This is a genomic window from Sedimentimonas flavescens (assembly GCF_025154035.1).
Lineage (GTDB): Bacteria > Pseudomonadota > Alphaproteobacteria > Rhodobacterales > Rhodobacteraceae > Rhodobacter > Rhodobacter flavescens.
Genome location: NZ_JAOALJ010000006.1, coordinates 220,467 through 269,751, shown reverse-complemented (window position 1 = coordinate 269,751; position 49,285 = coordinate 220,467). Strand labels below are relative to the sequence as shown.

Genomic DNA, 49,285 nt, shown 5'->3' with positions numbered 1-49,285 from the left:
TGGCAGCGGTTCGAGCGACCCCGAGGACGACACGCTGAGCTACAGTTGGGAAGAGACGAGCAGCACGGGCGTCAGCCTGAGCGGCGCGTCGACTGCGACGCCAAGCTTCACGGCGCCGACGCTCTCGTGGTCGGACAGCCCGGTTGATCTGGTGTTCAAGCTCGTGGTGAGCGACGGGGAGTTTTCGTCCGAAGCGAGCGTGACGGTGACGGTGAACCCGCCGACGCGGCCGAACACGGCGCCGACGGCGGATGCGGGGTCGAACCAGTCGGTGGAGTCCGGTGCGGGCGTGATGCTCGACGGCACGGGCTCTAGCGATCCGGAGGACGATCCGCTGAGCTATGAGTGGACCCAGACCGGAGGGCCGACGGTGACGCTCAGCTCGGGGTCTTCTGCGCAGCCCAGCTTCATCGCGCCAGATATCGCGATGAACGAACCGGCGGCAGAGCTGACCTTCCAGCTGGTTGTCTCGGATGATCAGGGCAATGACTCGGCGCCCGATACCGTCGTGATTACGGTGGCTCCGGTCAGGTTCGACGATGGCATCGCGCAGCAGGCCTTCGGCGAGGCGACCTCGCAGTTCATCGAGCGGCGCATCGAGCGGCTCATGGCGAGCGAGCCCAATGCCTATCTGCTTGATCGGCGGCGCAATGCCGAGAACAATCCGCGCTTCTCGATCCGCCCCTCTGAAACCTCGGGCGTGCGGTTCAGCGCCAGCAACGTCTCGGAGGACCGCGACTGGTATCTCTGGAGCGAGGGGATCTGGTCGGTCTACGAGGATGCCAGTGGCAGCTATGGAACGCGCGACGGTGAGTTCGGCCTGATCTCCTTTGGCGCGGACTTCCTGGCGAATGAGCGCCTGTCGCTTGGCCTCATGGCGCAGTTCGACAGTTCGGACGAAACCGCGGACAACGGGTTTGATATCTCGGGCAAGGGCTGGCTGCTTGGTCCCTATCTTTCGGCCGAGTTGTCGCGCAATCTGTTCATGAGCGCGCGGCTGTCCTGGGGGCAATCCTCCAACGATGCCGAGATTGATGTCTTCGGTCTGGGTGACATCTATTCGGGTGAGTTCGATACGTCGCGCTTCTACTCGACGGTGTCGCTCTATGGGAAGTATCAGGCGGGTGACGCCGTGCTGACGCCGTTGCTCAAGCTGCAACACCTGCGTGAATCGATGGATGCGTTCACTGTCAGCGGCCCGGAGGGTGCGACCGAGATCCCGAAAGGGGTGAGCAAGCGCACGCGCCTGTCTGCCTCGACCGAATGGGAATACCCGATCTCGCAAACCGGGTCCGAGTGGGCGGTCTTTGTCGAGCCCGAGTTGAACTGGACCCGCACGACCTCGACCGCCTCGGAAGATCGCAACGAGGTGGCCGGTGCCGTCGAGATCGGCGCGCGCACCTTGCCGGGCGCCGATTGGAGCGGCGAGGTGTCTCTGCGCTATGACGGCTTCGGCGGAGACGATACGCTTGAGGCATTGACGCTGCGCTCGCTCTTGCAGCTGAGGTTCTGATTGTTCCGCATCCCGCGGTCGCTCGCCGGCTGCGGGATGCGGACCACAGGCCTATCTTGCACCGTGCCCCCGAGCGGCTATGCTCCTTCCCAGGAGGTCCCATGGCCAAGAACCCGCCGCGCGACGCCGCGCCAAGCTTTGATGCCTCGAAACTGAGCGCTCTGCTGCCAAAGGCGGGCGGTGCGGGCGATGATGTGTGGTTCGACGTGCTGTCGGCGGTGGATCGGACCTACGCTGATCTTGTCGATTATCAGGAACGGCTTGAGCGGCAGAACCACGAGCTCGAGGAGTTGCGCTCGTTTCTTGGCTCGATCCTGGCCTCGGTTTCCGATGTGCTCATCGTGGTGTCGCGGGCCGGGTCAATCCTGGAGACCTCGGCCTCGGTGGCCAAACTGACAGGCAAGCCGCTGTGGGAATGGCATTCGCGCCCGCTGGCGGCCATGTTCGCTCCGGCGGATGTGGACGCTCTCGACCGCGCGCTGGCCGAAGCCACCAACGCGCGCGCCCCGGTGACGATCGAGGCTTCGCTGATCGGCCCCGAGGAACTCGCGCCGCTCGAGTTGTCGATCAGCCCACGGATGGATGATCGCGGGCGAGTCGCGGGATATGTGCTGACCGGGCGCCCCGTGGGCGAGTTGCGCAAGGCCTATTCCGCGCTGGAGAAGGGGCACGAAGCGCTGAAATCCACCCAGGCGCAATTGGTGCGCAACGAAAAGCTGGCATCCCTCGGGCGGCTGCTGGCGGGCGTGGCGCATGAGCTGAACAACCCCATCAGTTTCGTCTATGCGAACGCCCATGCGCTGGAGCGGTACGCGGGCAAGTTCGAAGCCTATTTCGAGCAGGTTCAGTCCGGTGCCAGTCGTGACGAACTGATCGCCCTGCGCGAAGACCTCAAACTCGACCGCGAGGTCCGCAATCTGCGCGAGGCCGTGAGGGGTGCTCGCGAGGGGGCCGAGCGGGTGCGCGATATCGTCGAAGACCTGCGCCGCCTTTCGGCCGATGGAACCGGCGAAATGGTCGTCTTCGATCTGGTGGAAACCGCACAGGTGGCGGCGAACTGGGTGTCGCGCGGCGCGCGCAAGTCTGTCGATGTCCGCTTCTCGGGGTTGCCCGCGCTACGGGTGCGCGGTCGGCCCGGCCATATCCAGCAGGTCGTGATGAACCTTGTGCAAAACGCCTTCGATGCGCTCGAAGGCCGCGAGGGCGCCTGTATCGAGATCGGCGCCGAGGTCGACGGGGGCCGCGCGCAGCTTTACGTTCGTGACAACGGGCCGGGGGTGCCGCCCGAGGTCGCTCAGACGATTTTTGACCCATTCTTCACCACCAAGCCTGTCGGGCGCGGCACCGGGCTTGGGCTGTCGATCAGCCACAAGATCGCCGAAGAGCATGGCGGGCGGCTGAGGCTATGCCCCGATGCGCAGGGCGGAGCCTGTTTCCGGATCGATCTTGAACTGGCGGAGGGCGTGCAATGAACGTGCTGTGGTTGCAGGCGTCGGGCTGCGGCGGCTGCACGATGTCGCTCTTGTGCGCCGAAGACCCCGACGTGTTTGAAACGCTCGGAGGGGCGGGGATCCGGTTCTTGTGGCACCCTTCGCTCTCGGTCGAGACCGGGGTCGAGGCGCTGCGCATCCTTGAGGCGGTCGAGCAGGGCGCGGTTGCGCTTGATGTCCTGGCCATCGAGGGTGCGATCGCGCGGGGGCCGCGCGGGACCGGCAGGTTCCAGATGCTTGCAGGCACGGGGCGCTCGATGCTCGATTGGGTGCGCGCCTTGGCGCCGCTGGCGCGCGACGTGGTGGCGGTGGGCACCTGTGCGGCCTATGGCGGGGTGACTTCGGCTGGCGGCAACCCCTCGGATGCGGTCGGTGTGCAATATGAAGGCGCTCATGCGGGCGGTGTGCTGCCCCCCGAATTCCGAGCAGCCTCGGGGCTTCCGGTCATCAATGTTGCAGGCTGCCCGACCCATCCGGGCTGGGTGACCGAGACGCTTTTGATGCTGAACGAGGGCGCCTTGGGCGCGCAGGATCTGGATGCTCTCGGGCGGCCGCTTTTCTACGCGCAGCACCTGGTGCATCACGGCTGCCCCAAGAACGAGTTCTACGAATACAAGGCCTCGGCGGTCGGTCTGTCGGATATGGGATGCATGATGGAGCATCTGGGCTGTATCGGCACCCAGGCGGTGGGCGACTGCAATATCCGCCCCTGGAACGGCGAGGGTAGCTGCACGCGCGGCGGCTATCCCTGCATCAACTGCACCGCGCCCGAGTTCGAAGAGCCGCGCCACCCGTTCACCCAGACGCCGAAGGTCGCGGGCATTCCGGTGGGGCTGCCGACCGACATGCCCAAGGCTTGGTTCATGGCGCTGGCCTCTCTGTCGAAGGCGGCTACCCCGCCGCGTATTGCCCGCAACGCGACCGCGCCGCGCATTGAAGTGCCGCCCACGCTGCGTAAGCCGAGGGGGGGCACATGAGCGACACGCCACGTCTGGTCGTTGGCCCGTTCAACCGGGTCGAGGGCGATCTTGAGGTGCATCTTGAGCTTGCCGAGGGGCACGTCGCATCTGCGCGGGTCAATGCGCCGCTCTACCGCGGGTTCGAGCGGATGCTGGAAGGCAAGGACCCGCGCGATGCGCTGACCATCACCCCCCGGATTTGCGGCATCTGCTCGATTTCGCAATCCGCCGCAGCGGCGCGGGCCCTGGGGGCAGCGATGGGGGTCGCACCCACGCCGCAGGGGGCGGCGATGGCCGCGCTCATCCATGCCGTCGAAAATGTCTCGGACCATCTGACCCATTTCAACCTGTTCTTCATGCCCGATTTCGCCCGCCCGGTGTATGCGGGGCATGTCTGGCATGATCGCGCGGTGGCGCGGTTCACCGCCATTGAGGGCTCGGCCATCCGGACTGCGGTCGAGGCGCGGGCGAAGCTGATGCATATCCTTGGGCTCATGGCGGGGAAGTGGCCGCATACGCTGGCCATTCAACCCGGCGGTGTCACGCGCGCGCCGGGGCCACGCGATAAGATCCGTATCGAAACGACGCTGCGGGCCTTCCGGCGCTACCTCGAAGAGGTGGTTTTCGGGGCCCCGCTTGAGGCTTTCGCGGCCCTGTCCAGCGCAGAGGAAATGATGCGCTGGCAGACCGGCGATGCAGGGCTGTTTCTGGAGATCGCGCAGGATCTGCGACTGAACGATCTGGGGCGCGGCGCGGGTCGCTACATGAGCCATGGCGCCTACCCGCTGGAAACGGGCCACGGTTTTGCGCCGGGGCTATGGGATGGCGGGCTGCGTCCGCTCGACCTTTCGGGGCTGACCGAGGATCTGTCGCATGCCTGGATGCTGGGCGCGGAGGCTCACCCTTTCGCAGGCGAGACCCGCCCCGACGAGGCTATGCGTGAGGGTGCCTATAGCTGGTGCAAGGCGCCGCGCCTGAATGGTCAGACGTTCGAGGTGGGCGCGCTGGCGCGTCAGGTGATCGACGGGCATGCGTTGGCGCGCGATCTGGCGGGTGGCGGGGTGCTGGCGCGGGTTGCCGGGCGCTTGCTGGAGATCGCGCGTACCCAGATATTCATGGAGGAGTTGGCGCGCGGCATCGACCCTGCCGCGCGGTTCATGATCCACGCTCAGATACCCGAGCATGCGCGCGGTGTCGGCCTGGTCGAGGCCGCGCGCGGCGCCCTTGGGCATTGGCTGCGGATCGAGCGTGGGCGCATCGCGGGCTATCAGATCATCGCGCCCACGACCTGGAACTTCAGCCCGCGCGATGGGCAAGGAGTGCCCGGTCCGCTCGAAGCCGCGCTGGTCGGTGCTCCGGTCGGGGAGGGGGAGACGACCCCGGTTAGCGTTCAGCATATCGTGCGCAGCTTCGATCCCTGCATGGTCTGTACGGTGCACTAGATGGCGGGGATGAACGGCGTTCAGATCCGGGTTCGAGGGCAGGTGCAAGGGGTGGGGTTTCGCCCCTTCATCTGGCGTCTTGCGAAGGGCCACGGCCTGGTGGGCGAAGTGTTGAACGACCCCGAGGGGGTGCTGATCCGTGTCCTGTCGGCTCCCGCTGGCTTCCTTGCCGATATTCGCAGCCTTGCGCCGCCCTTGGCGCGGGTAGATGCGGTTGAACTGGGCGAGTGCCGGTTTGAACTTGCACCCATCGGCTTCACGATTGCGGCCAGCGCGGGACAGGGCGCCGAGACGCGCGTTACCCCGGACGCCGCCACCTGCCCGGAGTGCCGGGCTGAAATTGCCGAACCCGGCCGCCGCAAGGGTTATGCCTTCACCAATTGCACCCACTGCGGGCCGCGCTTTTCGATCCTGCGGGGGCTGCCCTATGACCGGGCGCAGACGACCATGGCCCCGTTCGAGATGTGCCCGGCTTGCCGGGCAGAATACTCCGACCCGGCCGACCGGCGCTTTCACGCGCAGCCCGTTGCTTGCCCTGACTGTGGCCCCCGACTGTGGTTCGAGCGGGCCGGTGCCGAGATGCCCGGCGATCCGATCGCGCAGGCCGTGGAGGACTTGCGCGCGGGTCGGATCGTCGCGATCAAGGGGCTTGGCGGCTTTCATCTTGCCTGCGATGCGCGCAACCCCGAGGCGCTGGCGCTCTTGCGTTCGCGCAAGCGCCGCCCCGCAAAGCCTTTCGCGCTGATGGCACATGAGGAGGTGCTGCACGACGTGGCGCATCTGTCCGGCGCCGATCTCGTGGCGCTGCGTGCGCCCTCAGCGCCGGTGGTGCTGGTGTCCGGGCGGGGCGTCTTGCCCGAACTGATCGCCCCCGGAATGACGCAGCTGGGGTTGATGCTGCCCTATACGCCTCTGCATCACCTCTTGCTTTCGGCCTTCGACGGGGTGCTGGTGATGACCTCCGGCAATCTCTCGGGCGAGCCGCAGGTAATCGGCAATGACGAGGCGCGCGCGAAACTGAGCAATTTCGCCGATGGTTTCGTGATGCATGACCGCGATATTGCTCGGCGTCTTGATGACAGTGTCGTGCGGGCGGACCCACCCATGGTGCTGCGGCATGCGAGGGGCCGCGTGCCGGGAACCATTCCCATGCCGAAGGGGTTCGAGGATGCCCCGCAGGTTCTGGCGCTTGGCGGGCAGATGAAGGGTGCGATCTGTCTGATCAAGAACGGTCAGGCGCTCCTTTCCCACCATCTGGGCGATCTTGACGATGTGCTTTGCCTTGAAGAATTCCACAAGGCCGTGACGGATTACCGCGCGCTCTTCGATCACCGGGCCGAATGCATCGCCGTCGATGCCCATCCCGGCTACCGCGCCACGCAGGCGGGCCAGAACATGGGGCTGCCGCTGGAAGGGGTGTATCATCACCACGCGCATCTGGCCGCCTGTCTGGCGGAAAACGGCTGGCCGCGCGATGGGGGGCCGGTTGCGGGCATCATCCTCGACGGGACGGGCCTTGGGGCGGATGGCACGATCTGGGGCGGAGAACTGCTGTTGGGGGAATATGCCCGTGCCGAGCGTATCGCGCATCTGCGCCCCGTCGCACTGCCCGGCGCCGACCGTGCCGCGCGCGAGCCTTGGCGCAACCTGCTCGCGCAACTCGATGCGGCGGAGCTAGGCGTCGAGGCGGACCGAATTCTGGCGGACAAGCCGATTGGGCTGCTGCGCCAGGCCATCTCTGCGGGTCTGAACGCGCCGCTTTCGTCTTCGGCCGGGCGGCTGTTTGACGCTTTCGCGGCGGCTCTCGGGTTCCTCGGTCCGCAAAGCTATGAGGGCGAGGCTGCAGTGTGGCTCGAGGCGCTTGCGCTGACCGCACCCGGAGATGCGCAGGCCTATGCTCTCGGGCGCGCAGGCGCAGCGCTTGATCCCCTGCCCATGTGGCGGCAATGGCAGGCTGATCGCAACGCCGGGGTTTCAGCGCCGGTTATGGCGTACCGGTTTCACGCCGGTCTCGCGAGGAGCTTTGCCGATCGGGCCCGAGAACTGGTCGAGAGCGGGCAGGCCCAGGCGGTCGCGCTGTCGGGGGGCTGTTTTCAGAACGCCCTGCTGCATCGCCTGACACTGGACGCGCTTGCAGGGCTGCCCGTCCTGACCCATCGCGACGTACCCGCCAACGATGGCGGACTTGCACTCGGACAAGCGCTGGTTGCCGCAGCGCGGCAGAATCCTGGTATGCCATCGCATCCGGTTACTGGCTGACCGCTTGGGCGCGATACCGGTCAATGTGTTACCGCTCCGATAGTCAGGAAAATACTCTTACCAGTTGATTTATAACGGAAATGCCGACAAGTCGGCTTTCCAACTTTGTGGTCGTTTCGCCACGGAACCCCTGCCATGCCGGTAGAATAACGCGCGCACCCTGTTCGGGAGGGGGCGCGACCGGCACCGAAAGGGGGAGGCAAACCTTGTCGAACATCGAAACCTTCTATGACGTGATGCGGCGCCAGGGGATCACCCGGCGCAGCTTCATGAAATATTGTTCGCTCACAGCGGCGGCCCTCGGCCTTGGCCCCGCCTTTGTGCCCAAGATCGCCGAGGCAATGGAGACCAAGCCACGCACGCCGGTGATCTGGGTGCACGGGCTGGAATGCACCTGCTGTTCGGAAAGCTTCATCCGTTCAGCCCATCCGTTGGCCAAGGATGTCGTGCTGTCGATGATCTCGCTCGATTACGACGACACGCTGATGGCAGCGGCGGGTCACGCGGCCGAAGCGGCCTTCGAGGAGACGATCGAGAAATACCGCGGCAACTATATCCTCGCCGTCGAGGGTAACCCGCCGCTCAATGAAGACGGGATGTTCTGCATCACCGGCGGTCGGCCCTTCGTGGAAAAGCTGCGCCACGCAGCCGAAGGCGCCAAGGCGATCATCAGCTGGGGCGCCTGCGCCTCTTATGGCTGCGTGCAGGCCGCCGCGCCCAACCCGACCCGCGCGACGCCGGTGCACAAGGTCATCACCAACAAGCCGATCATCAAGGTTCCGGGCTGCCCGCCGATCGCAGAGGTGATGACCGGTGTCATCACCTACATGCTCACCTTCGACCGGTTGCCCGAACTGGATCGCCAGGGTCGCCCGGCAATGTTCTACAGCCAGCGCATCCACGACAAATGCTACCGTCGGCCGCATTTCGATGCCGGCCAGTTCGTCGAGAACTGGGACGATGAGAACGCGCGCAAGGGCTATTGCCTCTACAAGATGGGCTGCAAGGGGCCGACCACTTACAACGCCTGTTCGACCGTGCGTTGGAACGAGGGGGTAAGCTTCCCGATCCAGTCGGGCCATGGCTGTATCGGCTGCTCGGAGGACGGCTTCTGGGATCAAGGCTCGTTCTATGACCGGCTGACCAACATCAAGCAATTTGGGATCGAGGCCAATGCCGACAAGGTCGGCTTTGCTGCGGCGGGCGCCGTTGGTGGTGCCGTCGCGGTGCATGCAGCGGTTTCGGCCCTGCGCCGCGCCCAGAAAAAGAACGAGGAGGCGTAATCCATGACCACCCAAACGCCGAATGGCTATACTCTCGACACTTCCGGCAAGCGGATCGTCGTGGACCCTGTGACCCGGATCGAAGGGCACATGCGCTGTGAAGTGAACGTCAATGACGAGGGCATCATCACCAACGCGGTGTCCACCGGAACGATGTGGCGCGGGCTTGAGGTGATCCTCAAGGGCCGTGATCCGCGCGACGCCTGGGCCTTCACCGAGCGGATCTGCGGCGTCTGTACAGGCACCCATGCGCTGACCTCGGTCCGCGCGGTCGAAGACGCGCTCGGGATCTCGATCCCGGACAATGCGAACTCGATCCGCAACATCATGCAGTTGAACCTGCAAATTCACGATCATATCGTGCACTTCTATCACCTGCACGCGCTCGACTGGGTGAACCCGGTCAACGCGCTGCGCGCCGACCCCAAGGCTACGAGCGAGTTGCAACAGGCTGTCAGCCCCAGCCATCCGCTCTCCAGCCCCGGCTATTTTCGCGACGTGCAGAACCGGCTGAAGAAATTCGTCGAGAGTGGCCAGCTTGGCCTGTTCAAGAACGGCTATTGGGACAACCCGGCCTATCTGCTACCGCCCGAGGCGGACCTGATGGCGACGACGCACTATCTTGAAGCGCTCGATCTGCAAAAGGAGATCGTTAAGGTCCACACCATCTTCGGCGGCAAGAACCCGCACCCGAACTGGCTGGTGGGTGGCGTGCCGTGCCCGATCAACGTCGATGGCGTCGGTGCGGTCGGCGCGATCAACATGGAGCGCCTGAACCTTGTGTCCTCGATCATCGACAAATGCATCGAGTTCAACCGCAACGTCTACCTGCCCGATGTCGTCGCGATCGGCGGCTTCTACAAGAACTGGCTTTATGGCGGCGGGCTGTCGTCGAAAGCATGTCTGGCCTATGGCGACATCCCGGAAAATCCGAATGATTTCAGCGCCGAGCAGCTTCACCTGCCGCGCGGGGCGATCATCAACGGGAATCTCAACGAGGTCCATGACGTCGATCCACGCGACCCGGAGCAGGTGCAGGAATTCGTCGATCATTCGTGGTACACCTACGGTGAGCCGGGCAAGGGCCTGCACCCCTGGGATGGCGTGACCGAGCCGAAGTTCGAGCTTGGCCCCAACGCGAAGGGCACCAAGACCAACATCCAGGAACTCGACGAGGCCGCCAAGTACTCTTGGATCAAGGCGCCGCGCTGGCGTGGCAACGCGATGGAGGTCGGTCCCCTGGCCCGCTACGTGGTGGGCTATGCCAAGGGGCACGAGGATATCAAGAACCAGGTCGATGGATTGCTGCGCACCATGAACCTGCCGGTCTCGGCGCTGTTCTCGACGTTGGGGCGGACCGCGGCGCGGGCGCTGGAATCCGAGTACTGCGGCCGGCTGCAGAAGCACTTCTTCGACAAGCTTGTGCAGAACATCAAGAACGGCGACAGCAGCACCGCGAATGTCGAGAAATGGGATCCCTCGACCTGGCCGAAGGAGGCCAAAGGCGTCGGCATGACCGAGGCGCCGCGCGGCGCGCTTGGCCACTGGATCCGCATCAAGGACGGCCGCATCGAGAACTATCAATGCGTGGTGCCTACCACCTGGAACGGCAGCCCGCGCGATGCGGCAGGTAACATCGGTGCCTTCGAGGCCAGCCTGATGAACACCAAGATGGAGCGCCCCGAAGAACCCGTCGAGATCCTGCGCACGCTGCACAGCTTCGACCCCTGTCTGGCCTGCTCTACCCATGTCATGTCGCCCGATGGTCAGGAACTGACCACCGTCAAGGTTCGCTGAGGGAGGAAACCATGAAGAAACTTGCACTTATGTCTGCGCTCGTGGCGGCTCCGGCCTTCGCGCATGAGGGGCACCCCGAAGCCACCGGGCCCTTCGGGCACGAGATCGCGCACCTCGCCCTGGCGGCGGGGGCAATCGTCGCGGTCTATGTGGGCCTTGAGGCGCTGCGCAAGGTGGTGGCCTGGCTCCGGGAGCGCTGAGCCATGAGCGACAGCAACATTCACAGCTCGGCCCGCGCGCCCGACGAGATATTCGAGGCGGCGCGCCTGACCGGCGATGCCACGCTTGAGGATCTCGAGTCCATCCGTCGCCGCACCTCGGTCTATGTCTACGAGGCGCCGGTGCGCCTGTGGCACTGGGTCAACGCGCTGGCGATCACCGTTCTTTGCGTGACGGGTTTTCTGATAGGGAGCCCGTTGCCCTCGATGCAGATCGACGAGGCCTATAACCAGTTCGTCTTCGGCTACATCCGGTTTGCGCATTTCGCGGCCGCGATGATCCTGACCGTCGGGTTCTTCGGGCGTATCTACTGGGCGTTCGTGGGTAACCATCATGCCAAGCAGATGTTCTACATCCCCATCTTCAACCGCCGCTACTGGAGCGAGCTGTTCTTCGAGTTGCGCTGGTACTTCTTCCTCGAGAGTGAGCCGAAAAAATACGTGGGCCACAACCCGCTTGCGCAGATCGCCATGTTCTTCTTCATGACGCTCGGGCTCAGCTTCATGCTGGTTACCGGATGGGCGCTTTATGCCGAGGGCGCGGGGCAGGGCAGTCTTCCTGATACCGCGATGGGCTGGGTGTTGGGGATCGTGCAGAACAGCCAGCGGCTGCACACGCTGCATCACCTGGGCATGTGGGGCATCGTGGTCTTCATGATCATCCATATCTACGCTGCGATCCGCGAAGATATCATGAGCCGTCAGTCGATGGTTTCGACGATGATTTCCGGACACCGGACCTTCAAGGATGACCGTGTCGAGTGAGGCTCTTCGAAGCCGGGAGTATAGGGCGCGAGGGAAACCTCGCGCCTTTTTCTTGGTATGGACGCTTCCAATTTTTCCAAGATAGTGGAAAGCTACTTTCCTGTTTTGCTGTGTGGATGCTTCTTGGTGGAGGCGCAAAATATTGCAAAAACAGTCAGATACGCGAATTGCGATGAGGTTGGCGATTTTCGCGGTGAGGCGGCTCTGCAAAGTCTATTTTCGAATCCAATCGCGGGCGTAAAGCCTCTTGCCAGCATCCGGTCTTAGGGAGGGACCTCATGCCAGCCAGCCAACCTGAAAAGGTACTTATCCTCGGGATCGGAAACGTGCTGTGGGCCGATGAAGGCTTTGGCGTGCGCTGCGTCGAAACCATGGCGCAATCCCACGCCCTGCCAGAAGACGTGCGCATCATGGATGGCGGAACGCAGGGGCTCTACCTGCTGCCTTTCCTTGAGGAAGCCGATGCGCTTCTGGTCTTCGATGCAATCGATTTCGGGCTGGAGCCGGGTACGCTCCGGGTGCTGCGTGACGACGAGGTGCCCGCTTTCATGGGGGCCAAGAAGATGTCGCTGCATCAGACGGGCTTCCAGGACGTTCTGGCCACGGCTGCCCTTCTGGGTCGCGCGCCAGAGCGTTTGACGCTGATCGGTTGCCAGCCGGTCGAGCTTGAGGACTACGGCGGCGGGTTGCGCCCGGCGGTGGCCGCGCAGATCGCACCCGCCATCGACTACGCCGTCGCCGAGTTGACGCATTGGGGTTTCCCGATTGTCGCGGGCAGCACCGAAACCGGCGATCTGGCCGACAGTTCGATCCGCCGCGACGCCTATGAGGGCGGCCGCCCGGCGGCGCACGAAGCCTGCCGCACCGGGGATGAACGCTTTTTCCCGACGAGCGCGAAGGAGCCCGCCTGATGTGCGTAGGTGTTCCCGTTCAGCTGATCGCCTGCGACGGCATTCGTGGTGAGGTGCTCGAGGATGGCCAGCCGGGGCTGATCGACCTGTCACTGACCCCGGATGCACGCCCTGGCGACTGGCTGCTCGCGTTTCTCGGCAGCGCCAGAGAGATCATCGACGCGGATCAGGCAAGCAAGATCTCGGCGGCGCTTGAGGGGCTGCGCGCCGTAATGGCCGGAGGCGATCCGGGGTCGGCCTTTGCCGATCTGGAGGCCCGCGAGCCGCAACTTCCCGCCCACCTTCAGGCCGCGCTGGCCGCTGGCCGCTCTCACGGTTGAGATAAACGAGGACAAGATGCACGATCTGGTTTCCCCCGCCGCCCCTGCCGCCTCTGGCAAGACCCATCCGTTGGTTGCCCGATTGATGACTGAGCTAGGCTATCCGCGCCTTGCCGATTTCGAAGACCTGCGGCGCTTCATCAACCTTCCGGGCGCGCATTGCATCTTCGTGCCGGGCGATGCGGCGCGAAACCTTGAAACGCCGGACGCGGCGGTCATCCTGCCCGAGCTGCGAATGACCTTCCAGCATGCCTTCGACTGTGCCGTCGCCGATGACGCCATCGAGGCCAAGCTGCGCGAGGCAACGCGGGCGCTGAAGACACCCGCCTTTCTGTTCTACCGCGACGGTACCTTCCTGGGCGCGATCGAGAAGATCCGCGACTGGGACGACTACATGACCCGTGTGACCCATATACTCTCTGTGAAAGGCTGACCTGATGGTTTCGAACTTTCATCTGCCGCCCATTGGCTTTGGTCCCGGATCGCAGTCCGAGGAGGGCGAAGAGTTGCACTACATGCAGCTTCCCTCGGGGATGCGAACCTACTCGGCGCACATGCCGGAGATCGATGATCCCTCAGCGGTGACACCAGCCCTGAAGACGTTGGCCGATATCGCCTCGTCCGCCGAAGCTTGTGCGCGGGGCGGCATGGCGCGCTTCGATCTGGGTGGCCTCGATGCGGCCAATCGAGCTCTGATCGCCGAGGCCATGGGGCAGGGCGAGGTGGCGATGCGAATTCGCGGCATTCCGGCGCTGCGGGTGCAGGAGTCGGTCTTTGCCGGGGTCTGGATGATCGCCGGGGCCGGTGTTGACCAGATCGAGGTCGGCGCGGTGCCCTCGGCGGCGCTTGGCCGCGCGTTCGAACCCTTCCGCCCCGCGAAAGGAGCGCGCCATGCGCTATCGGCCGGGGTCGTGAATGCGCCCGCGCTGGCAGTTGAGTTGCTGGACAAGTCGGCCGCCTACATGGGCGGTGCGCCGCATGTGGTCAACCTGACCCTGTTGCCGCACACCGAAGAGGACCTGATCTGGCTCGATGAGGTACTCGGCGAAGGCGCTGTGACGATCTTGTCGCGCGGCTACGGCAACTGCCGCATTACCGCGACGGCCACTCCGCATGTCTGGCGGGTGCAGTTCTTCAACTCAATGGACACGCTCATCCTCGATACGTTCGAGGTGACGACGATGCCCGAGGTCGCCATGGCCGCGCCCGAGGATCTGGCCGACAGCGCCGAGCGCATCCAAGAAGTGCTGGAGGCGACCCGGTGATGCCGCGCGGGTTCGAAGGGTCCTACATGGGGGCGAACGACCGGATTTCGGATCGGGCCGTTATGGAATGCAAGATCTGCTGGACGCCCTATGACCCTGCCGAGGGCGACGACTTCCGCCAGATCCTGCCAGGGACACCGTTCTCGGCTCTGCCCGGGGACTGGAAATGCCCCAATTGCGATGCGCCAAAAGAGCAGTTCATGGTTCTGGAAGACCCCGGCGCCCCGGAGATGCTTGAGGCGCGCCGTATCGAGGAGGTGGTCGCCCGCCTGGTCGCCGACTTCCGAGAGGTCTGGCACGCGAAGATGCGCGATGTGCCTATGGTGAACAAGGCACTCTCCGTCGAGGCGGTCGGTTTTCGCAGCCATGAGGGGCGCCCGCTTGGGGTGCTGCTAAGCCCGTGGTTCATGAACCTGATCCTTCTGCCTCGCGCCGATGAGGATTGGTCGAGCCTGCTGCCCGGTGCGAAGGAGCAGATCGAGTTCCCCTCGGGCACTTATGAATTCCTGCACAACACGCGCGAGATGGTCGGGGGTTACAAGGCGTGTTCGCTGTTCTCGCCGATGGGGGATTTCCAGACCCAGATGCAGGCGACCGATGTCGCCCGCGCGGTCATGGACGAATTGTTCAAAGAGGAGAACCGCGCCGAGACCGACCGCAAGGCCGAGATCCGCGCCGCCCGTGAGGCCGAACTGGAGGCCGTCGCCGAGGCTGAATCGGAGCCGGAAGCCGCCCAACCCACGCGGCGCCGGCTGATATCGGCGGGCTTGGCCGACGCGGCGCACACGCGGGAAAGCGGGGCGGAATGAACGGGGCGCTCGGCATTCATCTTGCGGTGAGCGAGGGGCGTGTCTCGCCTGCGATCACCTCAGCCACGGCGGTGCCCGTGGCCACCATGATGATTGGCCGGGTACCGGAAGAGGTCGCGGCGCTGATGCCGCGCCTGTTCAATCTGTGCGGCGTCGCGCAGGGGCTTGCCGCCCGTCTGGCGCTTGGTTTGCCGCATGAGGGGGGCGGAGATCTTGGGCGCGAGATCTTGCGCGACCATCTTGCCAAGCTTTGCCTGCACTGGCCGCACCTGTTGGGGCTGGCGCCCGCGCCGTTGCCCGAGGGTTGGTCTGCGGGCGGCGCGCCGCTTGTTGCGGCCATCTGGGGTGGGGCGCGTCCCACTCATGCGGCGGATTGGCTCGCCTCGGGGCGTGGGGTCGCGCCGGTTCTTGCGGCGCTGGCGGCCAGTTTTTCGCCGGGCGAGGCAGTCGCGCAGGTGCCTGCCCTGACTGCGCCGCTCAGCGTCACGGCGCAGGAAAACTCGCCTGCGGGACGCAGTGCGGATGACCCGCTGATGGCTCAGATCGCGCGCGATTTCGGGCGCGGTCCGCTTTGGCGCGCGTTTGGTCGGTTGGTCGATCTGGCGCGGATGGCAGAGGCACCGCCGCAAGCGGAGCTGATTGCGGCGGGAACCGCTCTGGTTCCGGCGGCACGCGGCACCTACGCATTGACCGCGCACCAGAAGGACGGGCGCGTCACCGCCTTTACGCGCGTGACCCCGACCGATCACCTGACCGCGCCGGGTGGCGCATTGGAGCAATCTCTGGCCCGGCTACCTGCGGCAAAACTCTCGCTCGCGCGGCTGGTGGTCGATATCCTCGACCCCTGTGTGCCGGTAGAGATCGCGGAGGTGAGCCATGCATGAGATGTCGATCGCCGAGGGTATTCGCGGCATCATCGAACAATCCGCGCGGCAAAACGGGTTTGAGCGCGTGACGCGCGTGCGTCTTGAGATCGGCCGCTTCGCGGGCGTGGAAACCGGGGCGCTGAGCTTTGCCTTCGAGGTGGTGATGCGCGGCTGCGCGGCCGAGGGGGCCGCGCTTGAGATTATCGAACTGCCTGGGCGTGCGCTTTGCTACGACTGCGGCGAGACCGTCGAGATCGCCGACCGTCTCGACCCATGCCCCAACTGCGGCGGTGGCAAGTTGCTGGCGCGAGGCGGGGATGAGATGCGGATCAAGGATATGGAGGTGCTGTGATGTGCACGGTTTGCGGCTGTAGCGGGCATAGCGTGGAGGATCAGTTCCGCGCCCATCTGGAAAAGACCGGCCAGGCCAAGCCCGCGCCCTTCGCGATGATCGCTCCGAAGCACGCGGCACCGACAGGCCACAGCCACGATTTGCACATGGGTCTTGGCCCGGCGGGAACCGAGGTGCCGGGCATGAGCCAGGCGCGTCTGATCGAGATCGAGACGGACATCCTGAACAAGAACAACAGCTATGCCGCGCGCAACCGGACTGCTCTCTCGGCGAAAGGTATTCTGGCGGTCAATCTGGTCTCGTCTCCGGGGTCGGGCAAGACCACGCTTCTGTGCCGCACGATCGAGATGCTGGGCGCACAGCCGCTGGCGGTGATCGAGGGCGACCAGCAGACCAGCAACGACGCCGACCGCATCCGTGCCACCGGCGCTCCGGCGCTTCAGGTCAATACCGGCAAGGGCTGCCATCTGGACGGCAACATGGTCGAGCAGGCATTGGCGCGACTGGATCTGCCTGCGGGCGCGCTGCTTTTCATCGAGAATGTCGGCAACCTCGTGTGCCCGGCTGCGTTCGACCTGGGCGAGGATGCCAAGATCGCGATCCTGTCGGTGACCGAGGGCGAGGACAAGCCGCTCAAATACCCCGACATGTTCGCGGCCGCGCGGCTTGCTATCCTCAACAAGATAGACTTGGCGCCGCATTGCGATGTGGATCTTGATCTCTACGAGGCCAACCTGCGCCGCGTGAACCCCGAAATCGAAGTGCTGCGCCTGTCCGCCCGCACCGGTGAGGGGATGGCGGGCTGGATCGACTGGCTCAGACGCGGTCTGGCCGCGAAGGGGGCGTGATGGCTGGCTCGGCACGCCCCGCGATCCTGCTTGTCGATGACGAGCCGCATTCGCTCTCGGCGATGAAGATGGCGCTTGAGGATGAGTTCGAGATTCTGACCGCGACCGGCGCCGAGCAAGCCTCGCTCTTGCTTGAGGAAGAATGGGTCCAGGTGATCTTCTGCGACCAGCGGATGCCGGGCCGCTCGGGGGTCGAGTTCCTCTCGGAGGTGCGAGAGCGCTGGCCGGAGACCGTGCGGATCATCATCACCGGTTACACCGACACGCAGGCGATGGTCTCGGCGATCAATGACGCGGGCATCCATCAGTTCCTGACGAAGCCCTGGCATCCCGAACAGCTTCTTGCCGCCGCCCGGAACGCCGCGCGGATGTTCCAGCTGGCGCGCGAGAATGAGCGCATGGCACTGGAGATGCGTTTTCTCAACACCACCTCGGAAAGCCGCCTTGAGAAGCGCCGCCGCGCACTGCGCGAGGGGATGGGGTTCGAAACCATTCTGCGCGCGCCCTGCTCGGCGATGAATCTGGTTGTAGAAACGGCGCGGCAATATGCCAGTTTCGATGTTCCCGTCCTGATCCGTGGCGAGCCGGGCACCGGCAAGGCGCAAATGGCGCGGGCGATGCATTACAGCTCGTTGCGTTCGGACAAGCCCTATTACGAGTTGAATCTCGCGGGGATGCCCGAAGAGCTTGTGATGATTGAGCTGTTCGGCGCCAAGCGGGGGGTGTTGCCCGGTGGTGTCGCCAAGATCGGTCTGGCGCAGAAGGCCGATCGCGGCACTCTGTTTCTGGCGGGGATCGAGTCGGCCTCGCCCGCTTTGCAGCTTCAACTGTTGCGGATGCTGAGCGATGGGGCGATCTCGCCGCTCGGCGGACAGGAGACGATCTCGACCAACCTGCGGTTGATTTGCGGTGCGGCGGGCGATCTGCGGCAGGCCGTGGCCGATGGCCGTTTTCGCGCGGATCTTTATTTCGCGATCTCGGTGGGCGAGGTCGCGCTGCCGCCCCTGCGGGCCCGGCGCGGTGATGTGGCGCTGCTGGCGCAATCGGTTCTGGCGGATGTGGCGGCGGCGCATGGCAAGCAGCTTCTGGGCTTCGATGCCCCGGCGCTGGAGTTTCTGGAGAATTACGACTGGCCCGGCAATCTGCGCGAACTGACCAACGAGGTGACGCGGATGCTGATCTTCGCGCAGGAGAACGTGCTCGGGGCCGATGTGATCTCGCGCCATATCTTGCAGGCTCCGCCCTCAGAGGAGGGGGCTGATCGCGCGGCCGAGGGCGTGATGACTGCCGAGGGGACACTCAAGGATCGCGTCGAGCTGATTGAGATGCGGATCCTTCGCGAAACCCTGACGCGCTGTCGCTGGAACAAGAGCCGTGCGGCGGCGGAGCTTGGCCTGTCGCGCGTGGGGCTGCGCGCAAAACTTGACCGTTATGGCATCACCGATCCGTCGGCTGCCCATGAGGAGGAAGACTGATGTGCTTGGGAATACCGGGACAGATCGTTGCAATCACCGATGAAGGGCGCCTGCTGGCCATGGCCGAGGTGTCAGGTGTGCGCCGCGAGGTGAACGTGGCCTGTGTGGCCGAGGGGGCGCTTGAGGCGCTGGTCGGTCAGTGGGCTCTGATCCATGTCGGCTTTGCGATGAGCCTGATCGACGAGGACGAGGCGGCAAAGACGCTTGAGGCGCTGCGCGATCTGGGAGAGGCGCAGGAAACGTTGGAACAGATGGCCGCGGGGGCCGCCGCACTGGAGGAACGAGCATGAAATTCGCATCCGAATTCCGCGACCCCAAGGCCGCGAAGGTGCTTCTGGCCGAGATTGCGCGCGTGGCAGACGAGATCGGCGCCACCCGCGAAAAGCCGGTGCACATCATGGAAGTCTGCGGCGGACATACGCATTCGATCTTTCGCTACGGTCTGGACAAGCTGGTCCACGAGGGGATCGAGTTCATCCACGGACCCGGCTGCCCGGTCTGCGTGCTGCCGCGATCGCGCGTCGATGAATGCATCGAGATTGCCGAGAGGCCGGGGGTTATCTTCACCACCTTCGGTGATGCGATGCGGGTGCCGGGCTCCAAGCGATCATTGCTGCAATCCAAGGCTGACGGGGCGGATATCCGCATGGTCTACAGCCCGCTCGACGCACTGGAACTGGCGCGCCGCAACCCCGAACGCGAGGTGGTCTTCTTCGGTCTGGGGTTCGAGACTACAACACCCTCGACCGCGCTCGCGATCCAACAGGCGGCGCGCGAGGGGCTGACGAACTTCTCGGTCTTTTGCAATCACATCACAGTCCCCGAACCGATCAAAGCGTTGCTCGACGATCCGCATATGTGCCTGGACGGGTTCATCGGACCCGGTCATGTCAGCATGGTCATCGGTATCCACCCTTACGACTTCATCGCGCGCGACTATGGCAAGCCGCTGGTGGTGGCGGGGTTCGAACCGACGGACCTTCTGCAATCGGTGCTGATGGTGCTCAGCCAGATCGCGCAGGGTCGCGCGGAGGTTGAGAACCAATACGCTCGCGTCGTGCCGGAACATGGCAACCGCGTAAGTCTTGCCGCAATCGCCGATGTCTATGAGCGCCGCCCGAGCTTCGAGTGGCGCGGCCTGGGGGAGATTGATGCCTCGGGGCTGCGAATTCGCCCGGCCTATGCGGCGTTCGACGCCGAGGAGAAATTCGGCATTGGCTATGCGACGGGCCGGCGCGAGGTGGAGGAGGCCGAGGGCTGTGCCTGTGGCGCTGTGATGACCGGGCGCGTGAAGCCCGTGCAGTGCCCGCAGTTTGGCAAGGGATGCACGCCGGAAATGCCGCTTGGGGCTTTGATGGTCAGCTCCGAAGGGGCGTGCGCGGCCTACTGGCAATATGGCGGCGCCCGCGCGGCGGCCGAGTGAAGGAACCGGGGCTCTGCCCCGGACCCCGGGATATTTGGAGCAAAGACGAAATGGCACTGCGGGACGAACGGGTAACGCTGGCGCATGGTGGCGGCGGCAAGGCAATGCGGGATCTGATCGAGGAGGTGTTCACCTCGGTCTTCCAGCCGCCGGGCATGGAGGATCAGGCGCGCCTGAGCGCCGAGGCCCTCACGGAGCCGGGCGCGAAACTGGCCTTTACCACGGACAGTTTCGTTGTGACGCCGCTTGAATTTCCGGGCGGCGACATCGGCAAGATCGCGGTCTGCGGGACGGTCAACGATCTTGCGGTGGGCGGCGCGCGCCCGCTGTGGCTGTCTGCGGCCTTCATCATCGAAGAGGGTACCGAAATCGCACTTTTGCGGCGCATCGTGGCAACCATGGCACGCGAGGCCGAGGCTGCGGGGGTGCGTATCGTGACAGGCGATACAAAGGTCGTCGGTCGTGGCGGCTGCGATGGGGTTTTTGTCACGACGGCAGGCGTGGGCGTGATCCCTCCCGGGCGCGTGATGGGGGCTGAGCGGGTGCGCCCGGGCGATGTGGCGATCGTGAACGGTGTTCTTGGGGATCACGGCGCGACGATCCTAGCGGCGCGCGGCGATCTATCGATCAGTTCGGCGATCAAGAGCGATTGCGCCTCGCTCGGGCATCTGATGGAGGCCGTGATCGCCGCGGCTCCGCAGGCGCGTGCCGCGCGCGATCTGACACGCGGTGGCCTTGCCTCCGCGCTCAATGAGATTGCAGAAGCGGCCGGGTGCGGGATCGAGATATCCGAGGCCGATCTGCCCCTGCGGGCTGAGGTGGTGGGTACCTGCGAGATTCTAGGGCTCGATCCGCTTTACCTGGCGAATGAAGGGCGCGTCGTTGTTTTTGTTCCACCAGAAGAGGCGCAGGCCGCGCTGACGGCGATGCGGGCATTCGCTGAGGGTCGCGATGCTGTCGTCATCGGGCAGGCCGTGTCCGCGCACGCGGGCCAAGTGCGTATGAAGACCGCATTGGGCGGCGCACGTATCGTGGACATGCTGGTGGGCGAGCAACTGCCGCGGATCTGCTGAGCGGGCGAGTTTGGCCCTGTCCGATGCTCACCCGGATGATCGCCGCCGCACGGCGGTTTCGGGGGAATGGGCCATTGCGGTTGAGCAGTTTTGCGTGCTGTTGGCCATGTGGGCAGGGCAGGCGATACATATCTTTTTGCCGATGCATGACGGACGCTGCCCGGCTCTCGCCACGATTGTGACAAAATCTCCCGATTCTTGACCGTTTCGTCAGTTCCCGTGATGCGGTTCTATTGTTCGCATAACAGGAACTAACTGTTCAGCCCGGGCGTGTTATCTCGCCCGGCTTCTGCCGATAATTCAAAAAAACCACTGAAAATATAAGGTTACGTTTGGTCAACCGTGCCGTGTTGGAACGTTCTCGGTCCTGTTGGGCCCCGATCTCGCGGAGTTTATCGATGGTTCCAATTGGGGCGAAATCGTGGCATCATTATGGGGCAAATTGGTTCAGAAAGCGGCGCAAGACGGGCAGTACCTGTCGGGGTCGCGATGGTGGGGATGATTATGAAAAAGAAAAACTTGTTCTTACTGACGATTTCGGGTGCGGCAATTTCACTCGCAATCTCGTCGGGTTCGGCTGCCGCGCAGACGACCTGTGACCGCTCGACCGCGATCCAGTCGCTCTCTGCGGATACGCTTTGCGGGTGCGACGTGGTGACCCGCGACATGCTGAGATACATTCAGGGGCATGAGATGTTCGAGGAGGTCCTTCAGGCGACCTCGGCGCGCTGCCCCGGTTTTGCGGCAGTTCTGACTGACCAGCCGACAGCGTCGATCGCTGGCAATCCGAACGGGACCAACGGCGGCGGCAATACGGACGGCAACAACTTCGGCGGCTCCTCGGGCGGCGACGGCGGTTCCTCGGGTGGCGACGGCGGCTCCTCGGGCGGCGACGGCGGTAGCTCGGGCGGCGACGGCGGCTCCTCGGGCGGCGACGGCGGCTCCTCGGGCGGCGACGGCGGTTCCTCGGGCGGCGACGGCGGCTCCTCGGGTGGCGACGGCGGCTCCTCGGGCGGCGACGGCGGCTCCTCGGGTGGCGACGGCGGCTCCTCGGGTGGCGACGGCGGCTCCTCGGGCGGCGACGGGGGTTCCTCGGGTGGCGACGGCGGCTCCTCGGGCGGCGACGGCGGTAGCTCGGGTGGTTCCGGCGGTGGCGGCTGCAACAACGGCGGCGGTAACGGGTCCGATGGCTGTACCCCTGGCCGTGGCCGTGGCAAGCGCGCCGGTCAGGACGACTAAGGGCCGCGAAGGCTCTAAGGCTTCCGGCTTCGTGTCGGCTTCAGATATAGAAAACCGGAAAGCGCGCCCAAGAGGCGCGCTTTTTCTTTGGCTCAGGCTCCGCGTAAGACGTTCATCCAGCGGGAGGGCTTGGCCGGATCCTGCATTCGCAGAAAGAAGTAGCGCGTGCTTTTCCACGTCTTGACCTGGCTCGTGAGGTTGTCGAGCACGTAGTCGCCCTGATCCGAGCGATAGATCAGCACGGCGTGAGGGTTGCGCTTGCGGTCGAGGGCCGTGGCGATCAGCAGCCGCTGCGGATCGATGCCGCGACGGATCAGTTCGTATTTCTTCAGTAGCGCGAAATCTTCGCAATCCCCGCCGCGCTTGGTGGGTAGCGCCCAGTTCTCGGCCACGCCATATTGCCGCTTATCATCAATCGAGCGGACTGCGCGGTTGACCTGGCTGTTCACCGCCTTGATCAGCCGAAACTCATCGGCGACGCGCTGCACGGGGGCCTGGCTCGTGGCGCAGGCCCAGTCGTATTGCTGGCACAGTGCGCGGGCACCGGACGGGGCAGGGGCCGCGCCCCTCGATTGGAGGAAGGCGGTGCTCATGATGGCGTCGGCGCTTTGCGGTGTCAGCAGCAGCCCGAAACCCAGGCCAGCAAGGATCGCGCCCGACAGGGCTCGTCTAAGGTTCGCGCGGAAACTGGTGTCGGTCATTTTGCGCCTACTGATTATGCTCTGACAGGCGCGTAGCGGTAAACCCGGAAGGGTCGCACCGGCACGGCACGGGCAGAGCGGCCTGTCAGTCAGGCTGCGGGCCAAAATGGGCAAAACGGCGGCATGATCTGGGTAAGAGTCGGGTCATCCTGTGCCAAGGGGCGCGTTCTGCGCCCCAAGGCGGCGGGGTCAGCGCGCGAGCAGCTCGCCGATGACCTTCGGCTGCATCACGTCATTGGCGCAATCGGTGAAGTGGCGCGTCGCCTCGCAGGCGCGCCAGAGGGCGTTGATCGTGCGGCGGGTTGCCATCCCGTCGATCTTGCCTGAATAGCTTCCGTCCGCCGTCATCGCGCCTTGCAGCAGGTAGATCGCGAAGTTCGGGTTGGCTTTGTAGAGCTGCTCGCCGAACCAGTTCGATTTCAGTTCCGGACGGGCGAGGAAACGATCGCGCAGGGCAGGGTAGGCCGACAGAACGCGCACTTTAGCGGCGTCGATGCTCAGGGTGTATTGCGCGATCTCATCGGCGCTGAGAAGCGCCGCATAGCGTTCAAGATAACCCCGCGCGCGTTCGGGCTCCTTGCGGATGTTCAGGTGGTTGCCGTCGCGCACCAGCGGAATGAGGAAATGCAACGCGTCCTTGTTGCCCTCGTCCGCTGCCGCTTCCAGACCGGCTAACGTGGCCGGCCCGCTTGCGCGCATGCTGATGCCCCACATCTGACGTTCGGCTTGCAAGACAGCGATCCGGGTTTCGCCCGCCTCAACGGCCTTCTCGGCGAAATCGTCAAACTTGGCGCGTGAGCGGCCCGCGAGGTAGCCATACATCGCGCCTTCCGCCAGAGCGCTCCAAGCCGCGCCCTCGCCAAGTTCGCCCGCGCGTTTGAGGATGGTCTCCGAGCCCGCGCGGTCGCGCAGGCTCCACATCAGCATCGTGCCATAGTCTTTCAGCCCCGCGCCATTGCCGGTCTCGGCCGCGCTTTCCGACAGCATCAGGGCACGCGCCCGGTCGCGGGGCGCGCCGATACCATAGAGATAGAACGCGGCGAGGGTGACCTGCGCCTTGTCGTCACCCTCGGCGATGGCCTCTTCCAGCAGCGCAAGACCCTGATCGACGTCGCGCTCCAGCGCCCAACCGGCAATGAGTTGCTCCCCAAGGATGCGCCGCGCGTCCGGGTCACCCGCTTCGTGTGCAGTCGTCAAAAGCGACTTGGCGCGCGCGGGGTCGGCCTCGTGGCGGAACCCCCACAGGAGCGCCTCGGCCAGGGTAATCTGGGCATGTGTGCTGCCCGCTTCGGAGGCTGCTTCCAGCAGGGCAAAGGCGCGCTCGGGCTCCGGCGGGATGTAATAGCCATCAAGCAGAACCTTGCCGAGCGTGGCCTGTGCGGCGACATCCCCCGCCTCCGCGGCCTGACGCAACAAGGCGATGCCCGCGGGAATATCCTGCTTGGCACCTGAAATGCCGTATAGAAGCGCCTCGCCCAAGGTTCGGCCAGCCTCGGCATTGCCAGCCGTGGCCTCTGTGCGAAGGGCTTCCAGATCGAGGTCTTCCGCCTGCGCTATCCCGGCGGCGACCCCCAGAACTGCGGCTATGAATAGTGTCCGCAAAGGGCTGTTGCCACGGCGTCTCATCCGATCCTCCCGGTGATCAGTTCGCGCTTTCCCTATTGTGCGCCCCACGCGGGCTTGAGGCAATGACCCTGTGACATTACGTCTTGGACTTGAAGATGGCGCGTGGCACCCTCACGCCAATGATTTGATTGAAGGATGGTTCATGCGCTCCCTTGGCCTTTTTGCGTTCGTGGTTTCAACCTTTTGCGCCGGGGCGGCGGTGCAGGCGGCCTGCACCGGGCAAGACCTTTTCGCCGCCATGCCCGAGGCACGCCAGAATGCAATGCGCGAGGCTGCCCATGCCGCGCCCCACGCCCAGGGGCTTTTGTTCCGCGCGACGCGGGGCGACGAGACGGTGACCCTGCTGGGGACCTATCACCTTCCCGATCCGCGCCACGAGCCGCTGCTGGCCGAGGTGCGGCCAGCGCTCGATACCGCCGCGGCGGTTTTGGTTGAGGCCGGGCCCGTCGAGGAGGAAGCCCTGCAGGCCGAGATGGTGCGCAACCCGATGCTGATGTTCTCGGACGGGCCGACCCTGCCCGAGGTGCTGCCCGAGGAGTTGTGGCAAGAGGTGATGGCGCTTGGCTCCAGCCGCGGGGTGCCTTCGGTCCTGCTGGCCAAGATGCGGCCCGCCTTCCTTGCGACGACGCTGGCGATGCCGCCTTGCGCGACCGCCGAGATTGCTGCGGGTAAGCTTGGCCTCGACAAACAACTGATCGCCGAGGCCGAGGCGCGCAATGTCCCGGTGCAGGCGCTCGAGCCGTTCGACACGATCTTCCGCATCTTCGACCAGATCCCCGACAGCGAGACGGTCGATCTGCTGCGAAGCGCCGTCATCGGCGCCGAGCAGGCCGACGCGACCGCCGTGACCATGGGAGAGCTTTATTTCGCCCGCGAGCCGCGGCTGATCTGGGAGTTCTCGCGCGAGTTGTCGTTGCAAGGCGGCATGAGCGCGGAAACCATCGCCCGCCAGCTTGAAATGTCCGAGCGCCTGCTGATCACGCAGCGCAACCAGAACTGGGTGCCGGTGATCGAGGAGGCCCTTGCAAAAGGCCCCGTGATCGCTGCGGTCGGCGCGATGCACCTGTCAGGCGATCATGGCGTCTTGCATCTGCTTGAGCAGCGCGGCTTCACCGTCGAGCGTCTCGACTAGGCGTTAGCGCCAACTTGATGACAAGCATTGCTGCACCGCATATAAGGCGCGCGAAACCGTTCATACCCGAGGGATTCCATGACCACCAAGGTTTTCGGCCACAAGGCCCCCGACACCGACTCGACCGGCTCGCCCATCATCTGGGCCTGGTATCTGAACGAAGTCAAAGGCATCGCCGCCGAGCCGGTGCTGCTGGGCGAGCCCAACACCGAGGCGGCCTTCGTGCTCAAGCACTGGGATCTGCCGAAGCCCGCGATCATCGAAAGCGTGGCCGAGGGCGAGAAAGTCGTCATCGTTGACACCAACAACCCCGCCGAGCTGCCCGAGGGCATCAACAAGGCCGACATCACCGCGATCATCGACCACCACAAGCTGGTCGGCGGCCTGGAGACCAAGGGTCCGATCGACATCACGATCCGCCCGCTCGCCTGCACCGCGACCATCATGCATGACCTGATCGGCGACGCTCTGGCCAAGGCGCCCCGCGGGATCAAGGGCGCGATGCTGTCGTGCATCCTGTCGGACACGCTCGAATTCCGCTCGCCGACCACCACGGCGCATGACAAGGCGGTCTGCGAGGCGCTGGCCGCCGATCTGGGCGTCAGCATGAACGAACTGGCCACCGCGATGTTCGAAGCCAAGTCGGACGTCTCGGCCTTCTCGGATGCTGCGCTGCTGCGCATGGATTCCAAGGAATACAACGTCGATGGCACCGAACTGCGCGTCTCGGTTCTCGAAACCACCGCGCCCAAGCTGATCCTCGATCGCAAGGACAACCTGATGGCCTCGATGGTTGATGTGGCCAAGGAAGACGGCGCCGACCAGGTGCTGCTTTTCGTCATCGATATCCTGAAGGAAGAGGCGACGCTGCTGGTCCCGAACGATCTGGTCAAGAAGATCGCCGAGGCTTCGTTCGGCTGCACGGTCTCGGGCGACAGCGTCGTTCTGCCCGGAGTCATGTCGCGCAAGAAGCAGATCATCCCGGCGCTCAAGGTCTGAGATCGCTGAAACCGGATTGAAAAGGCGGGGAGTTTCCCCGCCTTTTTCATTGCGCGAAGGGGCAGGGCGCGGGCTTTGCCTTTCGTTGCCCGCGTGTCATATAACGCGGGTAGGAAACATGGCGCGGAGTTCCGCTTGGAACCACCGCCAATTCAAGAACTTGAGGCCCAGATGACCCGGATCGTCCAATCGCTTGCCGAAATCTCGGCATCCTATGATGCGTTGTTTTGTGATCTGTGGGGGTGTCTGCACAATGGCGTGGCGCCTTTCCCTGAGGCCGTTGCGGCGCTTCAGGCGTTTCGCGCCAAGGGCGGCAAGGTCGTGCTGCTGACCAACGCGCCGCGCCCGTCGAAATACGTTATCGCGACGCTTGATCGCATGGGTGTGCCCAAGGATGCCTACGATCTGGTCGTGAGTTCGGGCGATGCGGCGCAGGACGCGATGTTCGCCGGTGCCGTGGGCAGCAAGGTCTGGCAGCTTGGCCCCGAGAAGGACGACGGCTTTTTCACCGAGGTTCCGCCGGAATGGCAGGGGCAGAGCAGCATCGAGCGCGTGCCTTTCGAAGAGGCCGAAGGCATCGTCTGCACCGGCCCCTTCGATGAATTGAACGAGGTGCCCGAGGACTACCGCCCGAAATTCCTGTTGGCCAAGATGCGCGGCCTGCCGATGCTCTGCGCCAACCCCGATATTGTCGTCGATCTGGGCGAACAGCGGATCTACTGCGCCGGCGCGCTTGCCGCGCTCTATGAAGAGATGGGCGGCACGGCGCTTTACTTCGGCAAGCCGCATCCGCCGATCTATGACCTTGCGCGGCGCAAGCTGGCCGCCGTTGGTCTGCCAGAGGACGCGGGCATCCTGGCGATCGGCGACGGGATCAATACCGATGTCATGGGGGCGGCAGGCGAGGGGATCGACGCGCTGTTCGTGACGGGCGGCCTTGCGGTCGATCAGTTCGGCCCCGATCGCCGCAACCCGTCGCCTGAACTGCTGACCGCCTGGCTTGCGGCGCGCCAGCAGGACCCGACATACACTATCAGCACCCTGCGCTGAGGTCGTCCGGCAACATTCTTTCGAATGACGCGCCGAATGGGCAAATAAGTTGCGTGAGCGCTTGTGTTTCGTGCTGAGCCCGTGCTATGCCGCAGTGCAACATTTCTTCTGAGGGCAGGACCGATGAGCACCGAAACCATCACCCGCGGCACGATCTATCTTGAGGATCTGGAAATCGGGATGACCCGCACGGTGTGCAAGGTCATCACCGACCGCGACATCGAGATGTTCGCCGAGGTCTCGACCGACCACAACCCGGTTCACCTGAATGACGAGTATGCCGACGCGACCATGTTCAAGGGCCGCATCGCGCATGGGATGCTCAGCGCGGGCCTGATCTCGGCGGTGATCGGCGAGCAGCTTCCGGGCCATGGCACGATCTATCTGGGCCAGTCGCTCAAGTTCACTGCGCCGGTGCGTCCGGGCGAAGAGGTCTGCGCCGAGGTCAAGGTTGTCTCGATTGATCACGCGCGGCGTCGGGTGACCCTTGAAACCCGGTGTCTGGTGGGCGATACGGTGGTCATCAAGGGCGAGGCGCTGGTTCTGGCACCCTCGCGCGGCAACGACTGACCGGCGACCTCGCCGGAGAGGCGGGGACGATGCAGAAATACACCCACTGGACGGGTTTGCCGGAAACGGCCCGTGGCGCCTCTGTCGCCATGGGCAATTTCGATGGCGTCCATCTGGGGCATCAGTCGGTGATCGACCTCGCGCGCGGCAAGGGCCCGCTTGGCGTCGTGACCTTCGAACCCCATCCGCGTGAATTCTTCGCCCCCGACGCGCCGCCCTTCCGGCTGATGAATGCCGAGGCGCGCGGGCACCGCCTGCAAAAACTTGGCGTCGAGCGGCTGTTCGAACTGCCATTCTTGGGTGAGCTGTCGGGGATGGAGGCCGATGTCTTCGTGCGCGACGTGCTGGTCTCGGGTCTGGGTGTGGCCCATGTCGCGGTTGGCGGCGATTTCCGCTTCGGCAAGGGCCGCAAGGGCGATGCGCAGATGCTGGACGATCTGGGCCGCGAACACGGGTTCGATGTGACCATCGCACCACTGTTGCATATCGACGGGCTCGAGGTGTCCTCGACCGCGATCCGCAAGGCGCTGGCCGAGGGGCGCCCGGGTGACGCCGCCGCCATGCTGGGCCACCTGCACCGGATCGAGGGCGAGGTGATCCACGGCGAAAAGCGCGGTCGTGCGCTTGGCTATCCCACCGCGAATATGAGCGTGCATGGCCTGCACCTGCCGCGCCTTGGCGTCTATGCGGTCAAGGTCGATGTGCTCAGCGGCCCGCAGGCGGGCAGCTATCACGGCGCGGCCAGCCTTGGCGTACGCCCGATGTTCGGAGACAACACGCCGAACCTCGAGACCTTCATTTTCGATTTTGAAGGCGATCTTTACGGCAAGCACCTTTCGGTCGCGCTGGTCGAATACCTGCGCCCCGAGATGAAATTCGACGGGCTTGATGCGCTGATGGCGCAGATGGCCGAGGACTGCACCCGCGCCCGCGATATTCTCGCGCGGGCGTGATACGGCGCCCCTTCCCATTGGCGCGCGGTTGCGCCAATTTGCGCCGATGACCGACCTGCGCCCCGAATTCTGGACCCTGCCTCTGGCCAAGCTGACCCCCGATGAATGGGAGGCGCTTTGCGATGGCTGCGGCAAATGTTGCCTCAACAAGCTCGAATACGAGGATACGGGCGAGCTGGAGTTCACCCGCGTCTCCTGCCGCCTGCTCGATGGGGACAGCTGCCGCTGCATGTCTTACGAGAATCGCCGCGATTTCGTACCCGAATGCGTGCAGCTGACGCCTAAGTCGATCAAGAAGATCGCCTACTGGATGCCGCGCACCTGCGCCTATCGCCTGCGCTACGAAGGCAAGCCGCTGGAGCCGTGGCACTACCTCATCTCTGGGTCGCGCGAGACGATCCACGAGGCGGGCATCAGCGTGAAGGGTTGGGTCGTCTCGGAATCCGCGGTCCCCGAGGATGAGTGGGACCAATATGTGATTGAGGACTTGGGATGAACTTCGCCTCTGACAACACTTCCGGCGCGGCTCCGCAAATCATGGCGGCGCTGGCCCGTGCGAATGAAGGGCATCAGCCCTCTTACGGAAACGATCCGGTGACCCGCGCGGTCGAGGCGCGGATTCGCGAAATTTTCGAGGCGCCCGAGGCGCGCGTCTATCTGGTCGCGACCGGCACTGCCGCCAATGCGCTGTCCTGCGCGATCCTGACCGATCCTTGGGGTGCGGTTTTTTGCCACCGCAACGCCCATATTGAAGAGGACGAATGCGGTGCGCCCGAGTTCTACACCGGCGGCTCGAAGCTGATCCTGGTTGATGGCGCCCATGCCAAGATGGAGCCGCAGGCGCTGCGCCGTACCATTGCGCATACCGGGCAGGGCGGGGTCCATAACGTGCAGCGCGGAATGGTCTCGATCACCAACGCGACCGAGGCAGGGGCGGTCTATTCGCCTGCAGAAGTCAAGGCGCTCTGTGGCATCGCGCGCGATTTCCATCTGCCGGTGCATATGGACGGCGCGCGTTTCGCCAATGCGCTGGTCGCCGCCGGTTGTACGCCCGCAGAGATGACCTGGCGCGCGGGCGTCGATGTGCTCAGCTTCGGCGGCACCAAGAATGGCTGCCTGGGAGTCGAGGCGGTCGTGATCTTCGATCCCGCCTGCGCGCAGGAGTTCGAACTGCGCCGCAAGCGCGGTGGTCATCTGTTCTCGAAGCACCGCTTCCTTGCTGCGCAGATGCAGGCCTATCTAGAGGGCGACCTGTGGTTGCACCTTGCCCGCCACGCCAATGCGATGGCGGCGAAGCTTTCCGAAGGGGTGCGCGCCGCGCCGGGGGCAAAGCTTGTGCATCCGACTGAGGCGAACGCTGTCTTTGCGGCCTTCCCGCGTGCGGCCCATGCGCGCGCGCAGGCGGGCGGAGCGGCCTATTACCTCTGGCCCTTCGATCAGCCGCTCGGCGGTCCGGGCGAGGAACCTCTGGCCGCGCGACTTGTCTGTTCCTGGGCCACGACCGAGGCCGAGATCGACGCCTTCCTGTCGCTGATTTCATGAAAAAGGCGCGCACCCAACGGGTTGCGCGCCTTTTCTGTAGTTGTCTCTGAACTTACTTCAGGCCTTCGCAGAAGGTCTTGATGCGCGCGCAGGCCTCGGTCAGTTGCGCGTCCGAGGTCGCGTAGCTGATGCGGAAGTTCGGCGAAAGGCCGAAGGCCGAGCCGAAGACGACGGCCACGCCGGTCTCTTCCAACAGCGCCGTGGCGAACGCCTCGTCATCGGCGATTGCCGCGCCGCCCGCCGAGGTCTTGCCGATGCAACCCGCGATCGAGGGATAGACATAGAACGCGCCCTCGGGCGTCGGGCAGTTGATGCCGGGGCATTCGTTCAGCGCCTTGACCACCAGGTCGCGGCGACGCTCGAAGGCCACGCGGCTGTCGCGGATGTAATCCTGCGGGCCGTTCAGCGCCTCGACCGCCGCGTACTGGCTGACCGAGCAGGGGTTCGACGTCGATTGCGACTGCACCTTGCCGATTGCCTTGATGATCGACTCGGGGCCACCGGCATAGCCGATCCGCCAGCCGGTCATCGCATAGGCCTTCGACACGCCGTTGCAAGTCAGCGTGCGGTCGTAAAGGCCGGGCTCGACCTGCGCCGGGGTGACGAATTTGAAATCGCCGAAGACGAGGTGCTCATACATGTCGTCGGACATGATCCAGACCTGCGGATGACGCATTAGCACGTCGGTCAGCGCCTTCAGCTCTTCATGGCTGTAGCCCGCGCCAGAGGGGTTTGAGGGCGAGTTGAAGATGAACCACTTGGTCTTCGGGGTGATCGCGGCCTCAAGCTGTTCGGCGGTGATCTTGTAGCCGGTCTCCATCGGGCCAGTCACGAAGACCGGCGTGCCGCCTGCCAGCAGCACCATATCCGGGTAGCTGACCCAGTAGGGCGCGGGGATGATGACCTCGTCGCCGGGGTTCAGCGTGGCCACCAGCGCGTTGTAAAGCACCTGCTTGCCGCCCGAGCCCACGGTGATCTGCGAGGGGCTGTATTTCAGGCCGTTCTCGCGCTCGAACTTGGCGCAGATGGCTTTCTTCAGCTCGGGGATGCCGTCCACGGCGGTGTATTTGGTCTTGCCCGAGTTGATCGCGGCAATCGCGGCGGCCTTGATGTTGTCGGGCGTGTCAAAATCGGGCTCGCCCGCGCCAAGGCCGATCACGTCACGCCCAGCCTCCTTGAGCTCGCGCGCCTTGTTGGTCACCGCGATGGTGGGCGAGGGTTTGACGCGCGCCAGCGTGTCGGAAAGGAAAGCCATGAGGGGAACTCCGGTTTGTATCTGCCGGGTGCATGTCTTACGCTCGCGCCCGAAGCCGTTCAAGTGAAACAGGAGGCGAGATGAGCGACGATTGGTATGGGGCCGAACATGCGACCTTTGGGGATCGGCTGACCGGCGCGCGCGAAGCCGCCGGCATGAGTGTCGAGCAACTGGCCGAGAGGCTCGGGGTGCGACAGGAAACCCTGCAAAGCTGGGAGGATGACGCAGCCGATCCGCGCGCCAACCGGTTGCAGATGCTGGCGGGGATGCTGAATGTCTCGCTCATGTGGTTGCTGACCGGTAAGGGAGATGGGCTTGACGGCCCGCCCGAGGCAGTGGCACAGGCAGGTCAGGATCGTGCGCTTGTGCGCGAAATCCGGGCAATCCGCGATGTCATCGAGGAACTCGATGCGCGTCTGGGGCGGCTTGAGCGGAAACTGGTAGCGGGAGAGCTGGAATGAGCGAAACGGCAGAGGCGCGTCTCAAGCGGATGCGGATGCGGAGCTGGCGTCGCGGCACCAAGGAGATGGACCTGATCCTCGGCCCCTGGGCGGATGAGAAGCTGGCCATGATGGACGCTGACGCGCTCGATCTTTATGACGCGCTGCTCGAAGAGAACGATCAGGATCTCTATCCTTGGGTGTCGGGTGCGCAGCCTTGCCCGCCGCATTATCTCGATCTGCTGACCGAGATCGCGGGGTTCGCCAAGATGCGTCACACCCCGGCCGGGAACGCTTAACCGATCATTTGCGTTTTTCGTCCAGTCTCGGTCCAGCTTCCGAGACTTGCGGAGAAACGCATGACATTTCAGACCCCTTTGCCCGTCGCGCCGGGCCTGATGGCGGGCTACCTGGACAGCCTTGCGCTGGTCGAGCGGTTGCACCGCCTGCTGCTCGATGTGATCAAGGATGAGTTCGAGCGGTTGAACCTGCTGGAGATTAACCCGGTTCAGGCGCTCTTGCTGTTCAACATCGGCGATAACGAGGTGACGGCGGGCGAGTTGAAGACGCGCGGCTACTACCAGGGCTCGAACGTCTCCTATAACCTCAAGAAGCTGGTCGATGCGGGCTACATGCACCATCAGCGCAGCGAGATCGACCGCCGCTCGGTCCGGGTGCGGCTGACCGCGAAGGGGCGCCAGATGCGCGCGGCGGTGGGGGAGCTGTTTGAGCGCCACGCGACCGGGATGGAAGATCAGTCCGTCATCACCGCCGAGGCCATGGCCGATATGAACCGCACCCTGCGCCGGATGGAGCGCTACTGGTCCGAGCAGATCCGCTACATCTACTAGGCCCGCGTTACCCTGCGTTTCGCTTGCCCGACGCGGCCTTGGCGTGGTTGCCTTGCGGCATAGCGCATGGGGGAGGAACGGATGCGGCGATTTCTGCGGATCGGGCTGCGGATTCTTGTGGTGGTCGCGGCTCTGGCCGTTGCGCTCGCCGTGTGGAAACGCGAAGAGATCGCGCGGCTGATGGCGGTGAACAGCCTGTTCGCGGCGGAGCGCATCGTTCAGAACTTCTCGCACATGGATCGGCTGTTCCATTACCGCGTGCTGGATCGCGGCGACGGGCCCGTGTTGGCGCTTGCCCCTGGCGCGCCCGAGGCTCTGCCGCCCGACGCGGAAGACTGGATCGAGCGGCGATGGGTCACCGCGCTGATCGTTTTGCGCGACGGGAGCATGGTGCATGAAAGCTACCATCGCGGCACCGCGCCCGAGGATCTGCGGATCAGCTGGTCGATGGCGAAGTCGGTGCTCTCGGCGCTGTTTGGCACCTTGCAGGCCGATGGCACGATCCCCGATCTGGATCGGCAGGTGGTGGATTACGCGCCCTCACTGAAGGGCTCGGCCTATGATGGTGCGACGATCCGCGATGTGCTGACCATGTCTTCGGGCGTGGCTTTCAACGAGGATTATCTGGACTTCAACAGCGATATCAACCGGATGGGACGCGTTCTTGCGCTTGGTGGCTCGATGAACGAGTTCGCGGCCTCGCTGGCGGTGCGGGCCGCGGCGCCCGGCGCGCGGATGCATTACGTCTCGATCGATACGCATGTGCTGGGAATGGTGATCGCGGGGGCGACCGGGCGCGACCCGGCCGATTTGATGGCTGAACGCATCATCCGACCGATGGGACTTGAGGCCGCGCCCGAGATGCTGACCGATGGCGAGGGAACGGCCTTCGTGCTGGGCGGACTGAACCTGCGCACGCGCGACTATGCGCGGCTCGGGCAGATGTTCCTGCAAGAGGGGTTCTGGAACGGTCGGCAGATCGTGCCGGCAGACTGGGTGCGCGCCTCGACCACGCATCAGGCGCCGGGCGGGGCGGGCTACGGCTATCAGTGGTGGGTGCCGGTGGATAGTGCCGCGCATGGCAACGAGTACATGGCGCGCGGGATCTACGGCCAGCATATCTACGTCAATCCGGCGGCGCGCGTTGTCATCGCCGTCAATATGGCGGATCGCAACTTTGAGGAACCCGGCGTCGATGCCGACAACCTCGCCATGTTTCGCCGCATCGCCGGGGCGAACTGAGCGTTGACTTTGCCGGGGTGGGGCGAGACGCTGGCGGGCAGTGAAGTCAGACGGGGTGCGCGCATGGAAATGGAGCCTTCGGTGAATGTGCTGGGCGGCCCGCTCGAACCCTGCTCGATGGAGCCGCGCACGGGCTTTTTCCGCGATGGCCACTGCAACACCTGCTGGGAGGATGCCGGCGCGCATACCGTCTGCGTCGTGGTGAACGCGGAGTTCCTGGCCTGGTCGAGCTATGTCGGCAATGACCTGGTCACCCCGCGCCCCGAGTTCGCCTTTCCGGGGCTGAAACCCGGCGATCGCTGGTGCCTTTGCGCGGGCCGCTTCCTTGAGGCGCATGACGAGGGCTGCGCGCCCCAGGTCGTGCTGGAGGCTACGCACCGCCGCACGCTCGAGGTCGTGCCACTGGAGGTGTTGCGGCTTTACCGGCTGCTGTCGCCCTTTGGCTGAGGCTCGGCCACCGGGGTCCAGATTACATCGTCGATCTTCGGCGCTGAGGTGGCCAGCATCGCCAGCCGGTCAAAGCCAAGCGCGATCCCGGAGGCGGGTGGCATCAGGGCCAGCGCGGCCAGGAAATCCTCGTCGATCGGATAACGCTCGCCATAGATCGCCTGTTTCTCGTCCATCTCCAGCGCGAAGCGGCGGCGTTGCTCGGCGGGGTTTGTCAGCTCGCCAAAGCCATTCGCGAGTTCCACCCCGCAGGCATACAGCTCGAACCGCTCGGCCACGCGGGCGTCATCGGGGGCAGGGCGGGCCAGTGCAGCCTCGGCGGCCGGGTATCGATCAAGTACGGTCGGGCGGCCATGGCCCAGATGCGGCTCGACTTTTTCCACCAGCACCTTCGAGAGCAGGAAGGACCAGGTGTCATCCTCGCGCACCTTGATGCCCACGGCGCGGCACTGGGCGCGCAGCGCCTCGGCATCGGTCTCGGCGCCATCGCAGGTCGCCAGAAGATCGAGGCCTGCGTAACGCGAAAATGCCTCGGCTACGCTCATCCGTTCGGGTTCGGCGAAAGGGTCGCATTCGATACCGCGAAAGCGCAGGACCGTGCTGCCCGCCGCCTGCGCTGCCAGTCGCAGCATCGCCGCGCAGTCCTGCATCAGAACGGTGTAATCCTCGCCCACGCGATACCATTCGAGCATGGTGAACTCCGGGCTGTGCAGCGCGCCGCGCTCGCGGTTGCGCCAGACATGGGCGAAGGCGAAGATGCGTTGCTCGCCCGCCGCAAGCAGCTTTTTCATCGCGAACTCGGGGCTTGTATGCAGATACATCGGATGGGCGATGCCGTCATTGCCGATGGCGTGGGTCTCGAAGCCATGCAGATGCGCCTCGTTGCCGGGGCTGATTTGCAGCGCGACGGGATCGACCTCCAAGAAGTCCTGCTGTGCCAGCCATCCCCGGATCGCGTTCTGGATACGGTTGCGCGCCAAGAGCGCCGGTCGGCGGTCGGCGTGACGTTCGGGGCTCCACCACGGGGTCTGGCTCATGAGATCAGGCTTTTCGCTGGAAATCTGGTCCGGGATGGTTTAGGCGCTTCGCCATCCGGGCGCCAGAGCCTGTCTAATCTTATCAAGGACCCTTCCCATGGCAAAAGTGATCGCCTCTTCGATCCGCAAGGGCAACGTCATCGACATGAATGGCGTTCTCTACATCGTGCTCACCGCTGAAAACGTCCACCCGGGCAAGGGCAACTCGGTCACGCAGGTCGAAATGCGCCGCATCTCGGACGGCGTGAAGGTCCAGGAACGCTGGCGCACCGTCGACTCGGTCGAGAAGGCCCATGTGGACGAGAACGAATTCGACTTCCTCTATGAGGATGGCGAAGGCTACCACTTCATGAACCCCGAGACTTACGACCAGATCACCGTGTCGGAAGATGTCGTGGGCGACGCCAAGGTTCACCTGCGCGACGGTATCCGCGTGTGGATGCTGACCCATGAAGGCGTGGCGCTGTCGATCGAACTGCCGCAAAAGGTCACCGTCGAGGTCGAAGAGACCGAGCCGGTCGTGAAGGGTCAGACCGCCTCGTCGTCCTACAAGCCCGCCACCTGCACCGGCGGCATCCGCGTGATGGTACCGCCGCATATCGGCGTGGGCACCCGCATCGTGATCAACACGACCGACAACTCCTATGTCGAGCGCGCGAAGGACTGACCCTTCGCCGCTGCCGGCAAACGAAAGGCGCCCTCTGGGCGCCTTTTTCATTTCCGGGTGTTGTCGTGTTTCTCAGGCCTTGCGGACGCGGATGATCACATCGACGCGGGTGATCTCGGCACCCTCGGGCGGGGCGGGGATGCGGGCCAGTTCGAGTTCCTCCGCCGGGGCGTCCGACAGCAGGTTCTCGTCTTCCCAGAAGAAATGCGGATGATCGTCCATGCGCGTGTCGAAATAAGAGCGCGTGCCATCCACGGTGATCTCGTGCATCAGCCCGGCATCGCAGAAGGCGCGCAACGTATTGTAAACGGTCGCAAGCGAGACCTTCTCGCCGGACTCGAGGGCTGCGGCATAAAGACCCTCGGCGGTCACGTGCCGGTCATGGCCATCGCCCACCAGCAGCGAGGCAAGCGACAGGCGCTGCCGGGTGGGGCGCAGCCCGCCTTCGGTCAGCCATTTCTGGCCACGTTGCATCGCGATCGTTGTTATCAAGGTCATATCTCCCTTGCCGGTTTATATGTTGCCATGCGCCCTTATTTCAATGACTTTTCGTGATGTGAGCGTTATCGCTGCGCGTCCACGGCCCTTGCGCGCGCAGCTTTGCGGGTGCTAGAGGGATGAGGAAAGAGCAATGGGGGGAAAAAGCCGATGACAGGCTTTCCGACAAGCTTCGGTAAAGAAGACCTTTTGAAATGTGCGCGCGGCGAGCTGTTCGGGCCGGGTAATGCCCAGCTTCCTGCGCCGCCGATGCTGATGATGGACCGTATCACCGAGATCTCGGGCGACGGCGGTCTGCACGGCAAGGGTCACGTCGTGGCCGAATTCGACATCACCCCCGATCTGTGGTTCTTCGAGTGCCATTTCCCCGGCAACCCGATCATGCCCGGCTGCCTCGGCCTTGACGGCCTGTGGCAGCTGACCGGCTTCAACCTCGGCTGGCGCGGCTGGCAGGGGCGCGGCTATGCGCTCGGCGTGGGTGAGGTCAAGCTGACCGGCATGGTGCGCCCCGATCGCAAGATGCTGACCTACAAGGTCGATTTCACCAAAGCCATTCAGACCCGCCGCCTGACCATGGGCGTGGCCGACGGCATTGTCGAAGCCGATGGCGAGGTTATCTACCAGGTCAAGGACATGAAGGTGGCTCTCTCCGAGAGCTGATCCCTTTCTTACTACAGGAGGCCGCACATGCGCCGCGTCGTCATTACCGGGCTGGGGATCGTCTCGCCCATCGGCAACAATGCCGCCGAAGTCACCGCCAGCCTGCGTGCGGGCCGTTCGGGTATCGTCTTCGCCCCCGAATATGCCGAGCATGGCTTCCGCAGCCAGGTTCACGGCATGCCGCAGATCGTGCTGGAAGACCATATCGACAAGCGCAACCTGCGCTTCATGGGCGCGGGCGCGGCCTATAACTTCCTCGCCATGGAGCAGGCGATCGCTGACTCGGGGCTTGAGGATGGCGACATCTCGAACCCGCGCACGGGCCTCGTGATGGGCTCGGGCGGTCCCTCCACCCATAACGTCTTCGAGGCGCACCGGATCGTGCTGGAAAAGGGCAGCCCCAAGCGCATGGGTCCGTTCATGGTGACGCGCTGCATGTCCTCGACCAACTCGGCCTGCCTTGCCACGCCGTTCAAGATCAAGGGCGTGAACTACTCGATCACCTCGGCCTGCTCGACCTCGGCGCATTGCATCGGCAACGGTGCGGAGCTGATCCAGATGGGCAAGCAGGACGTTGTCTTTGCCGGTGGCGGCGAAGAGCTTGACTGGACGCTGTCGTGCCTGTTCGACGCGATGGGCGCCATGAGCTCGAAATACAACGATGCGCCGGCAACGGCTTCGCGCCCGTTCGATGCGACCCGCGACGGTTTCGTCATCGCGGGCGGTGCTGGTGTGGTGGTGCTGGAAGAGCTGGAGCACGCCAAGGCCCGCGGCGCCAAGATCTATGCCGAAGTGACCGGCTATGGCGCGACATCGGATGGCTACGACATGGTGGCCCCCTCGGGCGAGGGTGGCGAGCGTTCGATGCGTCTGGCTCTGTCCACGCTGCCCGAAGGCCGCAAGGTCAGCTATATCAACGCGCACGGCACCTCGACCCCCGCGGGTGACGTGACCGAAGTGCAGGCCGTCCGCCGCGTCTTCGGCGAGGGCAATGTGCCGCCGATCGCTTCGACCAAGTCGCTCACCGGGCACTCGCTCGGCGCGACTGGCGTGCATGAGGCGATCTATTCGCTGCTGATGATGGAGAACGGCTTCATCGCGGCCTCGGCCAACGTCACGCAGCTTGATCCGGCGATCAAGCCCGAAGAGATCGCCACGACGCTGCGCGATAACGTCGAATTCGACACGGTTCTGTCGAACAGCTTCGGCTTCGGTGGCACCAATGCCACCTTGGTCATGAGCAAGCTGAAGGACTGAGCCGATGGCCGATCTGATGAAGGGCAAGCGTGGCCTGGTGATGGGCGTCGCCAATGAACGCTCGATCGCTTGGGGGATTGCCTCGGCGCTGGCCGCCGAGGGCGCTGAACTGGCGTTTTCCTACCAGGGCGAGGCCTTTGGCAAGCGCGTCGAGCCGCTGGCGGCCTCGGTCGGCTCGTCCTTCCTGGTCGATGTCGATGTGAATGATGACGCCTCGATGGATGCGGCCTTCGCGCGGATCAAGGACGAATGGGGCAGCCTCGATTTCGTGGTCCATGCCATCGCCTATTCCGATAAGAACGAGCTGGCCGGGCGTTTCATCAATACCTCGCGCGACAACTTCAAGAACTCGCTGGCGATCTCGTGCTACTCGTTCATCGACGTGGCGCGTCGTGCGTCTGAGTTGATGCCCGAGGGCGGCTCGCTGATCACGCTGACCTATGGCGGGTCGAACCGGGTGACGCCGTTCTACAACGTGATGGGCGTGGCCAAGGCCGCGCTGGAAAGCGCCGTGCGCTATCTGGCGAACGATCTGGGGCCGCAGGGCATCCGCGTGAATGCGGTCTCGCCCGGTCCGATGAAGACGCTGGCAGGCGCGGCCATTGGCGGTGCGCGCAAGACCTACCGCCACACCGAAGCGAACGCGCCCCTGCGCCACAATGCGACGCTGGAATCGGTTGGTGGCGCGGCGGTGTTCCTGTGCTCGGACTACGGCGCCTGCACCACCGGCGACATCATCATGGTGGACAGCGGCTACCACGTTCTGGGCATGCCCCAATCCGAGAACATCTGACCCGATTGTCAGGATGTACCGAAGGGGCCTTTCGAGGCCCCTTTTTTCGTGCCAGCATCAGGGCAGGGAGGAACCGCAATGACCATCAAGCTTGCCGTTTTCGACGCCTATGGAACGCTGTTCGACGTGGATGCCGCCGCGCGAGAGCTTGCCATGCGCGATCCAAGGCTGACGCCGATCTGGCCGCAGCTTGCCTTCGACTGGCGCCGCAAGCAGCTGGAATACAGCTGGCTGCGCGAGGTCATGGGCGAATACGTGGATTTTTGGCAGCTTACCCGCGACGGGCTCGACTGGGCGATGGCGGCGCAAAGTGTGCAGGACCCGGACCTGGCCGAGGCGCTGATGGCGCTTTACCGCGAGCTGCCCGCCTATAAGGAGGTGCCCGCGATGCTTGCGGCGCTCAAGGCGCGCGGGGTGGGGCGGGCGATCTTGTCGAACGGCTCGCCTGAGATGCTCGACGCCGCGGTCCATGCCGCCGGGATCGACGGGCTTATCGACGAGGTCCTCTCGGTCGCCAGCATCCGCCGGTTCAAACCCGCGCAAGCGGTCTATGACCTTGTGGAAGAGCGGATGGGCGTGCGCCCGCATGAGGTTCTGTTTGTCTCGTCCAACGGCTGGGATGCGGCTGGTGCCGCGCGGGCCGGGTTTCGGGTGGCCTGGGTGAATCGCGCCGGTTTCCCGCGCGAGCGGCTGCCCTGGAAGCCTGCTGACATGCTCAAGGATCTGAGCGGGGTTCCCGACCTGCTCACTCCTCTTTCGTGACCTTGCGCAACTCGCGCCGGAAGCGGGGGGAGTTCTTCTCGAACCCTTCGGCATCGCCGAAGTCGCAGAACTCGCCGTAATAGGCATGTGCGCCCTTCACCCGGCGGGCATGCTTGATCGGGCACCAGTATTTCTCGGTCCGGGCCGAGACTTCTCGCACGTAAGACACGACCCCGTTGCCGTAACCGCAATACATGCAATTGAGTTTCTGGATCGCGTTCAGATAGGCGAGGTTCTGACGGTCGATGACGATGTGATCGCGGCGGCGCACCTTCTCGATGCCGTAGACCGGGAAGCAGACCCACTGATAGATCGTCACGAACAGATCGAGCAGCGCGAAGGGGATGACGACCGCATAGATCACCGGGACGGTCAGAAAGACCAGCGGGCGCGAGCGCCGCAGGAACAGCCAAAGATGCACGCGCGCCATGCGGTGCGCTTCCCTGACGCCTTCTTCGAACTCGATCTTGCCGCGCTCTATATGATAGCGCATCTGCTCGCGTTGGGCGTCCCATTCCTGCTCAATCTGAGTTTCCAGCTCGGCCAGCCGGGCCTGTAACTTTTCCAGCGTGTCGGACATGACGACCTCCGTCTTTGCCGTTAAGGTAGCCGCAAACAGCTTGGTTCCAAGAGGGGAAAATGTCGGATATCCAATATTTTACGGCGGAAGACGGGGCGCGGATCGCCTATCGCGACGAGGGCGAGGGGCTGCCGGTTCTGGCGCTGGCAGGGTTGACCCGGACTGGGCGGGATTTTGACTACGTAGCGCCATTCCTTAAGAATTATCGTTTGATCCGAATGGATTACCGCGGGCGCGGCGAAAGCCAGTGGACCGGGGCGCAGACCTATACCGTGCCGCAGGAGGGCGGGGACGCGCTGCGGCTGCTCGATCACCTCGGGTTGGAAAAGGCCGCGATTCTTGGAACCTCGCGGGGCGGGCTGATCGGGATGTTCCTTGCCGCGGTGGCGAAGGAGCGCCTGCTTGGGGTGTGCCTCAATGATGTCGGGCCGGTTCTGGAGCGCGGCGGGCTGGAGCGGATCTTCGACTATGTGGGCCGCGATCCGATTGCCAAGTCGTTGGCGGAACTGGCAGAAAAGCTGCCGAAGGTGATGCCGGGCTTCGCCAATGTGCCCGCCAGCCGTTGGGCCGAGGAGGTCTCGCACCACTACCTGCAGACCGACCACGGGGTGAAGATCAACTACGACCCGGAGCTGCGCGAGGCCTTCCTTGCGGCCTTCCAGGGCGATGCGCTCCCCGAGGCGTGGCCGCTGTTCGAAGCCTGCGCTGACCTGCCCATGTGTCTGCTTCGGGGTCAGAATTCCGATCTGCTGAGCCACGCGGCGGCGCTGGAAATGTGCGCGCGGCGGCCCGACATGGTCTTTGCCGAGGTGCCGGACCGGGCGCATGTGCCCTTCCTTGACGAGCCCGAGGCGGTCGCCGCGATCACGCGCTGGCTTGGGATAATCGCGGCCTGAGCGGCGCGTCAGCCCCCTGAACGGGCGATCTCGGCCAGGGTCAGGGGGCAGCGGGTGCCGCCGAAGAAGGTGTCGATCAGCGCGGTGAAGGGCGCGCGGGTGGCGGCGTCGGGGCTGGCGGCCTCGAACAGCGTCGCGCAGGAGCGCGGCTTGAGCGCATCGACGGGGCCCATGATCTGCTCGATCGGCGTGCCGGGGTGGGAGAGGACGGCCTGCGCCGCCTCGATCAGCCGGGCGCGCAGAAGCGGGTCGGCCAGATAGTCGCGCGCCTCATCCAGATCGCGCAGCCCGTATTCCACCGCCTGCGCACTGCGCCCGAGCACGGCCAGTTGCGGGAAGATCCACCAGATCCAATGCGTCAGCTTGCGCCCCTGCCGGAGTTCGCGCAGGGCGAGCGGGTAGTCTCGGGTCTGGGGTGCGTGGAAGCGTTGAGACATGGATTATATAATCTATGCTTCTACTTTTGCTGCCTCTATCAAGTCCAGATAGGTGTATCTGTTGGAGTTCTTTATTGGTGGAGTGCTGTACACCAACTTGATAAACTCCTGCCAATAAAGAGATCGTGTTTCAGAAATAACTTCGTCGAGAATCTTTTTCTCGTCGATAGACATTTTTTTGCCTTCTTCGCCGGTTCCAATGTAGTCGATGCTTTCTTTTCTATCGCCATACATGTTGGTCCCAGAGGTGACTTTAAGGCGTGGATCTGATCTGGCAGTGTCGATGACGTCGTCAACATACGGGCCAAAATTATGAAAAAACCATCGGATGTTTGATAGCTGTTTTTTATTTCTCTGTGCGGATTTCCAGTCGGCAAGATATACCATTTTGGTAATCCGCGCCTTCGACAACTCCGACTTAATTGGGTAGTTGTCCGTAAGATAGGCGATAATGTCTCCTAGCGATGCTGGCATGCCAACTCCTACCTAGTATCGTAAGGGTTAAGAACTTCATCTAACACACCGAGGTACTTTACAAGCCTTGAAATCGTTAGCGCTTCGTCAGTAAGCAATTTTTCGATCGCCACTGTCCGGAGTTTGCCCACATTCGTGCATTCGAAGACGATTACGCCAACTCTCACGTCGTCATCGTGATCACTCAAAGACTTCACGAAGAACTCCTTCGACTGCATTCTCAGCGAGCTGGGAGGAGTGGATGCGCCTCCGCCGTCAAGCTTGATGGCGAGGGCGTTTTTGAACTCTTCCGAGTCGCAACTGTGTTCACTGCTGAAATGTGCAGTTCCTGTTGTCTGCCATGCCAGGCCTATCAGACCTTCGCTGGCCGGCAGCGTGTCACGACCTGCTGCATTGTATCTTTGTTGAGGGGCGTAGCGAAATATGTTTCTAAAAAGAGAGTGGTTTTCGGAATCAATCTTAAAAATACTTACTCGACAGTCGTCATCAAATCCCGTGATGTTTTGGGTGAGCATGTACTTTAGTGATGCCTGAACGCTCTTGTAATAATTTTCTCTAGTATATCTGTGATCCTCGGATTCTTGTGAGAATTTTTCAGATATACGCGTCAGATCGACGTGCGCCTGCTCGCAATCAGAAGCTTTTTTGGAAAACTTTTCGCTCTTAATTAGAAGTAATATATATAATATAGATAATGCCGGAATCCAGGGTATAGGTGTTGCAAAATCTAGCAAGGAACTTTTTGCTATGTCTAGAATTCGCGTGCTAGTAATGTTCGCCTTCCAAGGTAACCACCAAGACGAATACGCGAGAATAACGCTGAATATGAATGTAGTAGCTTGGCTGAGAAGGAAGTAATTGTCTCTCACCCCCACACCTCCATAAACTCCCGCCACTCGCCCTTGGACATGCCCGAGGTTTCCTGCGTGACGGCCTCGCCACCCAGACGGCGCTTGAGCACTTCGACGGCTTTGCCCGACAGGTTCACCCCGCCGAGGCGGTAGTCCTCAAAGGCCGCGTAGGCCTGGGGCACCCAGTCGCGGACGATGTCGCACATCGTCTCGGCATAGACGCGGATCTCGTACTGCGCGTGGCTGTCGGCGCGCAGGCGCAGGAAGTGGAAGAGGTTGTGCAGGTCAATCTTCCAGTACCACTGGGTGTAGATGTTGGCGGGCAGGTTCATGCGTGCAAGCTCGCGCGCGAGGCCGAGCTTGCCGGTGTCCTCGTCGGGGGTGAGCATGTCCTCGTAATGGTCATAGCTGCGCATCGCGTCCTCGCGCAGCAGGTCGAGGACGCGGGCGGCCTCGGCGCCTTCGAGCACCTGGCCGCGGCCCTGGTTGTTGACCTTCGACTGGGCGGCGAGGGCCTCGGGGGCGGGGATGTAGAACTCGCGGTCGAGGATCGAGTAGCGGGCCGAGTATTCGTTGACGTTGGCGGTGCGGTGGCGGATCCACTGGCGGGCCACGAAGACCGGGAGTTTGACGTGGAACTTGACCTCGCACATCTCGAACGGGGTCGAGTGCCAGTGCCGCATGAGGTAGCGGATCAGGCCCTTGTCGTCGGACACGGCCTTGGTGCCCTTGCCGTAGCTGACGCGGGCGGCCTGACAAATGGCGGCGTCGTCGCCCATGTAGTCGATGACCCGCACGAGGCCGTGATCGAGCACCTCATGGGCGGTGTAGAGGCGGGCCTCCATCCCCGGCGAGGTGGCGCGCAGCGTGGTCTGGGGCTGGGCGCGCTGCGCCTCGATCTCGGCGAGCTGTTCGGGGGTAAGCGACATGAGGTTCCTCCGGCGAATAGAATCGGGACGACTATATATGCGATATGCGCTTCACGAAACCGCGAGATGATGTGGCTCGCGCGCGAGGTGTCGCAGCAGGGGCACGGCCCTCGCGCAAACGTGTTGAAGAATTGACTTTTGAGGGCGGTTTCGGCACCCTTGCCCTCAAGGCAGGAACACAGAAAGAAAACATAATGAGCAAGCATCTTTTTCCCCTGTTGGCAGTGCTGACTCTTGCGGCATGTGATGGGCCCGCAGTTGTTGGCGCCGGCGGTGGTGGCACGGACCCCGGCGACACGACCGGGTTGCCCGGTACCGAGAACCCGACCTCGTCGGCGTCGATCACGCGCTATGAGCCGGCTGATGGCGATGGCAGCGGCTATGCCGAGTCCTTCACCTACGACTCGGATACCGATACGTTCTCGGTCGACAACCTCGCGTTCGACGGCGACAACCAGTACACGCGCGTGACCGGCGGATCGTTCGATACCTTCCCCTACCGCGTCTACGAAGGCCCGGCGACCGAGCCCGATGGCGTGACCGGCACGCCGATCGGCCAGTTGGTCCACCGCTCGATCATGGGCGTCAGCGACACCGGTTCGGTTGAGTTCGCAATCGTTCGCGCGGGTTCCTACGTGAACTACGGCTTTGGCGGCTTCGTCTACTCGCGCAACGGCTCGGTCAAGATCACCATCCCGAGCACCGGGCAGGCGCATTATGCGGGCGACTACATGGCGCTGCGCGACTTCAAAGGCCGCGCCGATCTGGAATATGCGACCGGCGATATGGAAGTCGATATCGACTTTGAAGACTTCAACAACGGCGATGCGGTCAAGGGGTTTGTCTATAACCGCAGGATCTATGATATCGACGGCAACGATATCACCGCCGACGTCGTTACGGGGCTTCAGGATACCTATAGCAACACTGATATCACCGTATTGCCCGCTCTCAGCTTCGTCATTCAGGGCGGCACGATCGACAGCAACGGTGAAATGTCGGGTGAGCTGAGCAGCCACGTCATGAATGGCGATGGCGCGCTGGAGCAGCTGGAGTCGGGCAAGTACTACGCCGTCCTTTCGGGCAGCGACATGGAAGAGATCGTCGGCGTGATCGTCGTCAGCGGCGCTGATCCGCGCTACGATGGCGTTACGGTTCGTGAAACCGGCGGCTTCATCCTGACCCGCGAGTAACGATGTTCGGCTGGGCTCAACCCAGGGAACGCCAACTCCGCCTGTCGAAGATTTTGGGCGCAGCGCTTTTGGGGGTCGGCCTTCTGGTCGGCCCGCTGAGCGCAGAGGCGACTGCCGAGGTTCCTGCCGGCAAGGTCGCCCTGTCGCCCGACGATTTCTATCGGCTGGGGGAGGAGGCTCTGGACGCCGGGCGCCCCGATGTGGCGCGCGGCGTGGCCGAGCGTCTCTTGACGCGCGATCCGAATGATGTTCGGGCGCATATCCTGCTGTCGCGTGCGGCGCGCGACATGGGGGATTTTGACCTGGCCCGAAAGGCCGCGCAAACGGCCTACGAACTGGCCGGCAACGATCGCCAGAAATACGCCGCGGCGATGATGCGCGCGCAAGCCGAGGCTTCGGACGGGAACCGCACCATCGCGCAGTTCTGGTTGCGTCGCGCGGGCGAATTGGCGCCAGACGCGCGGGCATTGCAGACGGCCAAGCGGGACTTCCGATATGTGCGTTCCCGCAATCCGCTATCCACGCGGCTTAGCTTTGGAATAACGCCCACTTCGAACATCAACGGCGGATCTGAAAACGATACGCTCTGGCTTTATGGGCTACCCTTCACCATTTCCGACGACGCTCAGGCACTTTCGGGTCTCCAGACGCGGTTCAACTTTTCGCTTGAGCGCACGATCATCGAGAATCCGATGATGCGAACGTCGCTTGGATTCAACTGGAACACGCGTCTCTATACGCTTTCGTCCGAGGCCAAGGACAAGGCGCCCGACGCGCACGGATCGGATTACAATTTCGCTGCGGCCGAGGTCTTTCTTTGGCATCGGCAACGCCCCAAGGACCGCAAGGGCGAGTGGGATGCCCGCCTGACCTTGGGCCATAACACCTATGGTGGCGACCCGCTGTCGAACTATGTCCGCTTCGACGGTGGGCGGACCTTCGTCTTTCCAGACCGGAGCGAGCTGCGTCTTGGCGGCGGGCTTGAGCAGCAGTGGCGTCTGGACGATGAACGCAAGGACGCTTGGGTTCAGACCGTCGCGATGGACTATCGGCGCTTTTTGGATCAAGGCATCTTCTCGCTCGGTGTGGAGGCAAGCAGCGTCGACTCGGATTTCACCAGCATTGACCACAAGAGTGTTGCCTTCGAGCTCGGCTACGATCTGAGCAAGCCGGTGGCCGGGGCGCTTCTGGGCTTCGATATGCGCGTCGAGGGGCGTGATTACGAGCTCTCCCCCTATAGCGCTGACGGGCGAGAGGATGTGGAACTGAACCTCGGGATGTCGGTGTTCTTGCCACAGTATGACTATATGGGCTTTGCGCCCGAGGTGGGTCTACACGCGCGTCGCACCAATTCGAACGTCACGCTTTACGATGTCCGCGAGTTGGGCATGAGCGTGTCTTTGCGCTCGACCTTCTGAACTGGCGGGTTAGGTTCGGATCAGGCGAAGGAGGCCGCGATGAAGATCAGATATCTGCACACGATGGTCCGGGTTCTCGACCTGGACAAGAGCCTGGCGTTTTATGCGCTGCTGGGGCTGAAGGAGACGCGCCGCTACGAGAGCGAGCAGGGCCGCTTTACGCTGGTTTTCATGGCGCCAGAGGGGCAGGAGAAGTGCCCGGTCGAACTGACTTGGAATTGGGATGGCGATACGGGGTTGCCCTCGGACAGCCGGCATTTCGGGCATCTGGCCTATGAGGTCGAGGATATCTACGCGATGTGCCAGCACCTGATGGACAATGGTGTGACGATCAACCGTCCGCCGCGCGACGGGCGCATGGCCTTTGTGCGCTCGCCCGACAATGTTTCGATCGAGCTGTTGCAGGCGGGGGGGGCGCTGGCCCAGGCTGAGCCTTGGGTCAGCATGGAGAACACGGGTCACTGGTGATCAGCGTTTGAAGCGATCCGCGAGTTTCTGCAGCGGCGTCCGGGTATCTTCGGGCGCCGTTTGCGTGGCGGCGGGTTTCGGCTCGGGCGGTTTGGTGCCAGTCGAGGCGCGCGGGGGCGCGGTGCGCAGGCTGACGGCGTTCAGAAAACGTGGCCCGTCGCCTGCGGCGAGAGCGGGGGCGCCATCCGAGATGCCGCGCAGCAGGTCATCGAGCCAGTCCTGATCGGCCTTGGCGAAATCCGACAGCACATAGGGCGCGACGCGATCCTTGTGGCCGGGGTGGCCGATGCCAAGGCGAACGCGCGCATAGGCCTCGCCCAGATGCTGGTGGATCGAGCGCAGCCCGTTGTGGCCCGCGTGCCCGCCGCCCGATTTGAGGCGGATCTTGCCGGGGGCGAGGTCAAGCTCGTCATGAAAAACCGTGATGGCCTCGGGCGGGATCTTGTAGAAATCGGCGGTGGCGCGCACCGATTGGCCCGAGAGGTTCATGAAAGTTTCGGGCTTGAGCAGGATGACGCGGGCGGAGCCGAAGCGGCCCTCGGAGACGACGCCCTGGAAGGCCTTGCGCCAGGGGCCGAAGCCGTGATCGGCGGCGATGCGATCGAGCGCCATGAAGCCGATATTGTGCCGGTTGGCGGCGTATTTCGCGCCCGGATTCCCGAGGCCGACCCAAAGCTGCATGGCGCATCTCCTTTCGTCCGGGTTTTAGCGGGGGCGGGGGCGGGGGGCCAGCCCCCTCTTTGCGCGTACCGCGCAAATTCACCCCCGAGGTATCTCGGCCAAGAAGAAGGGTCAGGCGCTTGAGCGGGAAAAGCGGCGCCGCCAGGCCGAGGGGGAGAGGCCGTAGCGGGCGTGGAAATGGTGGCGCAGCAGGGCGGCGGAAGAAAAGCCCGAGGCCTCGGCCACAGCGTCGATGCTGTCGGTGCCGCCCTCAAGCAGTTCGGCGGCGCGGGACAGGCGGGCCTCGGCCAGGAAGCGGATCGGGGTGGTGCCGGTGGCCTCATTGAAGCGGCGCAGGAAGGTGCGTTCGGAGAGGCCCGCACGGGTGGCCAGCGATTTGACCGAGGGGGTTTCGGTCAGGTTGGCGCGCAGGCTCTCGATCAGCGGCGAGAGGCGGGCGGCCTCGTGATTGCGGGGGACGGGGCGGGGCAGGAACTGGGCCTGGCCACCTTCGCGGTGGGCGGGCATGACGAGGCGGCGGGCGACGGAATTGGCGGCCTCGGCGCCGAAGTCGCGGCGGATGATGTGGA

The 49,285-nt window shown here is 64.0% G+C and carries 55 protein-coding genes (1 of these 55 running past the window's edge); 43 read left to right on the top strand and 12 right to left on the bottom strand.

Annotation, left to right across the window (positions count from 1 at the left end; genetic code table 11):
- The 22 genes from N3C64_RS13155 to N3C64_RS13050 form a co-directional block, all read left to right on the top strand.
- A partial coding sequence (locus tag N3C64_RS13155) for an autotransporter outer membrane beta-barrel domain-containing protein (RefSeq protein WP_260014808.1) occupies positions 1-1,513 on the top strand: 1,513 nt, incomplete at its 5' end.
- A 101-nt stretch (positions 1,514-1,614) separates the two neighbouring features.
- Positions 1,615-2,985 (top strand): sensor histidine kinase, encoded by a 1,371-nt coding sequence (locus N3C64_RS13150; protein ID WP_260014807.1) that lies wholly within the window; start codon positions 1,615-1,617, stop codon positions 2,983-2,985.
- The gene (locus N3C64_RS13145; protein WP_260014806.1) at positions 2,982-3,980 is read left to right on the top strand and encodes an NADH-quinone oxidoreductase subunit B family protein; all 999 of its coding nucleotides are present in this window, start codon (positions 2,982-2,984) and stop codon (positions 3,978-3,980) included. Before N3C64_RS13150 ends, N3C64_RS13145 begins: the two co-directional genes overlap by 4 nt.
- Entirely contained in the window at positions 3,977-5,404 is a 1,428-nt protein-coding gene (locus N3C64_RS13140; protein WP_260014805.1) for a nickel-dependent hydrogenase large subunit, read from the top strand. Before N3C64_RS13145 ends, N3C64_RS13140 begins: the two co-directional genes overlap by 4 nt.
- Positions 5,405-7,663, top strand: a complete 2,259-nt coding sequence (hypF, locus tag N3C64_RS13135; protein ID WP_375546118.1) for a carbamoyltransferase HypF — start codon at positions 5,405-5,407, stop codon at positions 7,661-7,663.
- A 206-nt stretch (positions 7,664-7,869) separates the two neighbouring features.
- Positions 7,870-8,946, top strand: coding sequence for a hydrogenase small subunit (locus N3C64_RS13130; RefSeq protein WP_260014804.1), 1,077 nt, complete (start codon positions 7,870-7,872; stop codon positions 8,944-8,946).
- A gap of 3 nt (positions 8,947-8,949) precedes the next feature.
- Complete coding sequence (locus tag N3C64_RS13125) at positions 8,950-10,743, top strand: nickel-dependent hydrogenase large subunit (RefSeq protein ID WP_218629579.1); 1,794 nt, start codon at positions 8,950-8,952, stop codon at positions 10,741-10,743.
- Between the two features lie 11 nt (positions 10,744-10,754).
- Positions 10,755-10,943: a hypothetical protein gene (locus N3C64_RS13120; RefSeq protein WP_218629580.1), complete on the top strand. Its 189-nt coding sequence runs from the start codon at positions 10,755-10,757 to the stop codon at positions 10,941-10,943.
- A 3-nt stretch (positions 10,944-10,946) separates the two neighbouring features.
- Positions 10,947-11,726 (top strand): Ni/Fe-hydrogenase, b-type cytochrome subunit, encoded by a 780-nt coding sequence (gene cybH, locus N3C64_RS13115; RefSeq protein WP_260014803.1) that lies wholly within the window; start codon positions 10,947-10,949, stop codon positions 11,724-11,726.
- Positions 11,727-12,004: 278 nt separating this feature from the next.
- Positions 12,005-12,637 carry a HyaD/HybD family hydrogenase maturation endopeptidase gene (locus N3C64_RS13110; RefSeq protein ID WP_260014802.1) on the top strand — a complete coding sequence of 211 codons (633 nt, stop codon included), beginning with the start codon at positions 12,005-12,007 and terminating at the stop codon, positions 12,635-12,637.
- The gene (locus tag N3C64_RS13105; protein ID WP_218629583.1) at positions 12,637-12,957 is read left to right on the top strand and encodes a HypC/HybG/HupF family hydrogenase formation chaperone; all 321 of its coding nucleotides are present in this window, start codon (positions 12,637-12,639) and stop codon (positions 12,955-12,957) included. Before N3C64_RS13110 ends, N3C64_RS13105 begins: the two co-directional genes overlap by 1 nt.
- A 16-nt stretch (positions 12,958-12,973) precedes the next feature.
- Positions 12,974-13,390: a thioredoxin domain-containing protein gene (locus N3C64_RS13100; protein WP_218629584.1), complete on the top strand. Its 417-nt coding sequence runs from the start codon at positions 12,974-12,976 to the stop codon at positions 13,388-13,390.
- Between the two features lie 4 nt (positions 13,391-13,394).
- On the top strand, positions 13,395-14,222 hold the full coding sequence (locus N3C64_RS13095) for a hydrogenase expression/formation protein (protein WP_260014801.1): 828 nt from the start codon (positions 13,395-13,397) through the stop codon (positions 14,220-14,222).
- Positions 14,222-15,031: a [NiFe]-hydrogenase assembly chaperone HybE gene (locus tag N3C64_RS13090; RefSeq protein WP_260014800.1), complete on the top strand. Its 810-nt coding sequence runs from the start codon at positions 14,222-14,224 to the stop codon at positions 15,029-15,031. Before N3C64_RS13095 ends, N3C64_RS13090 begins: the two co-directional genes overlap by 1 nt.
- Complete coding sequence (locus N3C64_RS13085) at positions 15,028-15,915, top strand: hypothetical protein (RefSeq protein ID WP_260014799.1); 888 nt, start codon at positions 15,028-15,030, stop codon at positions 15,913-15,915. Before N3C64_RS13090 ends, N3C64_RS13085 begins: the two co-directional genes overlap by 4 nt.
- A complete protein-coding gene (hypA, locus tag N3C64_RS13080; protein WP_260014798.1) occupies positions 15,908-16,249 on the top strand; it encodes a hydrogenase maturation nickel metallochaperone HypA in 342 nt (113 codons plus the stop codon). The genes N3C64_RS13085 and hypA overlap by 8 nt, the downstream gene beginning before the upstream one ends.
- Positions 16,249-17,097: a hydrogenase nickel incorporation protein HypB gene (gene hypB / locus N3C64_RS13075; protein ID WP_260014797.1), complete on the top strand. Its 849-nt coding sequence runs from the start codon at positions 16,249-16,251 to the stop codon at positions 17,095-17,097. The genes hypA and hypB overlap by 1 nt, the downstream gene beginning before the upstream one ends.
- A complete protein-coding gene (locus tag N3C64_RS13070) occupies positions 17,097-18,572 on the top strand; it encodes a sigma-54-dependent transcriptional regulator (RefSeq protein ID WP_218629590.1) in 1,476 nt (491 codons plus the stop codon). The genes hypB and N3C64_RS13070 overlap by 1 nt, the downstream gene beginning before the upstream one ends.
- Positions 18,572-18,862: a HypC/HybG/HupF family hydrogenase formation chaperone gene (hypC, locus tag N3C64_RS13065; RefSeq protein WP_218629591.1), complete on the top strand. Its 291-nt coding sequence runs from the start codon at positions 18,572-18,574 to the stop codon at positions 18,860-18,862. Before N3C64_RS13070 ends, hypC begins: the two co-directional genes overlap by 1 nt.
- Positions 18,859-19,995, top strand: coding sequence for a hydrogenase formation protein HypD (gene hypD, locus N3C64_RS13060; protein ID WP_260014796.1), 1,137 nt, complete (start codon positions 18,859-18,861; stop codon positions 19,993-19,995). The genes hypC and hypD overlap by 4 nt, the downstream gene beginning before the upstream one ends.
- A gap of 50 nt (positions 19,996-20,045) precedes the next feature.
- Positions 20,046-21,068, top strand: coding sequence for a hydrogenase expression/formation protein HypE (hypE, locus tag N3C64_RS13055; RefSeq protein WP_260014795.1), 1,023 nt, complete (start codon positions 20,046-20,048; stop codon positions 21,066-21,068).
- A 504-nt stretch (positions 21,069-21,572) separates the two neighbouring features.
- Entirely contained in the window at positions 21,573-22,307 is a 735-nt protein-coding gene (locus tag N3C64_RS13050; RefSeq protein ID WP_260014794.1) for a hypothetical protein, read from the top strand.
- A 92-nt stretch (positions 22,308-22,399) separates the two neighbouring features.
- On the opposite strand, the gene N3C64_RS13045 is transcribed toward N3C64_RS13050, so the two are convergent.
- Entirely contained in the window at positions 22,400-23,008 is a 609-nt protein-coding gene (locus N3C64_RS13045; protein ID WP_260014793.1) for a transglutaminase-like cysteine peptidase, read from the bottom strand.
- 189 nt (positions 23,009-23,197) lie between these two features.
- Positions 23,198-24,634 (bottom strand): tetratricopeptide repeat protein, encoded by a 1,437-nt coding sequence (locus N3C64_RS13040; protein ID WP_260014792.1) that lies wholly within the window; start codon positions 24,632-24,634, stop codon positions 23,198-23,200.
- A gap of 169 nt (positions 24,635-24,803) precedes the next feature.
- Here N3C64_RS13040 and N3C64_RS13035 point away from each other — a divergent pair, with 169 nt between their 5' ends.
- From N3C64_RS13035 to N3C64_RS13005, 7 genes are all read left to right on the top strand, one after another.
- Positions 24,804-25,766 carry a TraB/GumN family protein gene (locus N3C64_RS13035; protein WP_260014791.1) on the top strand — a complete coding sequence of 321 codons (963 nt, stop codon included), beginning with the start codon at positions 24,804-24,806 and terminating at the stop codon, positions 25,764-25,766.
- 78 nt (positions 25,767-25,844) lie between these two features.
- Complete coding sequence (locus N3C64_RS13030; RefSeq protein WP_260014790.1) at positions 25,845-26,765, top strand: manganese-dependent inorganic pyrophosphatase; 921 nt, start codon at positions 25,845-25,847, stop codon at positions 26,763-26,765.
- Between the two features lie 171 nt (positions 26,766-26,936).
- Positions 26,937-27,815: a TIGR01459 family HAD-type hydrolase gene (locus N3C64_RS13025; RefSeq protein WP_260014789.1), complete on the top strand. Its 879-nt coding sequence runs from the start codon at positions 26,937-26,939 to the stop codon at positions 27,813-27,815.
- 123 nt (positions 27,816-27,938) lie between these two features.
- A complete protein-coding gene (locus N3C64_RS13020) occupies positions 27,939-28,385 on the top strand; it encodes a MaoC family dehydratase (RefSeq protein WP_218629602.1) in 447 nt (148 codons plus the stop codon).
- Between the two features lie 29 nt (positions 28,386-28,414).
- On the top strand, positions 28,415-29,338 hold the full coding sequence (locus tag N3C64_RS13015; RefSeq protein WP_260014788.1) for a bifunctional riboflavin kinase/FAD synthetase: 924 nt from the start codon (positions 28,415-28,417) through the stop codon (positions 29,336-29,338).
- A gap of 46 nt (positions 29,339-29,384) precedes the next feature.
- Positions 29,385-29,834 (top strand): YcgN family cysteine cluster protein, encoded by a 450-nt coding sequence (locus N3C64_RS13010; RefSeq protein ID WP_218629604.1) that lies wholly within the window; start codon positions 29,385-29,387, stop codon positions 29,832-29,834.
- Complete coding sequence (locus N3C64_RS13005; protein ID WP_260014787.1) at positions 29,831-30,880, top strand: threonine aldolase family protein; 1,050 nt, start codon at positions 29,831-29,833, stop codon at positions 30,878-30,880. The genes N3C64_RS13010 and N3C64_RS13005 overlap by 4 nt, the downstream gene beginning before the upstream one ends.
- Positions 30,881-30,932: 52 nt before the next feature.
- Here N3C64_RS13005 and N3C64_RS13000 read toward each other — a convergent pair whose 3' ends face one another.
- Complete coding sequence (locus tag N3C64_RS13000; RefSeq protein WP_260014786.1) at positions 30,933-32,135, bottom strand: pyridoxal phosphate-dependent aminotransferase; 1,203 nt, start codon at positions 32,133-32,135, stop codon at positions 30,933-30,935.
- 80 nt (positions 32,136-32,215) lie between these two features.
- On the opposite strand from N3C64_RS13000, the gene N3C64_RS12995 reads away from it, so the two are divergent.
- From N3C64_RS12995 to N3C64_RS12975, 5 genes are all read left to right on the top strand, one after another.
- The gene (locus N3C64_RS12995) at positions 32,216-32,596 is read left to right on the top strand and encodes a helix-turn-helix domain-containing protein (RefSeq protein ID WP_218629607.1); all 381 of its coding nucleotides are present in this window, start codon (positions 32,216-32,218) and stop codon (positions 32,594-32,596) included.
- Positions 32,593-32,874: an FAD assembly factor SdhE gene (locus N3C64_RS12990; RefSeq protein WP_260014785.1), complete on the top strand. Its 282-nt coding sequence runs from the start codon at positions 32,593-32,595 to the stop codon at positions 32,872-32,874. The genes N3C64_RS12995 and N3C64_RS12990 overlap by 4 nt, the downstream gene beginning before the upstream one ends.
- 60 nt (positions 32,875-32,934) lie before the next feature.
- The gene (locus tag N3C64_RS12985; RefSeq protein ID WP_260014784.1) at positions 32,935-33,426 is read left to right on the top strand and encodes a MarR family winged helix-turn-helix transcriptional regulator; all 492 of its coding nucleotides are present in this window, start codon (positions 32,935-32,937) and stop codon (positions 33,424-33,426) included.
- Between the two features lie 81 nt (positions 33,427-33,507).
- On the top strand, positions 33,508-34,668 hold the full coding sequence (locus N3C64_RS12980) for a serine hydrolase domain-containing protein (protein ID WP_260014783.1): 1,161 nt from the start codon (positions 33,508-33,510) through the stop codon (positions 34,666-34,668).
- A gap of 63 nt (positions 34,669-34,731) precedes the next feature.
- On the top strand, positions 34,732-35,115 hold the full coding sequence (locus N3C64_RS12975; protein WP_218629611.1) for a DUF2237 family protein: 384 nt from the start codon (positions 34,732-34,734) through the stop codon (positions 35,113-35,115).
- On the opposite strand, the gene epmA is transcribed toward N3C64_RS12975, so the two are convergent.
- Complete coding sequence (epmA, locus tag N3C64_RS12970) at positions 35,088-36,152, bottom strand: EF-P lysine aminoacylase EpmA (RefSeq protein ID WP_260014782.1); 1,065 nt, start codon at positions 36,150-36,152, stop codon at positions 35,088-35,090. The two genes, N3C64_RS12975 and epmA, sit on opposite strands and share 28 nt — an antisense overlap.
- A 97-nt stretch (positions 36,153-36,249) precedes the next feature.
- Here epmA and efp point away from each other — a divergent pair, with 97 nt between their 5' ends.
- Entirely contained in the window at positions 36,250-36,819 is a 570-nt protein-coding gene (efp, locus tag N3C64_RS12965) for an elongation factor P (RefSeq protein ID WP_218629613.1), read from the top strand.
- Between the two features lie 72 nt (positions 36,820-36,891).
- Here the strand turns inward: efp and irrA are convergent, their stop codons facing one another.
- Positions 36,892-37,317, bottom strand: coding sequence for an iron response transcriptional regulator IrrA (irrA, locus tag N3C64_RS12960; protein ID WP_236021103.1), 426 nt, complete (start codon positions 37,315-37,317; stop codon positions 36,892-36,894).
- A 150-nt stretch (positions 37,318-37,467) separates the two neighbouring features.
- Between irrA and fabA the strand changes: the two genes are divergently transcribed.
- The 4 genes from fabA to N3C64_RS12940 all read left to right on the top strand — a co-directional run bounded on the left by fabA (position 37,468) and on the right by N3C64_RS12940 (position 40,789).
- Positions 37,468-37,977 carry a bifunctional 3-hydroxydecanoyl-ACP dehydratase/trans-2-decenoyl-ACP isomerase gene (gene fabA / locus N3C64_RS12955; RefSeq protein ID WP_218629614.1) on the top strand — a complete coding sequence of 170 codons (510 nt, stop codon included), beginning with the start codon at positions 37,468-37,470 and terminating at the stop codon, positions 37,975-37,977.
- A gap of 27 nt (positions 37,978-38,004) precedes the next feature.
- On the top strand, positions 38,005-39,234 hold the full coding sequence (gene fabB, locus N3C64_RS12950; RefSeq protein WP_260014781.1) for a beta-ketoacyl-ACP synthase I: 1,230 nt from the start codon (positions 38,005-38,007) through the stop codon (positions 39,232-39,234).
- 4 nt (positions 39,235-39,238) lie between these two features.
- Positions 39,239-40,027, top strand: coding sequence for an enoyl-ACP reductase FabI (locus N3C64_RS12945; protein WP_233676018.1), 789 nt, complete (start codon positions 39,239-39,241; stop codon positions 40,025-40,027).
- Between the two features lie 78 nt (positions 40,028-40,105).
- Positions 40,106-40,789, top strand: coding sequence for a haloacid dehalogenase type II (locus tag N3C64_RS12940; RefSeq protein ID WP_260014780.1), 684 nt, complete (start codon positions 40,106-40,108; stop codon positions 40,787-40,789).
- On the opposite strand, the gene N3C64_RS12935 is transcribed toward N3C64_RS12940, so the two are convergent.
- Positions 40,773-41,369 (bottom strand): hypothetical protein, encoded by a 597-nt coding sequence (locus tag N3C64_RS12935; RefSeq protein ID WP_218629618.1) that lies wholly within the window; start codon positions 41,367-41,369, stop codon positions 40,773-40,775. The genes N3C64_RS12940 and N3C64_RS12935 overlap by 17 nt on opposite strands.
- A gap of 59 nt (positions 41,370-41,428) precedes the next feature.
- On the opposite strand from N3C64_RS12935, the gene N3C64_RS12930 reads away from it, so the two are divergent.
- Positions 41,429-42,265: an alpha/beta fold hydrolase gene (locus N3C64_RS12930; protein WP_260014779.1), complete on the top strand. Its 837-nt coding sequence runs from the start codon at positions 41,429-41,431 to the stop codon at positions 42,263-42,265.
- Between the two features lie 8 nt (positions 42,266-42,273).
- On the opposite strand, the gene N3C64_RS12925 is transcribed toward N3C64_RS12930, so the two are convergent.
- Genes N3C64_RS12925 through thyX form a run of 4 tightly spaced genes read right to left on the bottom strand, consistent with a single transcriptional unit; the run spans position 42,274 to position 44,956 of the window.
- Entirely contained in the window at positions 42,274-42,702 is a 429-nt protein-coding gene (locus tag N3C64_RS12925; RefSeq protein ID WP_260014778.1) for a DUF1810 domain-containing protein, read from the bottom strand.
- A 12-nt stretch (positions 42,703-42,714) separates the two neighbouring features.
- Positions 42,715-43,176 carry a Panacea domain-containing protein gene (locus tag N3C64_RS12920; protein ID WP_260014777.1) on the bottom strand — a complete coding sequence of 154 codons (462 nt, stop codon included), beginning with the start codon at positions 43,174-43,176 and terminating at the stop codon, positions 42,715-42,717.
- A gap of 8 nt (positions 43,177-43,184) precedes the next feature.
- Positions 43,185-44,045, bottom strand: a complete 861-nt coding sequence (locus tag N3C64_RS12915) for a hypothetical protein (protein WP_260014776.1) — start codon at positions 44,043-44,045, stop codon at positions 43,185-43,187.
- Positions 44,042-44,956, bottom strand: coding sequence for an FAD-dependent thymidylate synthase (gene thyX, locus N3C64_RS12910; RefSeq protein WP_260014775.1), 915 nt, complete (start codon positions 44,954-44,956; stop codon positions 44,042-44,044). Before thyX ends, N3C64_RS12915 begins: the two co-directional genes overlap by 4 nt.
- Positions 44,957-45,150: 194 nt before the next feature.
- On the opposite strand from thyX, the gene N3C64_RS12905 reads away from it, so the two are divergent.
- From N3C64_RS12905 to N3C64_RS12895, 3 genes are read left to right on the top strand one after another with little or no spacing between them, the layout of a single operon-like run.
- Positions 45,151-46,149, top strand: a complete 999-nt coding sequence (locus tag N3C64_RS12905) for a hypothetical protein (protein ID WP_260014774.1) — start codon at positions 45,151-45,153, stop codon at positions 46,147-46,149.
- 2 nt (positions 46,150-46,151) lie between these two features.
- Positions 46,152-47,567 (top strand): surface lipoprotein assembly modifier, encoded by a 1,416-nt coding sequence (locus N3C64_RS12900; RefSeq protein ID WP_260014773.1) that lies wholly within the window; start codon positions 46,152-46,154, stop codon positions 47,565-47,567.
- Positions 47,568-47,606: 39 nt separating this feature from the next.
- On the top strand, positions 47,607-48,035 hold the full coding sequence (locus tag N3C64_RS12895) for a VOC family protein (RefSeq protein ID WP_260014772.1): 429 nt from the start codon (positions 47,607-47,609) through the stop codon (positions 48,033-48,035).
- Here N3C64_RS12895 and pth read toward each other — a convergent pair whose 3' ends face one another.
- Both pth and ftrA read right to left on the bottom strand, forming a co-directional pair.
- On the bottom strand, positions 48,036-48,716 hold the full coding sequence (gene pth, locus N3C64_RS12890; protein ID WP_260014771.1) for an aminoacyl-tRNA hydrolase: 681 nt from the start codon (positions 48,714-48,716) through the stop codon (positions 48,036-48,038).
- Positions 48,717-48,827: 111 nt separating this feature from the next.
- Positions 48,828-49,285, bottom strand: partial view of a transcriptional regulator FtrA gene (gene ftrA / locus N3C64_RS12885; RefSeq protein WP_260014770.1) — the 3' portion only. 550 nt of this gene lie beyond the right edge of the window; the window shows 458 of its 1,008 coding nt (coding positions 551-1,008); its start codon lies beyond the right edge, outside the window; its stop codon occupies positions 48,828-48,830.

Bases quoted from the DNA above. Each gene is read 5' to 3' on its own strand.
- N3C64_RS13150 (WP_260014807.1), top strand. From the start codon at position 1,615: ATGGCCAAGAACCCGCCGCGCGACGCCGCGCCAAGCTTTGATGCCTCG.
- N3C64_RS13145 (WP_260014806.1), top strand. From the start codon at position 2,982: ATGAACGTGCTGTGGTTGCAGGCGTCGGGCTGCGGCGGCTGCACGATG.
- N3C64_RS13140 (WP_260014805.1), top strand. From the start codon at position 3,977: ATGAGCGACACGCCACGTCTGGTCGTTGGCCCGTTCAACCGGGTCGAG.
- hypF (WP_375546118.1), top strand. From the start codon at position 5,405: ATGGCGGGGATGAACGGCGTTCAGATCCGGGTTCGAGGGCAGGTGCAA.
- N3C64_RS13125 (WP_218629579.1), top strand. From the start codon at position 8,950: ATGACCACCCAAACGCCGAATGGCTATACTCTCGACACTTCCGGCAAG.
- N3C64_RS13120 (WP_218629580.1), top strand. From the start codon at position 10,755: ATGAAGAAACTTGCACTTATGTCTGCGCTCGTGGCGGCTCCGGCCTTC.
- cybH (WP_260014803.1), top strand. From the start codon at position 10,947: ATGAGCGACAGCAACATTCACAGCTCGGCCCGCGCGCCCGACGAGATA.
- N3C64_RS13110 (WP_260014802.1), top strand. From the start codon at position 12,005: ATGCCAGCCAGCCAACCTGAAAAGGTACTTATCCTCGGGATCGGAAAC.
- N3C64_RS13105 (WP_218629583.1), top strand. From the start codon at position 12,637: ATGTGCGTAGGTGTTCCCGTTCAGCTGATCGCCTGCGACGGCATTCGT.
- N3C64_RS13100 (WP_218629584.1), top strand. From the start codon at position 12,974: ATGCACGATCTGGTTTCCCCCGCCGCCCCTGCCGCCTCTGGCAAGACC.
- N3C64_RS13095 (WP_260014801.1), top strand. From the start codon at position 13,395: ATGGTTTCGAACTTTCATCTGCCGCCCATTGGCTTTGGTCCCGGATCG.
- N3C64_RS13090 (WP_260014800.1), top strand. From the start codon at position 14,222: ATGCCGCGCGGGTTCGAAGGGTCCTACATGGGGGCGAACGACCGGATT.
- N3C64_RS13085 (WP_260014799.1), top strand. From the start codon at position 15,028: ATGAACGGGGCGCTCGGCATTCATCTTGCGGTGAGCGAGGGGCGTGTC.
- hypA (WP_260014798.1), top strand. From the start codon at position 15,908: ATGCATGAGATGTCGATCGCCGAGGGTATTCGCGGCATCATCGAACAA.
- hypB (WP_260014797.1), top strand. From the start codon at position 16,249: ATGTGCACGGTTTGCGGCTGTAGCGGGCATAGCGTGGAGGATCAGTTC.
- N3C64_RS13070 (WP_218629590.1), top strand. From the start codon at position 17,097: ATGGCTGGCTCGGCACGCCCCGCGATCCTGCTTGTCGATGACGAGCCG.
- hypC (WP_218629591.1), top strand. From the start codon at position 18,572: ATGTGCTTGGGAATACCGGGACAGATCGTTGCAATCACCGATGAAGGG.
- hypD (WP_260014796.1), top strand. From the start codon at position 18,859: ATGAAATTCGCATCCGAATTCCGCGACCCCAAGGCCGCGAAGGTGCTT.
- hypE (WP_260014795.1), top strand. From the start codon at position 20,046: ATGGCACTGCGGGACGAACGGGTAACGCTGGCGCATGGTGGCGGCGGC.
- N3C64_RS13050 (WP_260014794.1), top strand. From the start codon at position 21,573: ATGAAAAAGAAAAACTTGTTCTTACTGACGATTTCGGGTGCGGCAATT.
- N3C64_RS13045 (WP_260014793.1), bottom strand. From the start codon at position 23,008: ATGACCGACACCAGTTTCCGCGCGAACCTTAGACGAGCCCTGTCGGGC.
- N3C64_RS13040 (WP_260014792.1), bottom strand. From the start codon at position 24,634: ATGAGACGCCGTGGCAACAGCCCTTTGCGGACACTATTCATAGCCGCA.
- N3C64_RS13030 (WP_260014790.1), top strand. From the start codon at position 25,845: ATGACCACCAAGGTTTTCGGCCACAAGGCCCCCGACACCGACTCGACC.
- N3C64_RS13025 (WP_260014789.1), top strand. From the start codon at position 26,937: ATGACCCGGATCGTCCAATCGCTTGCCGAAATCTCGGCATCCTATGAT.
- N3C64_RS13020 (WP_218629602.1), top strand. From the start codon at position 27,939: ATGAGCACCGAAACCATCACCCGCGGCACGATCTATCTTGAGGATCTG.
- N3C64_RS13015 (WP_260014788.1), top strand. From the start codon at position 28,415: ATGCAGAAATACACCCACTGGACGGGTTTGCCGGAAACGGCCCGTGGC.
- N3C64_RS13010 (WP_218629604.1), top strand. From the start codon at position 29,385: ATGACCGACCTGCGCCCCGAATTCTGGACCCTGCCTCTGGCCAAGCTG.
- N3C64_RS13005 (WP_260014787.1), top strand. From the start codon at position 29,831: ATGAACTTCGCCTCTGACAACACTTCCGGCGCGGCTCCGCAAATCATG.
- N3C64_RS13000 (WP_260014786.1), bottom strand. From the start codon at position 32,135: ATGGCTTTCCTTTCCGACACGCTGGCGCGCGTCAAACCCTCGCCCACC.
- N3C64_RS12995 (WP_218629607.1), top strand. From the start codon at position 32,216: ATGAGCGACGATTGGTATGGGGCCGAACATGCGACCTTTGGGGATCGG.
- N3C64_RS12990 (WP_260014785.1), top strand. From the start codon at position 32,593: ATGAGCGAAACGGCAGAGGCGCGTCTCAAGCGGATGCGGATGCGGAGC.
- N3C64_RS12985 (WP_260014784.1), top strand. From the start codon at position 32,935: ATGACATTTCAGACCCCTTTGCCCGTCGCGCCGGGCCTGATGGCGGGC.
- N3C64_RS12980 (WP_260014783.1), top strand. From the start codon at position 33,508: ATGCGGCGATTTCTGCGGATCGGGCTGCGGATTCTTGTGGTGGTCGCG.
- N3C64_RS12975 (WP_218629611.1), top strand. From the start codon at position 34,732: ATGGAAATGGAGCCTTCGGTGAATGTGCTGGGCGGCCCGCTCGAACCC.
- epmA (WP_260014782.1), bottom strand. From the start codon at position 36,152: ATGAGCCAGACCCCGTGGTGGAGCCCCGAACGTCACGCCGACCGCCGA.
- efp (WP_218629613.1), top strand. From the start codon at position 36,250: ATGGCAAAAGTGATCGCCTCTTCGATCCGCAAGGGCAACGTCATCGAC.
- irrA (WP_236021103.1), bottom strand. From the start codon at position 37,317: ATGACCTTGATAACAACGATCGCGATGCAACGTGGCCAGAAATGGCTG.
- fabA (WP_218629614.1), top strand. From the start codon at position 37,468: ATGACAGGCTTTCCGACAAGCTTCGGTAAAGAAGACCTTTTGAAATGT.
- fabB (WP_260014781.1), top strand. From the start codon at position 38,005: ATGCGCCGCGTCGTCATTACCGGGCTGGGGATCGTCTCGCCCATCGGC.
- N3C64_RS12945 (WP_233676018.1), top strand. From the start codon at position 39,239: ATGGCCGATCTGATGAAGGGCAAGCGTGGCCTGGTGATGGGCGTCGCC.
- N3C64_RS12940 (WP_260014780.1), top strand. From the start codon at position 40,106: ATGACCATCAAGCTTGCCGTTTTCGACGCCTATGGAACGCTGTTCGAC.
- N3C64_RS12935 (WP_218629618.1), bottom strand. From the start codon at position 41,369: ATGTCCGACACGCTGGAAAAGTTACAGGCCCGGCTGGCCGAGCTGGAA.
- N3C64_RS12930 (WP_260014779.1), top strand. From the start codon at position 41,429: ATGTCGGATATCCAATATTTTACGGCGGAAGACGGGGCGCGGATCGCC.
- N3C64_RS12925 (WP_260014778.1), bottom strand. From the start codon at position 42,702: ATGTCTCAACGCTTCCACGCACCCCAGACCCGAGACTACCCGCTCGCC.
- N3C64_RS12920 (WP_260014777.1), bottom strand. From the start codon at position 43,176: ATGCCAGCATCGCTAGGAGACATTATCGCCTATCTTACGGACAACTAC.
- thyX (WP_260014775.1), bottom strand. From the start codon at position 44,956: ATGTCGCTTACCCCCGAACAGCTCGCCGAGATCGAGGCGCAGCGCGCC.
- N3C64_RS12905 (WP_260014774.1), top strand. From the start codon at position 45,151: ATGAGCAAGCATCTTTTTCCCCTGTTGGCAGTGCTGACTCTTGCGGCA.
- N3C64_RS12900 (WP_260014773.1), top strand. From the start codon at position 46,152: ATGTTCGGCTGGGCTCAACCCAGGGAACGCCAACTCCGCCTGTCGAAG.
- N3C64_RS12895 (WP_260014772.1), top strand. From the start codon at position 47,607: ATGAAGATCAGATATCTGCACACGATGGTCCGGGTTCTCGACCTGGAC.
- pth (WP_260014771.1), bottom strand. From the start codon at position 48,716: ATGCAGCTTTGGGTCGGCCTCGGGAATCCGGGCGCGAAATACGCCGCC.